This window comes from Pseudomonas sp. TTU2014-080ASC, from assembly GCF_001446935.1.
GTDB lineage: Bacteria > Pseudomonadota > Gammaproteobacteria > Pseudomonadales > Pseudomonadaceae > Aquipseudomonas.
Window position 1 is genome coordinate 230,686 of record NZ_LKKK01000002.1, and the last position, 57,671, is coordinate 288,356.

Genomic DNA, 57,671 nt, shown 5'->3' on the forward strand with positions numbered 1-57,671 from the left:
CGCAGCAGCAGAACCTGCCATAGAATCAAAGCTGGCGCGGGAAGGCTCGCTAGGCGACATATCCACAGGCGCGGGCTCTTCAACAGCAGGAGCTGTGATTACAGGTGCCGGTGCTGGCGTTGGAGTCACCACGTTGGGTGTTAATGCCGGACGCGGAACACTGCTGCGCTTACTGCCTATTAATAGAGAAAGTGAAGGCACCATCCCGCCACTACGCTCTGTGAGTAACTCGAGAAGACGACCAAGGTACTTCTCATTCACCCAATCAAGAACAAAGCGGTTAGGCGCGTACACGCGAAGTTCACCACCTTCTGCGTCTACCTGCAGCGGGCGAATCCAGGTGTTGAATTGTTGAGCCGGCAGCTCATCACGCAGAAGCTCGACGCACTGCTGCCAAAGTTCCACAGACACGGACATCCCCTAAATCAATAAGGCACAAGGCCAAAAACAGCAGCCATTGTAACGATCCAGAGCAAAGTTATCCACATGAAAACCCGATATGAGCCAAGGAAAATCAAAGCCTTAGTTAAAAACCTGGAGGCTCTCAATTAGAAAATATTCATTGTGGATAAATATCCCTCAGGTCACTTCATAAGACTGGGTATAAGCCCGTGAAAAATCTGCCTGTGGATAAAATATCGTTCCATCCTCAGCTATTCATCAGCTTCCACACATGCGCAGCACCTCTTTCTGACAGATTTACACATCCTTGAAAGCTGCATACTTACTGGCCTTTAGTGACTTATGCACAGCTGAACCGCAGTGCAATAGCTTCTAATTCTTCAAAAAAGCTTTAAATATTCCTTTTTTTAATATTTCTACTGATCGGGAAATAACTGGTTGGAAATTGACCTACACCTGTCCTTTCAAATAGAATCGCCGGTCTCTTAAAACGGGGGCCATTCCGGCCCGTAGTCGATCACCAGGTAACGCACCATGAAACGTACTTTCCAACCAAGCACTATCAAACGCGCTCGCACTCACGGTTTCCGTGCTCGCATGGCTACCAAAAACGGCCGTGCTGTCCTGTCGCGTCGTCGCGCCAAGGGCCGTAAGCGTCTTACCGTTTAATTATTCGGTCTTGTGGTGAGTCGAGACTTCGGTCGGGAAAAGCGTCTGCTCACTCCCCGACAATTCAAAGCGGTATTCGACTCCCCTAGCGGCAAAGCTCCGGGCAAGAATGTCCTGCTGCTTGCGCGCAACAATGAGCTTGATCATCCCCGTCTGGGGCTTGTGATCGGCAAGAAGAGCGTCAAGCTCTCTGTTGAGCGCAATCGCCTGAAACGCCAGATCCGCGAATCGTTCCGTCTGAATCAAGAAAACTTGAAAGGATGGGACATCGTGGTGATTGCGCGTAAAGGATTAGGTGATCTGGAAAACTCTGAGCTGGCCTATCAGTTCGGTAAACTCTGGAAACGCCTCGAGCGCAGCAAAGCCAAATCGGAGTCAGCCGCCACTTCCGGGGTGAACGACAGTCCCCATGCGTAAACTGGTTTTGCTTCCTATCCAGTTCTACCGATATGCCATCAGCCCCTTGATGGCCAGTCACTGTCGTTTCTACCCAAGCTGTTCTTGCTATGCGCAGGAAGCCATTGAACAACATGGCGTCCTGCGTGGTAGCTGGTTGAGTGTGCGTCGGCTCGGACGCTGCCACCCTTGGAATCCTGGTGGTTACGACCCGGTTCCTCCTGCAAAAAACTCCCGTTCCCCTTCGATGGCCGAATAATCATGGATATTCAACGTTCGATCCTGATCGTCGCCCTGGCAATCGTGTCCTATATGATGGTCCTTCAATGGAACCAGGATTACGGTCAAGCAGCGCTGCCGACAGATGTTGCCGCTAATAGCAGTACGACCATCCCCGGATTACCGGATACCCCGACTGCATCTTCATCGTCTGCAGCAGCTGACGATATTCCGAGCGCCAACACCACGGTTGAGGCCAGCACCGTTAGTGCTGTACCTGCCACCAATGATCAACTGATCCGTGTACGCACTGATGTACTCGATCTGGCGATCGATCCACGCGGTGGTGACATCGTGCAACTGCGTTTGCCGCAGTACCCACGTCGTCAGGATCGCCCGGATGTGCCATTCCAGCTGTTTGATAACGGTGGTGAACGTCTGTATCTGGCTCAAAGCGGTCTGATCGGCAGCAATGCACCGGATAAATCCAGCGGCCGTTCCCTGTGGACAACTGAAAAGAGCAGCTATGAACTGGCGGAAGGTCAGGATCAACTCACAGTTGATCTGAAACTGTCCGAAGGTGACGTCAATTACACCAAGCGCTTTACCTTTAAGCGCGGCCTGAATGCTCAGTGCTCAAGCAAAGAACAGCAGCAGAAGAAACCAGGTTGTGTTGACCCGTCTGCGTATCAGGTAACTGTTAGTTATTTGATCGATAACCAGAGCGGCAGCACCTGGAGCGGCAACATGTTTGCCCAACTCAAGCGCGATGACAGTGGTGATCCATCATCAACCACTGCCACCGGCACTGCGACTTACCTCGGTGGTGCTGTCTGGACGCCGGAAGAACCGTACAAAAAAGTGTCGATGAAAGACATCGACAAGCAAACCTTTAAAGAATCTGTCCAAGGAGGTTGGGTTGCCTGGCTCCAACATTATTTCGTTACTGCCTGGATCCCAAGCAAAGACAACACCAACCAGATTCAGACCCGCAAAGACAGTCAGGGTAACTACATCGTCGGCTTTACCGGCCCGGCCCTTCAGGTTGCTGCCGGCGCTCAGGGTGAAACCAGCGCAATTCTGTATGCCGGCCCGAAACTTCAAGGACATCTGAAAACTCTGTCACCAGGTCTTGAACTGACCGTTGACTACGGTTTCCTGTGGTTCCTGGCTCAGCCGATTTTCTGGCTGCTGGAAGTTATCCACAGTCTGCTGGGTAACTGGGGCTGGTCTATCATTTTCCTGACAATCATTATCAAGTTGATCTTCTTCCCGCTCTCCGCAGCCAGCTATCGCTCGATGGCCCGTATGCGCGCCGTTGCTCCGAAACTGGCACAACTGAAAGAGCAATTTGGCGATGATCGCCAGAAGATGTCTCAGGCGATGATGGAGCTGTACAAGAAAGAGAAGATCAACCCGCTGGGTGGTTGCTTACCAATACTTGTGCAAATGCCGGTTTTCCTGGCCCTGTACTGGGTACTGCTGGAAAGCGTGGAAATGCGCCAAGCTCCATGGCTGCTGTGGATAACTGACCTGTCGATTAAGGATCCGTTCTTCATTCTGCCACTGATCATGGGGGCGACCATGTTCATCCAGCAGCATCTGAACCCAACACCTCCGGATCCAATGCAGGCACGGGTGATGAAGATGATGCCGATCATTTTCACCTTCTTCTTCCTGTGGTTCCCGGCTGGTCTGGTGCTGTACTGGGTCGTCAACAACGTCCTGTCGATTGCCCAGCAGTGGTACATTACCCGCAAGATCGAAGCCGCCAGCAACTCAGCTAACTGAGTGCTATACGCTTCTAAGCTGTAACAAACGCCCCTTAACCGGGGCGTTTTGCTATGTCTGATCAGGAGATAAAAGATGTCCACAGCCCTTGAAACCATTGCAGCGGTTGCCACTGCCCAAGGCCGTGGCGGTGTGGGCATTGTTCGCGTATCAGGCCCCAAAGCCTCTGAGCTGGCTAAAGCCATCTGCCAACGTGAGCTGAAACCCAGGTATGCACATTACGGCCCCTTCTACGCAGATCAGGAACTGGTTGTAGACGAAGGATTGGCGCTGTACTTCCCAGGCCCTCATTCATTCACCGGCGAAGATGTACTGGAACTGCAGGGCCATGGCGGCCCGGTCGTCCTGGATCTATTGCTGCGCCGCTGTGTACAACTTGGAGCACGCTTGGCCAGGCCAGGCGAATTCAGTGAGCGAGCCTTTCTCAACGACAAACTGGATCTGGCTCAAGCAGAAGCTATTGCCGACTTGATCGAGGCCAGTTCCGAACAAGCAGCACGAAATGCACTGCGCTCGTTGCAGGGTGAGTTCTCACGGCGTGTGCATAACTTGACTGAAAGGCTGATCAACTTACGCATCTATGTTGAGGCAGCCATTGATTTCCCCGAGGAGGAGATCGATTTCCTCGCGGATGGTCATGTCCTCAGCATGCTTGAAGCAGTGCGCAACGACTTGGCTTCAGTGCTGCGTGAGGCCGGGCAAGGCGCACTGTTGCGTGACGGCATGACGGTGGTGATTGCCGGTCGCCCCAATGCAGGTAAGTCCAGCCTGCTGAATGCACTGGCCGGTCGTGAGGCCGCCATCGTGACAGATATTGCCGGAACTACCCGCGATGTCCTGCGTGAACATATCCACATTGATGGGATGCCCCTGCATATTGTGGATACAGCAGGTTTGCGTGATACAGAAGACCATGTGGAACGAATTGGTGTAGAACGCGCGGTAAAAGCCATTGCGGAAGCCGATCGGATTCTGCTGGTTGTGGATACAACGGCCGAAGAGGCTGCAGATCCATTCGCCTTGTGGCCGGAGTTCCTCGAACAACGGCCAGCTCTCGACAAAGTGACCTTGATCCGTAATAAGGCGGACCTCTCAGGGGAACAAGTAAACCTGGAAACCAGTGAAGACGGGCATGTCACCATCAGCCTGTCCGCCCGCTCAACAGAAGGGCTGGATTTACTCAGGGAGCACCTCAAAGCCTGTATGGGTTATCAACAGACTTCTGAGAGTAGTTTCAGCGCGCGGCGTCGCCATCTGGATGCCCTACGCCAGGCCGGTTCCTACCTGGAGCATGGTTATGCACAGCTCACCCTGGCAGGTGCGGGCGAACTACTGGCCGAAGACCTGCGCATGGCCCAGCAGGCTTTGGGGGAAATTACCGGTGCATTCAGCTCTGATGACCTACTTGGGCGCATCTTTTCCAGTTTCTGTATCGGCAAGTAATACGTTTATCCACAGCACTGCTGCCATTTGATCTGACTGATCGGCAGCATGCTGTTATGTGTGCTTTCAATCTCCCCCCCTCATCGCTGTAAGCATTCCTCTCGCTAACCACTGCTCCAACAGTCTCATCTCCATGACCGGAATGGGAATGGGAATGGGAATGGGGCTTTCCTGCGTCTGTCAAAAGCAGATATCGACAATTCACAGGGGAAAATAAGCCCTGTGGAAAAGTAACACTGAACTCAGTCCATAACCCTGAGCCAAACCAGAGGATAAAACCACCTGTGGATAAGTTGATCATTGATACACACGATACTTACCGCATCCAAACAAGCAAATGGCAGGATCAGCACAGGGTTTTAAAATGCTGTACATAGCGTAAAACAAGGGCTGTATAAAACTATCCACAGAAAACGGCTGAGTAAGAATAAACATATAAACAAGCTCTTTTAAAAAATTGACCTTTTATTCTTTATTTGCCGGATACCTTGCGAACAGACCAGTTGGCTATTTTTTGTTCAGAAGGCTTCATTCACTAGAGGTAAGTGCCTATACTTGCGGTCTTCCCAGCTTTTCACTCCAAAAGCCCCCCAAAACTCTCAACAGGCACGAGGTGCGTGGTGGATTTCCCTTCCCGTTTTCAGGTGATCGTCATTGGTGGCGGTCATGCAGGCACTGAAGCCGCATTAGCGGCAGCACGCATGGGTGTGAAAACCCTGCTGCTGACACATAACGTGGAAACCTTGGGGCAAATGAGTTGCAACCCGGCGATTGGCGGTATTGGTAAAAGTCATCTGGTCAAAGAGATCGATGCGCTTGGCGGTGCCATGGCTCTCGCCACTGATCGCGGTGGTATCCAATTTCGCGTTTTGAATAGCCGCAAAGGCCCAGCTGTACGCGCTACGCGTGCACAGGCAGATCGCATTCTCTATAAAGCGGCCATCCGTGAAATTCTGGAGAACCAACCCAACCTGTGGATATTTCAGCAAGCCGCTGATGACCTGATTGTTGAGAATGGTGAAGTCAAAGGCGTTGTTACACAGATGGGGCTGCGCTTCTTAGCCGATTCTGTGGTTCTCACGACCGGTACGTTCCTCGGTGGACTTATCCACATCGGACTGCAGAATTACTCCGGTGGTCGTGCGGGCGATCCACCTTCTATCGCATTGGCTCATCGCTTACGCGAATTGCCACTGCGCGTTGGCCGCCTGAAAACCGGCACTCCTCCACGGATCGACGCCCGTTCTGTGGATTTCTCGGTGATGACCGAGCAGCCTGGCGATACACCGCGCCCAGTCATGTCATTCATGGGTAAGGCTGAACACCAGCCACGTCAGATCAGCTGCTGGATTACCCACACCAATGCACGCACACATGAAATCATCGCGGCGAACCTTGATCGCTCGCCCATGTATTCAGGCGTGATCGAAGGTGTAGGCCCACGCTATTGCCCGTCGATCGAAGACAAAATTCATCGTTTCGCAGAAAAGGACAGCCACCAGGTGTTCATTGAGCCGGAAGGCCTGACCACCAACGAGCTGTACCCAAACGGGATATCCACATCCTTGCCGTTTGATGTGCAGTTGCAAATTGTCCACAGCATCCGCGGTATGGAAAACGCGCACATCGTGCGTCCAGGCTATGCCATCGAGTATGACTACTTCGATCCCCGCGATCTGAAGTACAGCCTGGAAACCAAAGTGATTGCCGGTTTGTTCTTCGCCGGACAAATCAACGGCACAACCGGTTACGAAGAGGCCGGTGCACAAGGTTTGCTCGCCGGTTGCAACGCAGCGCTGCGTGCACAGGGCAAAGACAGCTGGTGTCCGCGCCGTGATGAAGCGTACATCGGTGTGCTTGTGGATGACCTGATTACCCTGGGTACACAAGAGCCTTACCGGATGTTCACATCCCGTGCCGAGTACCGCCTGATTCTGCGTGAAGACAACGCCGACCTGCGTCTGACCGAAAAAGGTCGGGAGCTGGGATTGGTGGACGACGAACGCTGGGCGGCCTTTGAAGCCAAGCGAGAAGGCATCATTCAGGAAGAACAGCGCCTGAAAAGCACCTGGGTTCGTCCAAATACAGAACAGGGGGATGCCATTGCACAGCGCTTTGGCACACCGCTTAGTCACGAATACAACTTGTTGAGTCTGCTGTCCCGACCGGAAATCGACTACTCCAGCCTAGTGTCAATCACCGGCGGCGCTGAAGTTGATCCGCAGGTCGCGGAGCAGGTCGAAATTAAAACCAAATATGCCGGTTACATTGATCGCCAACAGGATGAAATTACACGCTTGCGCGCGAGTGAAGGTACAAAACTGCCAGACGATATTGATTACGCAATGATTTCCGGATTGTCCAAAGAGATTCAGCACAAGCTCGGTAATGCTCGCCCGGAAACCCTGGGCCAGGCATCCCGTATTCCCGGTGTCACACCTGCTGCAATCTCGCTGTTACTGATTCACCTGAAAAAACGCACTGCCGGTCAGCAGTTGGAGCACAGCGTCTGATGTCGTTGGTTACAGAACGTCATTCTGCAGAATTGACGCAAGGGGCTCTGGAGTTGGGGATAACTCTGAGCCCGAAACAACATGAGCTGCTGTTGGCCTACTTGGGGCTGCTAATCAAGTGGAACAAGGCCTACAACCTGACTGCGGTACGCAATCCGGATGAAATGGTTTCGCGCCATCTGCTCGATAGCCTGAGCGTGGTCCCTTACGTCGAGGTGGCTGGGGATAACTGGCTGGACGTTGGTAGTGGCGGTGGGATGCCGGGTATTCCGCTGGCGATCATGTTTCCCGAGCGCCAATTCACCCTGCTGGACAGCAATGGCAAGAAAACTCGCTTCCTGACCCAGGTAAAACTGGAGCTGAAACTGGATAATCTGCAAGTTATCCACAGTCGGGTCGAAGAGTTCAGACCTGAGCAGCCGTTCAAGGGAATTTGCTCCCGGGCATTCAGCTCCCTGGAAGACTTCAGCAACTGGACGCGTCATCTCGGAGATATCCACACCCAGTGGCTGGCCATGAAAGGTGTGCATCCGGACGATGAACTGCAAGCCTTGCCGCATGATTTCAGTCTCAGTGCGACGCATGTCCTGAAGGTTCCCGGTTGCCAAGGGCAGCGGCATCTGCTGATACTGCGTCGCTCGGCTCAGGGGGAATAGCAGCATGGCCAAGGTATTTGCAATTGCCAATCAGAAAGGCGGTGTGGGTAAAACTACAACCTGCATCAATTTGGCTGCCTCTCTGGTAGCAACCAAGCGCCGCGTGCTGTTGATCGACCTTGATCCACAGGGCAACGCGACCATGGGCAGTGGTGTGGATAAACACAACCTGGAGCATTCGATCTACGACGTATTGATCGGAGAATGCAACCTGGTTGAAGCCATGCAGTTCTCTGAGCATGGCGGTTACCAACTGCTCCCGGCTAACCGTGACCTGACTGCCGCCGAAGTGTCCTTGCTGGAAATGGACATGAAAGAGCATCGCCTACGTGATGCCCTGGCGCCGATTCGCGAGAATTACGATTACATCCTCATCGACTGCCCCCCGGCGCTGTCCATGCTGACCATCAACGCGCTGACGGCTTCAGATGGTGTGATAATCCCGATGCAATGTGAGTATTACGCCCTGGAAGGTTTGTCAGATTTGGTTAACAGCATTCAGCGCATTGCCGAGTTGCTCAACCCGAATCTGAAGATCGAAGGTCTGTTGCGCACGATGTATGACCCGCGTATCAGCCTGACCAACGAAGTATCGGCACAGCTCAAACAGCATTTCGGTGACAAACTGTACGATGCTGTCATCCCGCGTAACGTGCGCCTGGCTGAAGCGCCAAGCTTCGGTATGCCAGCGCTGGTGTACGACAAATCATCCCGTGGGGCCATTGCCTATCTGGCGCTGGCCGGTGAGCTGGTACGCCGTCAGCGTGCCAAACCCCACAAAGCAACTGCATAAGGAAACTCAGATGGCTGTCAAAAAACGTGGACTTGGGCGGGGACTGGATGCGCTGCTGGGCGGCACTACCGTCAGCGCACTTCAGGAGGAAGCCGCCAAGGTCGACAGCCGCGAACTGCAATACCTGCCACTGGATCTGATTCAACGCGGCAAATACCAGCCGCGTCGGGATATGGATCCGGCTGCGCTTGAAGAGCTGGCCAGTTCAATCAAGACTCACGGCGTCATGCAGCCTATCGTGGTCCGCCCTATCGGTGGCGGACGTTACGAAATCATTGCCGGGGAACGCCGTTGGCGTGCAAGCCAACAGGCAGCTGTGGATAAGATTCCAGCCATGGTCCGGGAACTTTCGGATGAAAGCGCTATCGCAATGGCACTGATTGAGAACATCCAGCGTGAGGATCTCAATCCAGTCGAGGAAGCGATGGCACTGCAGCGGCTGCAACAGGAGTTTCAGCTGACACAGCAGCAGGTTGCCGATGCGGTTGGCAAGTCCCGGGTTACCATCAGCAATCTTCTGCGTCTGATTGCCCTGCCGGACGAAATCAAAACACTGCTTTCCCATGGCGATCTGGAAATGGGACATGCCCGCGCATTGCTCGGACTGCCTCTGGAACAACAGGTTGAAGGCGCGCGACATGTTGTCGCACGAGGCCTCACCGTACGCCAGACCGAAGCCTTGGTACGTCTGTGGCTCAATACCAAGGAAAAACCGGCAACCACCACCAAGGCTGATCCGGACATTTCTCGTCTGGAGCAGCGACTGGCAGAGCGGCTGGGCTCTCCGGTGCAAATCAAGCATGGCAACAAGGGTAAGGGCAAACTGGTGATCAGCTACAGTTCGCTGGATGAACTACAGGGCGTGTTGGCCCACATTCGCTGAAACAATTAGTTCTGTAGCACTAATCAGAAAAGACTACCGACCAGTTGAATGGGGGGGGAACCCCCCCTATACTTTGCGCGCTTTCGTCGGCACAAAATATGCCAAGTTATTGATTTCGTAGTGCCGACACCCGAAGTTCAGCTTTCAGGAATTTAAGATGGACGTTCGCACGCCGAATCGCTTGCCCTTCCATCGTTTGGCTGTATTTCCGGTGCTGCTGGTGCAACTGTGCGTAGTGCTGTTGTCGGCACTGGTTCTGTGGCAGTGGCAAAGCAGCGTTGCAGGATATTCAGGGTTGTGTGGAGGCCTTATTGCCTTCCTGCCCAATGTGTACTTTGCCCATAAGGCGTTCCGCTTCAGCGGAGCAAGGGCAGCCCAGGCAATCGTCCGGTCTTTTTATGCCGGCGAGGCGGGCAAATTGGTTTTAACGGCAGTGCTCTTTGCACTGACTTTTGCAGGAGTAAAACCACTGGAACCGCTGGCTGTATTCGGCGTGTTCTTTCTGACCCAAATGGTCAACTGGTTTTCCCCTTTGCTGATGAAAAGAAGACTTTCGAGACCTTAGGGCGTTTGAGGCAACCATGGCAGAAACAACCGCTTCGGGCTATATCCAGCACCACTTGCAGAACCTGACTTTCGGTCAGCATCCTACCAATGGCTGGAGCTTTGCTCACACTGCTCAAGAAGCACAGGAAATGGGCTTTTGGGCTTTTCACGTAGACACCCTGGGCTGGTCTGTTGCCATGGGTCTGATTTTCCTTTTCCTGTTCCGCATGGCGGCCAAGAAAGCAACTTCAGGTCAACCGGGTGGACTGCAGAATTTCGTAGAAGTTCTGGTCGGCTTCGTAGACGGCAGTGTTAAAGACAGCTTCCACGGCAAGAGCGCGGTAATTGCGCCACTGGCTCTGACTATCTTTGTCTGGGTCTTCCTGATGAACGCCATCGACCTGATTCCGGTTGACTGGATTCCTCAGCTGGCTGTGCTGATCTCCGGTGATTCGCACATTCCGTTCCGTGCAGTACCGACTACTGACCCGAACGCCACGCTGGCCATGGCTTTCTCGGTATTTGCCCTGATCATCTTCTACAGCATTAAAGTTAAAGGCATTGGCGGTTTCCTCGGCGAACTGACCCTGCACCCGTTCAGCAGCAAGAACATCTTTGTTCAGATCCTGCTGGTACCGGTTAACTTCCTGCTGGAGTTCGTAACTCTGATCGCCAAGCCGATTTCTCTGGCTCTGCGTCTGTTCGGCAACATGTATGCCGGTGAGCTCGTGTTTATCCTGATCGCTGTGATGTTTGGCAGTGGTCTGCTCTGGCTCAGCGGCCTGGGCGTTGTACTGCAGTGGGCATGGGCTGTGTTCCACATTCTGATCATTACCCTGCAGGCGTTCATCTTCATGATGTTGACCATCGTCTATCTGTCGATGGCGTGTGAAGATAGCCACTAATAGCACCCAGGTGCTTGCAGTGGACGCCCGCAAGGGCAAATAGATGTACCAATTTTGCTTGACCCTTAGAAAACTTAACCAGACGACGTAAAAAGTCGGGAGGAAAAATGGAAACTGTAGTTGGTTTGACTGCTATCGCTGTTGCACTGCTGATCGGCCTGGGTGCTCTGGGTACCGCCATTGGTTTCGGCCTGCTGGGCGGCAAATTCCTGGAAGGCGCTGCACGTCAGCCTGAAATGGTTCCGATGCTGCAAGTTAAAATGTTCATCGTTGCCGGTCTGCTCGACGCCGTAACCATGATCGGTGTTGGTATCGCACTGTTCTTCACCTTCGCTAACCCGTTCCTTGGTCAGATCGCAGGCTAATCACTCGATTTCGAGTGTATTGGTGTGATGGACAACGAACGAGCGAGGTGTTGGCGTGAACATTAATGCAACCCTGATTGGCCAGTCCGTTGCCTTCTTCATCTTCGTGCTGTTCTGCATGAAGTTCGTATGGCCTCCGGTCATTGCGGCTTTGCAGGAGCGTCAGAAGAAGATTGCAGACGGCTTGGACGCTGCTAACCGTGCAGCTCGTGACCTGGAGTTGGCCCAAGAGAAAGCGGGTCAGCAACTGCGCGAAGCTAAAACGCAAGCAGCTGAAATCATTGAGCAAGCCAAAAAGCGCGGTACCCAGATCGTCGACGAAGCCCGTGAACAGGCTCGTACCGAAGCTGATCGCGTGAAGGCTCAGGCTCTGGCCGAGATCGAGCAGGAACTGAACAGCGTCAAAGACGCGCTGCGCGCCCAAGTGGGTAGCCTGGCCGTTAGCGGTGCCGAGAAGATTCTGGGCGCATCTATCGACCAAAACGCGCATGCGGAGCTGGTTAACAAACTAGCGGCCGAAATTTAAGCGAGGGCGCGATCATGGCAGAATTGACCACGCTGGCCCGACCTTACGCTAAGGCTGCTTTCGAGTACGCCCAGGCTCACCAGCAGCTGGCCAATTGGTCAGCCATGCTCGGCCTGGCTGCTGCGGTGTCGCAAGACGACACCATGCAGGAAGTGCTTAAAGCTCCGCGTTTGACGAGAACAGACAAGGCCACCACCTTCAACGAGGTGTGTGGTGACAAGTTCGACGCCCAGGTACGTAACTTCATCCAGGTTCTGGCCGAAAACGATCGCGTGGCTTTGTTGCCGCAGATCGCTGAACTGTTCGAGCTGTACAAAGCCGAGCAGGAAAAAACGGTAGACGTGGATGTCATCAGTGCCTTCGCATTGAGCGATGAACAGCAAGACAAACTCGCCAAGGTTCTCAGTGCACGGCTCAGCCGAGAAGTGCGTCTGCACGCAGCGGAGGATGCCAGCCTTATTGGTGGCGTCGTAATCCGCGCCGGCGACCTGGTAATCGATGGCTCAGTTCGCGGCAAAATCGCGAAATTAGCCGAAGCATTGAAATCTTGAGTTTGAAGGGGCAGCAGAGCTATGCAGCAACTCAATCCTTCCGAAATTAGTGAAATCATCAAGGGGCGCATCGAGAAACTCGACGTCGCCTCTCAAGCCCGTAACGAAGGCACAGTGGTATCCGTCTCTGACGGTATCGTGCGCATTCACGGTCTCGCCGACGTAATGTACGGCGAAATGATCGAGTTCCCGGGCAGCGTCTACGGTATGGCACTGAACCTGGAGCAAGACTCCGTTGGTGCTGTTGTGCTGGGTTCTTACACCAGCCTGACCGAAGGCATGAGCGCCAAGTGCACCGGCCGCATCCTGGAAGTACCGGTTGGTCCGGAACTGCTGGGCCGCGTTGTTGACGCACTGGGTAACCCAATTGACGGCAAAGGCCCGCTGAACAACGTCGCTACCGACGCTGTTGAAAAGGTTGCGCCGGGCGTGATCTGGCGTAAGTCGGTCGACCAACCAGTTCAGACTGGTTACAAGTCGGTTGACGCCATGATCCCGGTTGGCCGTGGCCAGCGTGAGCTGATCATCGGTGACCGTCAGATCGGTAAAACCGCTCTGGCCATCGACGCCATCATCAACCAGAAAGACAGCGGCATTCGTTGCGTTTACGTAGCAATCGGTCAGAAGCAATCGACCATCGCTAACGTGGTACGCAAGCTGGAAGAAAACGGCGCACTGGCTAACACCATCGTTGTTGCAGCTTCCGCTTCCGAATCTGCTGCACTGCAGTTCATTGCACCGTACGCCGGTTGCACCATGGGCGAATACTTCCGCGACCGCGGTGAAGACGCGCTGATCGTTTATGACGATCTGTCCAAGCAGGCTGTGGCTTATCGCCAGATCTCCCTGCTGCTGCGTCGTCCACCAGGACGTGAAGCTTACCCAGGTGACGTGTTCTATCTCCACAGCCGTCTGCTGGAGCGCGCTTCCCGCGTTTCCGAAGAGTATGTTGAGAAGTTCACCAATGGCGCCGTAACTGGCAAAACTGGCTCGCTGACCGCTCTGCCGATCATCGAAACCCAGGCTGGTGACGTTTCCGCGTTCGTTCCGACCAACGTGATTTCCATCACCGACGGTCAGATCTTCCTGGAATCGGCCATGTTCAACTCGGGTATCCGTCCGGCCGTTAACGCCGGTATCTCGGTATCCCGTGTGGGTGGTGCTGCACAAACCAAGATCATCAAGAAGCTGTCCGGTGGTATCCGTACCGCTCTGGCTCAGTATCGTGAACTGGCTGCATTCGCCCAGTTTGCTTCTGACCTGGACGAAGCTACCCGTAAGCAACTTGAGCACGGTCAGCGCGTTACTGAGCTGATGAAGCAGAAGCAATACGCTCCGATGTCCATCGCGGACATGGCGCTGTCGCTGTATGCCGCCGAGCGTGGTTTCCTGCAGGACGTCGAAGTGGCCAAAGTTGGTCCGTTCGAACAGGCCCTGATCGCTTACTTCAACCGTGATCACGCCGCACTGATGGCGAAGATCAACGAGAAGGGTGACTTTAATGACGAAATCGACGCTGGTCTGAAAGCCGGTATCGAGAAGTTCAAGGCCACCCAAACCTGGTAAGCCGCAGTGGGGACCGCGAGGTCCCCGCTTGCTAACCCGATAGGTGTCAAATGGCAGGCGCAAAAGAGATTCGCAGCAAGATTGCGAGCATCAAAAGCACGCAGAAGATCACCAGCGCCATGGAGAAGGTGGCGGTCAGCAAAATGCGCAAAGCACAACAGCGCATGAGTGCAAGCCGTCCCTACGCGGAGCGTATCCGCCAGGTTATTGGTCATCTGGCCAACGCCAACCCGGAGTACCGCCACCCGTTCATGATTGAACGCCCTGTTAAGCGCGTCGGTTATGTTGTGGTGAGCTCGGACCGTGGTCTGTGTGGTGGTCTGAACACCAACCTGTTCAAGGCTCTGGTCAAGGACATGGCGAGCAATCGCGAGCAAGGCGTAGAGATTGATCTCTGCGTGATTGGCAGCAAAGGTGCGGCGTTCTTCCGTAACTTTGGTGGCAATATCGTTGCTGCGATCAGCCACCTGGGCGAGGAACCGTCGATCAATGATCTGATCGGTAGCGTCAAGGTAATGCTCGATGCCTACCTCGAAGGTCGCATCGATCGTTTGTCCGTTGTTTCAAACAAGTTCATCAACACCATGACGCAGAAGCCGACTGTGGAACAACTGGTTCCGCTGGTCGCTGATCCTGATCAGGATCTGAAGCATCACTGGGACTACCTGTATGAACCCGACGCCAAAGAGCTGCTGGACGGCTTGATGATCCGTTATGTGGAGTCGCAGGTTTACCAGGCGGTAGTTGAGAACAGTGCAGCTGAACAAGCGGCGCGGATGATCGCGATGAAGAACGCCACCGACAACGCTGGCGATCTGATCAAAGACTTGCAGTTGGTTTACAACAAGGCTCGTCAGGCAGCGATCACCCAGGAAATTTCGGAAATCGTCGGCGGCGCTGCCGCGGTTTAAGAACGGTTCAAATATTCAGAGGAACCAAAGATGAGTAGCGGACGTATCGTTCAAATCATCGGCGCCGTTATCGACGTGGAATTCCCGCGTGATCAGGTGCCAGCCGTATACGAGGCGCTGAAAGTAGTTGGCGCCGAAACCACTCTGGAAGTTCAGCAGCAGCTGGGCGACGGTGTGGTACGTTCCATTGCGATGGGTTCGACCGAAGGCCTCAAGCGCGGTCTGGACGTAACTCGCACCAACAAGGCCATCACCGTACCGGTCGGTAAAGCGACTCTGGGCCGGATCATGGACGTGTTGGGCAACCCAATTGACGAAGCCGGTCCGATCGGTGAAGAAGAGCAGTGGGAAATCCACCGCGCTGCACCGAGCTACGCTGACCAGGCTGGCGGCAACGAGCTGCTGGAAACAGGCATCAAGGTTATCGACCTGGTTTGCCCGTTCGCCAAGGGCGGTAAAGTAGGTCTGTTCGGTGGTGCCGGTGTGGGCAAAACCGTAAACATGATGGAACTGATCCGTAACATCGCCATCGAGCACAGTGGTTATTCCGTGTTCGCCGGTGTGGGTGAGCGTACTCGTGAGGGTAACGACTTCTACCACGAGATGAAGGACTCTAACGTTCTCGACAAAGTAGCGCTGGTCTACGGTCAGATGAACGAGCCACCAGGAAACCGTCTGCGCGTAGCGCTGACCGGTCTGACCATGGCTGAGAAATTCCGTGACGAAGGCCGTGATGTTCTGTTCTTCGTGGACAACATCTACCGTTACACCCTGGCCGGTACCGAAGTATCTGCACTGCTGGGCCGTATGCCTTCCGCGGTGGGTTATCAGCCGACTCTGGCCGAAGAAATGGGCGTTCTGCAAGAGCGTATTACTTCGACCAAAACTGGTTCGATTACTTCCATCCAGGCCGTATACGTACCTGCGGATGACTTGACTGACCCGAGCCCGGCGACCACCTTCGCCCACTTGGACGCAACAGTCGTACTGTCCCGTGACATCGCTTCCCTGGGTATCTACCCGGCGGTAGACCCACTGGATTCGACTTCCCGTCAGCTTGATCCGCTGGTTATCGGTCAGGAGCACTACGACACCGCTCGTGGCGTTCAGTACGTTCTGCAGCGCTACAAAGAGCTGAAGGACATCATTGCTATTCTGGGTATGGACGAACTGTCCGAAGAAGATAAGCAACTGGTATCCCGTGCTCGTAAGATCCAGCGCTTCCTGTCCCAGCCATTCTTCGTGGCAGAAGTCTTCACTGGTTCGCCAGGTAAGTACGTTTCCCTGAAGGACACCATCGCTGGTTTCAGCGGCATTCTGAAAGGTGACTACGATCACCTGCCAGAGCAGGCGTTCTACATGGTCGGCAGCATCGAAGAAGCTGTTGAGAAAGCGAAGAAACTGTAATCACCCGTGCGCCCGGTAACGGGCGCTTACGGTCTGGCTGAATGCCTGATGGTGATCAACGGACCGATACGTGAGGTTAGACATGGCTATGACAGTCCATTGCGACATCGTCAGCGCAGAAGGCGAAATCTTCTCCGGTCTGGTCGAGATGGTGATTGCGCACGGTAACCTGGGGGATCTCGGTATCTCTCCAGGCCACGCGCCGCTGATTACCGACCTCAAGCCGGGTCCGATTCGTCTGGTCAAACAAGGTGGCGAAACCGAGGTGTTCTACATCTCCGGTGGCTTCCTTGAAGTTCAGCCGAGTATGGTGAAAGTTCTCGCCGATACCGTGCAGCGTGCTGCCGATATCGATGAAGCTGCTGCTCAGGAAGCCCTCAAGGCTGCTGAGAAAGCGCTGAATGAGAAAGGCGCAGAGTTCGATTACGGCTCGGCGGCTGCTCATTTGGCTGAGGTCACAGCCCAGCTGCGGACCATTCAGCAACTGCGCAAGAAGTTCGGCGGTTAATTCCTCCGCTTCATCGCAAGCAAGTAAAAGGGTAGCCTTGGCTACCCTTTTTCTTTGCCTGCAATTTCATCTTTTTCTATAACGCGGTGTCGAACCGTGTTCTGGATACCAAAGGATTTGTTTATGTCGCTCGATATCGTCATTCTCGCCGCCGGACAAGGCACTCGCATGCGTTCGGCTTTGCCAAAAGTTCTTCACCCGGTTGCCGGGAAGTCGATGCTGGGGCATGTGATTGATACGGCGCGAAAACTGAATCCGAAGGGCATCCATGTGGTCATTGGGCACGGTGCGGAATTGGTGCGTGAACGCCTGGCGGCCGATGACCTGAACTTCGTCCTGCAAGCCCAGCAACTCGGAACAGGCCATGCCGTGGCTCAGGCCCTGCCAGCGCTGACAGCTGAGCGCGTTTTGATTCTGTACGGCGATGTGCCGCTGATTGAGACTGAAACCCTGGAGCGTTTGCTGCAGCAGGTCAGCGATCAACAGCTTGGGTTGCTGACCGTCAATTTGCAGGACCCGACAGGTTATGGCCGTATCGTCCGTGATGCGCAGGGCGTGGTTAAAGCCATCGTCGAGCACAAGGATGCCAGCGAAGAGCAGCGCCAGATTCGTGAAGGCAACACCGGCATTCTCGCCGTACCTGGTAAACGCCTGGGCGAGTGGTTGGGGCGTCTTTCCAACAGTAATGCTCAGGGTGAGTACTACCTGACGGATGTGATTGCGATGGCGGTTGCAGACGGCCTGGTAGTTGCAACCGAGCAGGCGCAGGACGAGATGGAGGTGTTGGGGGCGAATGACCGCATTCAGCTGTCTCAACTCGAACGCCACTATCAGTACCGCGCAGCCCGTCGCCTGATGACTCAGGGCGTGACGCTGATTGATCCGGCGCGCTTTGACCTGCGTGGCGAGGTTACGGTCGGCCGCGATGTGTCTATCGACGTGAACGTGATTCTTGAAGGTCGCGTGGTGATCGAGGATGGCGTACAGATCGGCCCTAACTGTGTGATTAAAGACTCGGTGCTGCGTGCCGGTGCCATCGTCAAAGCCAACAGCCACCTGGAAGGCGCAGAAATGGGCGAAGGCGCAGATTGCGGCCCGTTTGCCCGCTTGCGTCCGGGCTCTGTGCTCAAGGCTAAGGCCCATGTGGGTAACTTTGTTGAACTTAAAAACGCCGTGATGGGCGAGGGTGCCAAAGCTGGCCACCTGAGCTATCTGGGCGATGCCGAAATTGGTGCTCGTACTAATATCGGGGCTGGCACCATCACCTGTAACTATGACGGAGCCAACAAGTCCAAGACGGTCATGGGCGAAGACGTCTTTATCGGCTCGAACAGTGCACTGGTGGCACCTGTCACGTTGGGTGACCGGGCCACTACCGGTGCAGGCTCTGTCGTCACTACAGATGTACCGGCCGATACCTTGGCGGTAGGCCGTGCCAAGCAGCGCAATATCGACGGTTGGAAGCGACCGGTTAAGATTAAGCGGGACTGATCAACAGGCCTGTGGATAAAAGCCCTTTAAGCAGTAGGAGCCATAACCATGTTCGGAGTCACCGATTACGGCGCTTTTGTAGTGGCCTTTCTGATTTTGTTGGCGATTCCGGGGCCGGGCAATCTGGCGTTGATCTTATCCACAGGCAAGGGCGGTATCCGCGGCGGGATTGCCTCTACGTTCGGCGTGATTCTGGGCGATCAGGTGTTGATGTGGATGGCGGTCGCAGGTGTGGCTGCCTTACTCAAGGCTTATCCGGCGGCATTCCATATGGTGCAGTGGCTGGGTGCGGCTTATCTGGTCTGGCTGGGGATGAGGATGATCTTTGCCAAACCGGGGCAGGGTCCGAGCATCAATATTGAGGCGCGCCGCTACCTCTGGCAGACCCTGTTGATAACGCTATTCAACCCGAAAGCCATCATCTTCTACATGGCCTTCTTTCCGCTGTTTATCGACCCGAAAACCCATCAGGGAATCCTGACCTTTGGTTTTCTGGCCGTGACCATTGCCGTGCTGACATTTATCTACGGCCTGATAGTGGTGCTGCTGACCTACTTCCTGGCCGAGCGCCTGCGTTCAAATCCGACTGCCAGCCGCTGGCTGGAGCGATTGGCAGGCATCTGTCTGGTTGGTTTCGGAGTGAAACTTACTCTGCAATGAACTGCTCTGTGGATAACTCATCAGCACCTATGTTATCGCTGCATATGCCATTAATCGCTCTGCCGCTTGACTGACTCGGCATATTAGGTTTTGATTCGCTCCATTATCTTTCGAATCGAAACTTAAATGTCGAAACGGGACACTGCTCAACGCCGCCACACCATTCTCGCCTTGCTTGCTGAGCAAGGCGAAGTGAGTGTGGATGAACTGTCGAAAGCCTTTTCTACTTCTGAGGTTACGATCCGCAAGGATCTGGCTGCACTGGAAAAGAACGGCCTGTTGCTGCGTCGCTATGGCGGTGCCGTGTCCATGCCGCAGGAGCTGATTAGCGACAGCCAGCCTGTGTCCCACTACAAGCAGGCGATTGCCCGCGCCGGTGTAGGGCTGATTCGTGAGCATGCACGAATCATTATCGACAGCGGTACCACCACGGCGGCGATGATTCCTCAGCTCGGCTACAAGGCCGGGCTGGTGGTGATGACCAACTCCCTGAACGTCGCCCGCGCTATCTGCGAACTGGAACATGAGCCTGTGTTGTTAATGACAGGCGGAACCTGGGACCCTCATTCCGAGTCATTTCAGGGCCAAGTCGCGGAGCAGGTGCTGCGTTCCTACGATTTCGATCAATTGTTTATTGGCGCCGATGGCATCGACCTGAATCGCGGCACTACTACGTTCAATGAGTTGCTTGGCCTGAGCCGGGTGATGGCGGAAGTGGCGCGTGAAGTGGTGGTGATGGTCGAGAGTGACAAGATCGGCCGCAAGATTCCCAATCTGGAGCTGCCCTGGAGCAGCATCCATACCCTGATAACTGACGACCGCCTGAGTCATGAGGCGCGTGAACAACTGACTGCGCGAGGCATCAAGCTGATCTGCGCGGCGGTTGAATCCTGAGGAGAAGCATATGTGTGGCATCGTGGGCGCAGTCGCCGAACGTAATATCACCGCCATCCTGGTTGAAGGCCTGAAGCGCCTTGAATATCGCGGCTATGACAGTGCCGGTGTGGCTGTGCTGGACAATGACGGTGTACTGGATCGCCGCCGCCGTGTGGGTAAAGTCAGCGAGCTGGAAAACGCTCTGCTGGAGCAGCCGCTCAATGGCCGTCTGGGCATTGCTCACACCCGCTGGGCAACCCATGGTGCACCGACTGAGCATAACGCCCACCCGCATTTCTCCGGCAGCGAGCTGGCAGTTGTCCACAACGGCATCATCGAGAATCACGAAGAGCTACGTGCTGAGCTGAAAGCAAAAGGCTATGTGTTCAGTTCTGATACCGATACCGAAGTGATCGTGCACCTGCTGGACGATACTCTGAAAACTATCCACAACCTCAGTGATGCGTTGAAGGCTGTGGTTAAGCAGCTGCATGGCGCTTACGGGCTGGCGGTGATCAGCGCGAAACAACCGGATCGTCTGGTCGCTGCCCGCAGCGGCAGCCCACTGGTGATTGGTCTGGGCCTTGGGGAAAACTTCCTGGCTTCGGATCAGTTGGCTCTGCGTCAGGTGACTGACCGCTTTATGTATCTGGAAGAGGGCGACATCGCTGAAATCCAGCGTGAGCAGGTTCAGATCTGGGACTGTGACGGCAAGTTGGTTCAGCGTGAAACGGTGCAGTACCGCGACGGTGCTGAATCTGCAGAGAAGGGCGAATATCGCCATTACATGCTCAAAGAAATCCACGAGCAGCCGCTGGTGGTGCAGCGCACATTGGAAGGTCGTTTGGCTCAGCAGCAGGTGTTGGTGGAGGCCTTCGGCCCGCAGGCGCCGGAGCTGTTCGCCAAGGTGCGCAATGTACAGATCGTAGCCTGTGGCACCAGTTATCACGCGGGTATGGTGGCGCGTTACTGGTTGGAAGGTTTGGCCGGGATTCCGTGTCAGGTCGAAGTTGCCAGCGAATTCCGCTACCGCAAGGTAGTGGTGCAGCCAGACACTTTGTTCGTCACCATTTCCCAGTCTGGCGAAACCGCCGATACCCTGGCCGCCCTGCGCAACGCCAAGGAGTTGGGATTCCTCGGCTCACTGGCCATCTGCAACGTCGGTATCAGCTCACTGGTGCGTGAATCCGATCTGACTTTGTTGACTCAGGCTGGCCGTGAAATCGGTGTGGCTTCGACCAAAGCCTTCACCACCCAGTTGGTGGGCTTGCTGATGCTGACCCTGGCGTTGGGTCAGGTGCGCGGTACCCTGAGCAAAGCTGATGAAGCCGAGCTTGTGGATGAACTGCGCCGCTTGCCGACTCGTCTGGGGGAAGCACTGGCGATGGACAGCACGGTGGAAAAAATCTCCGAGCTGTTTGCTGAGAAGCATCACAGCCTGTTCCTCGGCCGCGGTGCTCAGTATCCGGTGGCGATGGAAGGTGCGCTGAAGCTCAAGGAAATCTCTTATATCCACGCCGAAGCCTATCCGGCTGGTGAACTCAAGCACGGCCCGCTGGCGCTTGTGGATAACGATATGCCGGTGGTAACCGTAGCACCTAACAACGAGCTGCTGGAAAAGCTCAAATCCAACCTGCAGGAGGTCCGTGCCCGTGGAGGTGAGCTGATTGTTTTTGCGGATGAAGACGCCAGCATGAACAACGGCGAAGGCACACACGTGGTGACCATGCCGCACATCCACGATGTACTGGCACCGATCCTCTACACCATTCCGCTGCAGCTGCTGTCTTACTACGTTGCAGTGCTCAAGGGCACCGACGTGGATCAGCCACGTAACCTGGCTAAGAGCGTGACGGTGGAGTAACCCGGAGTGTGGATAACAATGGGCCTTTTGCTGACTTGAAACGGCCTGTGGATAAGTTGTCCGGCTGACGGAAACAGTATCACCTCACAGCCCAACAGGCTCTGCTGCCAACAGAGCCTGTGCTGTAGGTGATCACTTGTTATTCCGGCATTTACCCTGCACCAGGTAGCGCACGGTGTTCAGATTGCCTTGCGAGTCTTCGTAGCTCATGTATTTGCTGACGTTGCCGCAGTAGTAGACGTTAGGGGTCATGTACACCATTTTGGCGATATCCAGCTTCATATCGTAGGTGTAATCCACTGGCTCGGGCGTGGCCTTGCCCGTTTTCTCGGCGTAGCGCTGAACTTGCTCCAGGCTTTGCTGAGCGATTTCATTCTCGATTTTTTCTGAAGAGTAAGAAGCCAGTGCGCTGGTGCTCTGAAACAGAATCAGTGCACTGATAAACATCATGGGTTTAAGCAGTTTCATGGTCGTTCCATCCTTGCTGAGATGGCTTAAGTTTATGGAGCGACGGCTGACCTGAAGATGACCCTTAAATTACGTTTATGAAATAAAAAAGGCGCTCAATTGAGCGCCTAATATTCACCATTACCAAAGGAGCAATAAAATTGCCTGGTGAATATTTAAGACCCCCGTCCTTCGCCAAGAATTAAGAGGGGCCTTAAATTCTTACTAATTGCTTAAAGAATGCTCAGTGGGTACTCCACGATCAGGCGGAATTCATCGAGGTCCGACTCATAAGCCGTTGCGCGGGTATTGGCCTGGCGGATACGGAAGGACGTGTCTTTAAATGAACCGCTCTGCACGATGTATTTGACTTCTATGTCCCGCTCCCAGCGCTTCTGATTGGTCAGCGGGTTGCCGTTTTCGTCGCGGCGCATATAGACGTAGTTGGCATTGGAGTAGTCAGCATCGGTGCCTTTGCCGTAGCGGGTCATGAATGACAAACCGGGGATGCCGTAGGGCTCCATATCCAGGTCGTAGCGCACCATCCAGGAGCGCTCTTTGGGTGAGTTGAAGTCGGTGTACTGAATGGAGTTGTCGAGGAAAATCGAGTCCGTCTGGTACAGGTAGTCGAAGTCATCGTCACCGTTGTTGCGTTGATGCGACACAGTTACGGTGTGGGCACCGAATTGCAGCCCGAGTTTGGCACTCCAAATATTGTTGTTGAGCTCGCCGAGCAGCTTCTTACCTTCGTCTTGGACGTTGTAGTAGTTGAAGCCAGCGATCAGGGTGAGTTCGTCAGTGAGAGGCTGGTTGAGGGCTGTGCCGAAGTAGTACTGATCCCAAGCATCCTTCAGCCGTGAACCATAGGCGCTGACACTGATATTGTCGTTAACATCGTAATCTCCGCCCAAGTAGGCGACCCAGGGAGAGTTCACGGTGCCTTCGTAGAAGGTGGTGAATTTTTCACTCATTGAGGTGGAGTTGGGCGTGCTCATGGCATGCAGGCGGCCACCTTGCAGGTGCAGCCTGTCCAGGCTGTTGTTCTCCAGGGTGAAACCTTTGAACGAGCTGGGCAGCAGGCGCGAGTCTCCGAAATGCACCACAGGCGTTGTGGGGAAGACGTCGCCGATCTTGAGCTCGGTATCAAAGGCTTTGGCCTTAACGGCACCGCCAACTTTTGTGTATTCGTTGCGGGTGTCGCCGTTGTTGTCGACAGGCATCATGCTGAATGAGCTTTGCCCGCCATTGCGCCCTTTGCCGGTATCCAGATTGATGCCGATCATGGCAAATGCATCCACCCCGAAACCAACTGTGCCGTGGGTGTAGCCGGACTTGAAGTTGGCGATGATGCCGTGGGCAAATGTCTCGGAATAACCTGCGCCGCCGGGCGCATCCGCGCCGTTGCGATCATCCCGGTTGAAATAAAAGGTGCGGTTGAGGATGTCGAAACTGCTGCCTTCGATAAAGCCTTGTTTCTTATCCTCTTCTGCATAACTTGAAGTGCTTAATGCACAGCATGCGGAAAAAATGGCGAGCGAGAGTTTTGTTATTGAATTCATAATTGCTCCGAGCACTGGCAGTTTTTATCGATATAGAGCAGTACTTGTTTCTAATAATTAATCACGTCAGCCGCTCTATAATTCATCGATAAAACTAACGGCAGGATTACGCTGCAATTACAATTTTGAAATCTCCTAGTTATTTACTAAGTGGGACAAATAAAGACGCCTGCTTCTATTTAAATAGAACTAAAGTTCAAGCCAGCACGCAAAACATTGGCATGCTGCGGGATCGCAGGGGCAGGTCTGGTTCAGGAGTTATCCACTGAGCGTGCCAGTTGTTCTGGGGAAAGGGCGAGACGGTTATCGCTGTGTATAAGTTCTAACAGCCAGTCGACGAAGCAGCGCACCCGCGCTGACAGATGCTTATTGCTTGGATAAAGAATGTTCACCGGCCGCGCCTTAAAACTCCACTGCGGCAGTACAGGAACCAGTTGGCCGGTGCGCACCCAGTTGGCCACGGCAAACGGTGCGCCAGGACAAATACCACCGCCGGCCATACAGGCAGCTATGGCCACATCCGGGTCATCGAACTGCAAGCCTTGCTGCGCCGGAATTTCGCATTGGTCTTCCCCATTGTGCAGGTGCCAGGCAAACGGATTGCGCTGGCCGCTGAACCAAGAGATACGCTGGTGCTGCTCCAGTGCCTGTGGATAAGCAGGCTTGCCCATGCGCTGCAGGTATTCTGCTGAGGCATACAGGCCCATCCGCACTTCGCCAATGTGTCGGGCGATCAGGCTGGAGTCTTCCAGCGCACCGCCGCGGATGGCGCAGTCGATGCCTTCTTCGAGAATATTGCTGATGCGATCGCTGCTACCCAAGCGGAGGTTAATGTGCGGGTAACGTGCCTGAAACTGATGCAAGTTTGGGGCAATGATCCAGCGCGCCATGGACACCAGCGCCTCTACCCGTAAGCGTCCTTTGGGTTCCTGCTTGGCACCTTTCAAAGCACCTTCAAGCTCTTCGATTTCCTGCAGGATGAGTTGGCACTTAGCGAAATAGGCGTGGCCATCGGCAGTCAGGCTGAGCGCGCGGGTGGTGCGATTGAGCAGGCGTACACCGAGGTGCGCTTCCAGGTCGGATATGCGCTGAGAAACCCTGGCTTTAGGGAGCATCAGTCTGTCTGCAGCGCGGGTAAAACTGCCCGCTTCTACCACACAGACAAAAGTGTTCATGGCGGCAAGTCTGTCCATAGATTGTTCAGCTTTCTTGAATTAACAGTCTCAGATATCGCTATTTATCACGGTTTTAATCTGAATCAACCTAACTCCGTCGAGTGAAACAGTGGCTGTCGGCCTGTGGATAAGCCTCACGCACGGTTTCACCCATGGATCGGTCCGGCTTTGGTCGGGCTCTGTGAGGAGTGTTGAAATGAAATGTGATCCTGAAACCGGCGTCTGCCTGGTTGCGGATGCTTCAGTACCCAAGCGTACTGTGGATAAGAAACTGGCTGTGCATTACATCGGGGATCCGATGTGCTCCTGGTGCTGGGGCATTTCCTCTGCGCTGAAAGCTACTGAAGCATTTTGTGCAGATGAAAACATACCCTTCAGCGTCAATGTCGGAGGCTTGCGGGTGGGGGGAGGCGATCCCTGGAATACGCAGTTCAAAGACTTTCTGCGCCACGAGTGGCAGCACATCAGTCAAGTCAGTGGGCAGCCGTTTGGCTACACCCTGCTGGAGCGTGACGAATTTAACTACGACACCGAGCCCGCATGCCGGGCGGTCGTCAGCGTACAGCTGTTGCAAGAGCGGGACCGATTACCGCTGGGTGTTGTGCTGGAGTTCTTCTCAGCGGTGCAACAGCACTTTTATGTCGATGGTGCTGATCCGCGAGATGTCGACTTTTATCAAGGCCCCTGCGCTCGCGTGGGGATTGATTTTGCCGCTTTTAAACAACTGTTCCGCTCTGAAACTGCCCAGCACGCAGTGCAGCGGGCATTCGAACAGCGCCGTCAGTGGGGTGTGAATTCCTTCCCGACTCTGCTTCTGGAAGTCGATGGCGAACACATTGTATTGGCCAAGGGTTACACCACGGACGAACAAGTCCTGACTGCACTTCAACGCAGGCTGACCGCTTAACCCCCCTGTGCTGCTGTTTTCCCACCTCTGGGCTCAGGTCCCAAGGAGTACTCCCATGCTAAGTATTGGCATCATCATTGGTTCTACCCGTTCAAGCCGCGTCAGCCCTCAGGTTGCGCACTACATCCACAAGTTGGCACAAGGCCGTTCCGGGGCCCGCTATGACATCGTCGATGTTCAGAGCTATGACTTGCCCATGTACGACGAGCCGATTCCGGCTGCATTCAGCAGCGATTACCAGACGCCGCAGGCGAAAGCATGGTCAGCGGCCATTGCTGCTCTGGATGGCTTTATTTTTATTAATCCTGAGTACAACCGCGGGGTTATCGCACCGCTGAAAAATGCTATCGACTACCTCTATCCCGAGTTTGTGAATAAGGCCGCCGGTATTGTCGGTTTCGGGTCTACCGGTGGCGCTTCATCCGGACGGGCGCTGCGGGAAATCCTCAACTCGCTGGAAGTAGCGACAGTGAAGGTGCAGCCGGGCTTCAACCTGTTCACTGACTTTAAAGACATGCGCGAATTCACCCCATCGGATGTGCATAACAACTCCATCCAGCACATGTTTGGTCAGCTCGAAAGCTGGGCCGGAGCTTTGAAGGAAGTCCGCGAGACAGCGTAATAAGCTGAGTCGAGGAGATAACAACAGCCTCAATTCACGGGATTGAGGCTGCTTTTGCATACAAGGAATTCAGTATGACGATTAAATCGATGCGCCTGAGGCTGGCCCTGCTGGTGCTGGTCAACAGCGCAGTCAGCCCGGTCTTTGCTCAGGCTGTGGATAAAATTGAACGTGATCAGTTGGGCATGGCCCGTCATATCGGCCCGGTGACATGGGCCCGGTGCACCGTTGAAATGAACAAGCCGGGTGCCCAGGCATACGAGCTGTCATACGACCGTTCCAACGAAATGCCCCAGTCCAAATTCGCCGAGCCGGAGCACTACAGCTTTGATGCCTCACACGGCATTCCGGGGACTTACCACGGCTTCAATACCGAATCGGTGCGCGGCAACATCGGCGGGCAGGGTACGCAGATAGACGCTTTGGGGCACTTTGCCTATCTGCCGGAGATCTGGGACGGCAAGGGCGAGTTTCCCAAGCACCTGCTGAAATACTACGGCGGCTGGACTCACGATGAAGTGAAGCCACGGGATGACGGCGGCCTGCAAGTGCTGGGCACCGACAAGATTCCGCCCATCATCACCTCCGCTGTGCTGCTGGATGCGTCGCGCTACCTGAACAAAGGCCAGCCGCTGAACGATGACCAGATCATCAGCCGTGCCGATATTGAAGGCATGCTCAAGGCTCAAGGGCTTGCCGAGCGCGGCATTCTGGCTGGGGATATGCTACTTATCCACACCGGCTGGGGTAAGAAGTGGACAGGCGATCCGGCGGTTTATTACACCCGCGGACCTGGTCTGGCTTACGACGCAGCACTGTATTTGCAGAGCAAGCAGATTGTTGCAGTAGCGCTGGATAACCCGTTCACCGACCCGGCTCCGCCAGGCATGCTCAATGGCACCGCCCAACCGGCTGGTACGCCGCAGGGACTGCCGTTTGCGATTCACCATAACAACCTGAGTCAGGCCGGGATTTATCAGATTCAGAATGCCAAGCTGGATGAACTGGCTGAGCACAACGTCTGGGAATCCTGCGCAATGGTGCTGCCGCTGAAGATCAAAGGCGGCGCGCAGGCACCGGTACGGCCGGTGGCGATTGGTCGTTCGGTGCTCTGATTCTGCATGCGCTTGTGGATAAGTTATACGTGGCGGATCTTAAGGTCACAGTCCCGCGTCGCAGCTTATCCACATGCAGCTAGAGAGCTTGAGTGAAAATATTAAAGGAGTACGACCTCAATGGAGTTTGAACAGAGTTCCTGTAACCGGGCATTTGTTGTAGCACTGAAAGATGCGTTGAATGTCATCAGCGGAAAGTGGAAGTTGGCGATTGTCTGCGTCCTGCTGGAAGGTGGCCGCCGTTTCAGTGATATCGAACGGCTTATTACCGGCATCACCCCGCGTATGGTGTCCCGGGAGTTGAAGGAGCTGGAAATCAACGGTGTGGTGAAGAAGAGCCTGAATCAGGAAAACGGCTCGGCCATTACCCGCTATGAACTGACCGAGTCCGGTGAGCAGCTGAAGGATGTGATCGTGCAGATGGTGGAGTGGGGGCAAAAGCACCGGCAGGCCAGCGCGGCACCTTGTGAAGTCCAGCTTCAGGAGTAATTAAAGCAACTTGTCCACATTCATTCAGAGCCAAATGTTGGTTTTTCTCTGTGGATAACTCGATGTAGGTTGCAAATCATCTCAAGGCCCGAGCTTTCTCTGGCAAAACCCGGATAATGGCGGCAATTTTTTGCGTGCTGAACCGGTAGCTGCCCCTATGGAAATCAAGGTCAACTTTCTCGACAACCTGCGACTTGAAGCCAAGTTCGACGACTTCACGGTGATCGCTGACCAGCCGATCCGTTACAAGGGCGACGGCTCAGCGCCGGGGCCGTTCGATTACTTCCTCGCGTCGTCTGCGCTGTGCGCGGCGTACTTTGTGAAGCTGTACTGCCAGACGCGGGACATCCCCACCGAAAACATTCGTCTGTCGCAGAACAACATCGTCGACCCCGAAGACCGCTACAAGCAGATCTTCAAAATTCAGGTCGAGCTGCCTGCGGATATCTCCGAGAAAGACCGTCAGGGCATTCTGCGTTCTATCGACCGTTGCACGGTGAAAAAGGTGGTGCAGACTGGCCCCGATTTCATCATCGAAGAGGTGGATAACCTCGACGCCGACGCTCAGGCATTGCTGGCGCTGGATACCTCTGGCACCAGCACTGTGATCCCCGGTAAAGACCTGCCGCTGGAAGAGACCATCGCCAATATGTCGGCAATTCTCGCCGGGCTGGGGATGAAGATCGAAATCGCCTCCTGGCGCAACATTGTGCCTAACGTCTGGTCCCTGCATATCCGCGATGCGCAGTCGCCGATGTGCTTCACCAACGGCAAGGGCGCGACCAAAGAAAGCGCGCTGGCGTCGGCGCTGGGCGAGTTTATCGAGCGTCTGAACTGCAACTTCTTCTACAACGATCAGTTCTGGGGCGAAGAGATCGCCAATGCGCCGTTCGTGCATTACCCGGACGAGCGCTGGTTCCAGCCGGGACGTAAAGACGAGCTGCCGAAAGAAATTCTCGATGCCTACACCCTGAAGATTTACAACCCGGACGGTGAGCTGCGCGGCTCGCACCTGTACGACACCAACTCCGGCAACATCGAGCGCGGCATCTGCTCGCTGCCGTATGTGCGCCAGTCCGATGGCGAAGTGGTGTACTTCCCCTCCAACCTGATCGAAAACCTTTACCTCAGCAATGGCATGAGCGCCGGTAATACGCTGGCTGAAGCGCAGGTGCAGTGCCTGTCGGAAATCTTCGAGCGTGCGGTTAAGCGCGAAATTCTCGAAGGCGAAATCGCCCTGCCGGATGTGCCGGACGAGGTGCTGGCCAAGTACCCCGGCATCGTCGCGGGCATCAAAGGACTCGAAGAGCAGGGCTTCCCGGTATTGGTGAAGGACGCGTCGCTGGGCGGTGAGTTCCCGGTGATGTGCGTGACCCTGATGAACCCGCGTACCGGCGGCGTGTTCGCCTCTTTCGGCGCCCATCCGCGCTTTGAAGTGGCGCTGGAGCGCAGCCTCACCGAATTGCTGCAAGGCCGCAGTTTCGAAGGCTTGAACGACCTGCCGCAACCGACGTTCCAAGGTCATGCGGTGATGGAGCCGAACAACTTTGTTGAGCACTTCATCGACTCCAGCGGCGTGGTGTCGTGGCGCTTCTTCAGCTCCAAGGCGGATTACGAATTCGTTGAGTGGGACTTCTCCAGCGATGGCGAAAACCCCAACGAGGAAGAGGCTGCAACCCTGTTTGGCATCCTCGAAGACATGGGCAAAGAAGCCTACATGGCGGTCTACGAACACCTTGGCGCTACGGCCTGCCGGATTCTGGTGCCGGGCTATTCGGAGATTTATCCGATCGAAGATTTGATCTGGGATAACACCAACAAGGCGCTGTTTTTCCGCGAAGACATCCTCAACCTGCACAGCCTCGATGACGAAGCCCTGCAAGCGCTGGTCGAGCGTCTGGAAGAGAGCGAGCTGGACGATTACACCGACATCAAAACCCTGATCGGCATTGAGTTCGACGACAACACCGCGTGGGGCCAACTGACCATCCTTGAGCTGAAGCTGCTGATTTATGTGGCCTTGCAGCGTTTTGAAGACGCTAAGGACCTGGTCGAAGCCTTCCTCCAGTACAACGACAACTCCGCCGAGCGCGGCCTGTTCTATCAGGCTATGAATGTGGTGCTGGAAGTGGTGATTGATGAAGACATGGAGCTGGAAGACTACGAAACCAACTTCCGCCGCATGTTCGGTAACGAGCGGATGGACGCGGTTATCGGTTCCGTCGAAGGCACTGTGCGCTTCTACGGCCTGACCCCGACCAGCATGAAGCTGGAAGGTTTGGACCGTCACCTGCGCTTGATCGACAGCTACAAGAAGCTGCATGCGGCACGGGCTAAAGCTGTTGGGCTGAATGTCGGGGCGTGAGTGTATTCATTCCACTTGGCGATTGTGGATAACCCGCTACTTTAGGTTATCCACAGCCAGCCGCTATTCCTGAACAGGCGGGAAGTGCTGCTGGACCAGCGAGCAGGCCTGACGGACGCTGTGCTCGACGGTTTCAAAGGACAGGCTGGCACCGATGAAGTAAATCCCCGATTGCCCCTGCAGCTGTTCAAGCTGTCTGAAGAAGCCGTTACTAAGCGCCTGACTGTCGGCATGAGGGAAGTAATCCCATTCCTGACGTAGCAGCAGGGCTTTGAATTCGCCGCCCTGATTGTGGATGTCCTCTGCCAGCGCAGCGTTCAGCTGTTCCGGCGTCGCGTTGCGGCAGGCTTGCTGCCAGCTGATATACACCGGCTTATCTGCTGATCGATTGGCCCATGCGGCGGTTCGGTGTGGCGGCGTTGGCTGCGCGTGTTCAGGGATCAAACTGAACGTCTCGGTCGGCAGCTTGCTGGCGCAGAACAGGTTGACCAAATAGCGCAGGCTGTTGACCTGACGGAACAGCTGCTGATGCTGCTCAGGCCAGTTCATCAGCTGGCTGAGCTGGTTGAGCGGCGCGCTGATCAGCAGGGCATCGAACTCGAAGTCGTGCTCTTCGTTGATGATCAGATGCAGTGGGCCGTTGTCGTCATTTGGCGTGATGGTGGTGATGCGCGCATTAAGGCGCACGTCGAAATCGGCGCTGACGGCCTCCCACAGTGACTGGTAGCCGCTGGGAAAGGTGAAGAACTCACCTAGCTGCAGCTGGCCATTCTCGACCTTGAGTAACCAACCGATGATTTGCATCAGGTACAGCGCCGGCGTGTCCTCATAATTGCCGTAACCAAAGCCCACCAGAATGCTCTGCGCTAACTGCGCAACCGGCATAAAGCCGTGGCGTTGAGCAAATTGGGCAAAGGGCCGGAACAGCTCTGAATGCGCTTGGCTTAGAGGCTGATCACAGACAAAGCGTTGCAGGGCAGACGCGTAATTATGGATAGCCTGCGCGGTTTCCTCTGCGTCGTGGCGGCTGAGCAGTAATTCCATTAGCGTGTGTTGCTGGTGCTGCTCAACAAACGTCAGCGGAACCGGATACGGCTGGTAGTCGATGCCGTAGTCATCAGCCAGCTTGAGTACGTGGGTGTAATCGGCACTGGCCAGGACTGCGCCTATTTCGACAATGCCATCAGCTGTTGGTAAGGAATGGACTTTGCCGCCGACACGGCTGTTTTGTTCGAACAGGGTGATCCGTCCATAACCCTGTTCACGCAGGCAGCAGGCTGCGCTGAGGCCCGCCGGACCTGCGCCGAGAATGGCGATCCGGGCGTATTGATCTCCCTTCCAGAGGGCGGGCCTCGGCATCCGTCAGGCCCTCTCCCAGAGAACATGTGCCTGCGAGCGGTTGAGCTGCTCAGCCAGTTCGCTGTACTGGGCTTCAATCAGGTTGCGCTTGACCTTCAGGGTTGGCGTGACCAGGCCTGAGTCCGGTGACCAGTCGCGGGTGGCGATGACCACACCGGCAATCTTTTCGTGGTTGAGGAGTTGCCGGTTGGTCTGTTCAACGAAGTCGGTGATGGTTTGGCGCAGGTCATCTTCGTTGTTTGGACGGTAGGCCTCAGTGAGGGTGACGATGGCCACCGGCTGGGGCATCCCGGAGCCAATCAGGCAGATTTGCTCAAAGCCTTTGAAGGCCGAAAGCTTGGCTTCGATTGGCGACGGCGCTACGTATTCGCCTTTCTCGGTTTTGAACAGTTCCTTGATGCGGCCGGTAATGCGCAGGAAACCATCGCTGTCGAGTTGGCCGAGATCTCCGGTGCGGTAATAGCCTTCCGCGTCGAGGGTTTCCTGGGTTTTTTCCGGCTCTTTGTAATAGCCCTGCATCAGTGTCGGGGACTTGAACAGAATTTCTCCTTCAGCACTGAGTTTTGCGCCGTTTTCCGGCATGGCTTTGCCAACTGTGCCGGGGCGGAAGGCACCCGGGCGACCGATAAAGCCGTAAGCGAAGTTTTCGGTCATGCCATAGCCTTCGCTGATCTGCAGGCCTATACGGGCATACCACTCCTGCAGAGCTGGCGACAGAGCGGCCGCGCCGGAAACGATCATGCGGGCCTGATCCAGCCCCAGCGCTTTACGCACTTTGCGCGCCACCAGGCTGCGCAGCAGGGGGATCGCCAGCAGGGTGTCGAGACGCGATTGGGGAATCCTGGCAAGGATGTTGTCCTGAAACTTCTTCCACAGGCGTGGCACCGAGAAGAAGATGGTTGGCCTGACTGCGCACAGATCGTGCTGGAAGGTTTTGAGTGACTGGGTGAAGTTGATCTGCATGCCCGAGTACAGGCTGCTGTTGGCCAGCAGCAGGCGTTCTGCCACGTGGGCCAGTGGCAGGAACGACAGGCTGCGGTCCCGGGCCGAGAGATTGAACACGGCCACGGCATGGTGGCCTACGTGGCGTGGTGCGCGGTAGCAATGCACCACGCCTTTAGGGTTGCCGGTGGTGCCGGAGGTGTAAATGATGGTCCAGACATCTTCATCGTCCGGGATCGGCTTACCGGTCATGGGTTGGTGAGTGGCGACCAAGTCCGGCAACTGGTGCTGCACATCTTGGGTCCGCACAAAGTCGCAATCGCTGCCGTGGTAAGAGAAGCCGATAGTGATCAGGGTCTTGGCAATGCTCGGCCTGAGGCGCTGCCACACGGGCTCGTCGAGCTTGCCGACGAAGATCGCCTTGGCTTCAGAGTGCTCTAACACATACGCCAGTGATTCCGGTGTCTGGTCAACGTACAGCGGCACACTGACCAGACCTGAAAGCTGCAGGGCAAGGTCGGAGATGATCCACTCAGCGCAGTTTTTCGAGAGGATTGCGACCTTATCACCCTGCTCAAGTCCCAGGCTTTTCAGGGCGCTGGCCAGCCGTCGCACCTGATCGTCGATGTTCGCCCAGCTGTACTGCAGCCACTGACCATCAACGGGTTGACGCAGGTAAATGGCATCGGGGGTTTGCTCTGCCCAGTGGTAGAGCATTTCGATGGGGGATTTACCTTTGACAAAGTCTTTCAGTTGCATAGGGTCCGTACTCATTTCTTATTGGGTTATGCGAGCGTCATCAGGCGCTCTGCTTCCTGCCACGCGCGGATAGCATCGGGAATGTCTGGGGCTGCACCGGTATGGCCCAGCGCCTGGTACAGATCGTGTGAGGGGACGACGCCTCGCCTGCTGAGAATGACGCCCTTGCTTTGCCCGGCGGCCATAACAGTCTCTCCACAGAGAAACTCGAACTTCATGTAGCTCCAGCGCTCGTCCCAACAGACCAAGGTGAAGCGCAGGCGGTAGCGGGCGAAGGGCTTTAAGGCTTTGCGGTAGTTGAGCATCGACGCGCCGAGAACGGGCCTCCAGCCCTTTTTCAGAGCCAGTTTGAGCAGCCCGGCGCGGGCCATATAGTCGATCAGGGCCAGGTCGAGGATGGTCAGGTAACGGCCGTTGTTCATGTGCCCGTTAATGTCCAGATCGTTTGGCCAGACGCGCAGATCCAGCTCAATGCTGTCGCCGATGCGGATCGCGGGTTTGAACCAGGTCCGAAGCAAGGTGATGAGCAGGCGCAAGTACAGATTCATCGGTGCATTCCCTCTGTGCTCAGGTTCAGGAGGTAACCGCCTGACGGCGCTGCAGGCGGCTCAGCAGATCGTTTGCCAGACGCTGCAGGTGCTGTTGCACGTCCGGGCTCAGGAACGCCTCTACAAAGTTATCGACGGGCAGGGTTTGCACGCAGGCAAAGTGCTGCTGCAAATCGGCCTTGTTCATCCGGCGGATTTCCAACTGCGCAGCTTCGGGCAGCCTCTGTAATGCAGTCAGATGCTCGACGGCGGTGGTGTTGAGCTGGTCGATCGGACAGAGCTCGTCGACCACGCCAATCTCCAGTGCCTGTAAGGGTTTGAGTAGTTCGCCAAGCATCAGTCGGGTGGTCATGTGCGGGCCGCTCAGGCGGCGCAGTGCCAGCTGGAAACACTCCGGCAGTACGACGCCTGCCTGAATTTCGCTGAAGCCGAAGTTCCAGGAGCCTTCGGCCATAATCCGGTAATCGCTGAAGAGGGCGATGAGTGCACCTGAGGCCATGCAGTGGCCGGAAATTGCAGCCACGATCGGTACCGGGCAGTGCACCATGCTGTGGGCCAGAACGAACACTTCCTGCCAGTAGCGCTCGACATAATCAGGCTTGGCCCTGAGCAGGGTGAACAGGTCTATACCCGAAGAAAACAAGCCCGGTTGGCCGCTGATAAGGATGCCGCGAACCCCGTTTTGCGGGGCTTCGCAGATGGCGCGGTTGAGTACCTGGAGCATCTCCAGGCTCATCAGGTTGGCCGGCGGGTTAGCGATTGAGAGCTCGAGGATGCTGCCGTTAAGGTGTTGGCGCTGTGCAATCATGAGTCACCTTCCTTGGTGTTTTTCTAATGGGCCGATGCTCCGTATTTATCCCTGAGGAGCACCGGCGAGTACCGCGCTGCTTTAGATGATGCCGTACTTGCGGCACCAGTCATTCACATCCTTAAAGCGCTTCTCGTTGAGTGCGCGGTTGTGCGCGGAGTTGCGGATGGCCTTGATGGCGTCCTGATCATCAGCCTTGATCGGGAAGTCAAAGGACGCAAAACGCGCGATTTCCGGCATGAAGGTGTATTCATCGACGAGGAACTGGTAGCCCATGCGGAAGAACCCACACATTTCTTCAACTTCAGCGGTCGGTGCGGTCTCGAAGAAGTTTTCCGCAATGTGTTTGGCGAAGGCGATGTGGCGCACTTCTTCCATATGGTGTTCACGGAACATCTTGCGCGTCAGTGGATCGATGCTGTCGTGCTGGGTTTGGTAGATCGAGTTGAGTTCGGCAAACCACTCAATCAGCAGGTTCCAGATTATGCCGTAGACCGGGTGACGGTTAGGCAATTGCTGCTCGAAGGTAGAGAATTGCGGGATGGTTTCCGGATTACTCCACATCTCCAGGTCGGCAACTTTGAGATAACGGCGGAACATCAGGGTGTGCACGATCTCTTCGCGGGAGAAGATCATCAGGTATTCGCGCACGTCAGGTGAGAGTACGTCGTTGTACTTGTTGACGTAGCCCACGTAGAGCTGGGGCAGGGCCTGTTCCAGCCAGATGAAGTAGGACACGTCGCGAGCCGTTTCCAGCCACAGACATTCCAGACGTTGTTCGGCGCTCATAGCGTCCCAGTAAGGGGTGCCATAAAGCCAGGCAGTTTCTTCAAGTTTGGGCAACTGTTTTTTGTCCACACCGGCGGACCAGTCGACCACTTCATTGAGTTTGAGCAACTTACGGTGCGAGGCATCAATCAGGGTGCCTACGACGTTGCTGCGTTTAACGGTGAGCTGAATGGGGTTTTCTATTGTTTTTGCTGTGACTTCCATGTGCTGCTCCATTAATCAGTCTATTGATTGTGTGTGCTGCTGTTGTGCCTAAGTGGCCACCTCCTGGTGATTGATGGGGTGATGAACTGAATCAGTTGTTCTGGGCGTTGATCAGGGCCCAGGTGTCTTCATCGGCTGCCGGTCCTGGCAGGGCGATGATCTCTTCCAGCGCAACCGGGCTGCCATCCTCTGCAATTGCCTGAATGCCGGTAATGTTTAGTTCTGTGCCCCGTTTTACCAAGCGAATACGACGGCCCTGTGGATGCGGCAGCCATTTTTCGCCCCACTCGGTCAGCACTAACAGCAGTGGAAACAACTGGCGGCCTTTTTCAGTCAGTTGGTATTCATAAACACGGCCATCTTCCGGGTTGGGCAGGCGCTCAAGAATCTTCTGCTCGGTTAAGCGTTGCAGGCGGTTGGTCAGCGTGCCGCTGGAAATACCCAGATGGTTTTGGAAGTCCTGGAAATGACGCATCCCGCAAAACGCATTGCGTAGAACCAGCAGGGTCCACCAGTCACCAATCAGGTCCAGACTCTTGGCAATCGGGCAGTTCATTTCTTCAAATGAGGTTCGGCGCATTAAGAATACTCTAAATAATGAAGTTATATTGTCGGCTCAGTTCTGATGACGCAATCGCAAAAAACAACTGGTCGACTAACGGTAAGAATGTTCCATATTGGCTGTTGCACGCGGAGCTGTGCCCGCGCTTACGACTTATCCACAGCGGCTGAAGCCGGGTAAACCGCTTCAGCCGTGCCGTACAGGCGTTTATGGATAGAACAGCAGTAAGCCAAACACCACAAACACCACCAGGTGCATGTAGCCCTGAATAGGCGAGGTGCGCTGGCCGTTAAAGCTCAGCAGGCTCAAGACCAGGGTGATGGCGAAGAGCACGGTTTCGGTCTGACTAATGCCCATGATCACCTGTTTGCCTGTGAGCAGGCCGATGATCAGCACCGCAGGCACTGTCAGCCCAACCGTAGAAACAAAGGCGCCGTGGCAGAGGTTGATGGCCCGTTGCATCTCGTTGTTCATAGCCGCTTTGATGGCGGTCATGGACTCCGGAGTAAACACGATGATTGCAATCAGTACGCCACCGAGGGCCAGAGGCAGGCCAGTCGCTTCAATGCCGTAATCCATCACCACCGCCAGATAATGGGCGAGCAGTACGATCGGCACGATCAGCGCCAGCAGTACGGCTGAACGCACGATCAGGCTGCGTACATCCCGTGGGGCCTGCTGTGCGGCAGTTGCATCGTCATCAGCTTGCTCCTGGATGCGGACGGCCATAGCGCCAGCAGGCGGCTGGATAAAGAAGCGCCGATGGCTGCTCATCTGCATCGACAGAAACACGCCATACAACACAATGGTCAGCGCGCTGATACCAACAGCCTGTTTGAAGGAAAACTCCCCGGCCACACTGGTGAAGTTAGGCAGCACCAGCGCCACACTGGTCAGCAGTACGATCATCGACAGATAGCTGCTGGTGCCCTGGGTGTTGTACTCCTGATCACCATTGCGGGCGGCACCGGCAATCAGGCAGATGCCCATGATCAGGTTCATGATGATCATCATCACGGCAAAAATGGAGTCACGGCCAATGGTGGGGTTTTCAGTCGGGCCGAGCAGCACCGAGGCAATCAGGATCACCTCGATACCCACAATCGACAGAGTCAGAATCAGCGTGCCGTAAGGCTCGCCCAGCTGCTCGGCGAGATGATCGGCCTCATGCACGACACCAAACGCCGCGGCCAGAATGGTCACGAACAGCAGACCGAATACCCAGCTTGCGGTGAAGGGTGTCAGTGGCGCGGCGAGGATGCTTTCGCCAAAAAATACAAACAGGCCGACCACCAGCCAAGCGCCAATAATGCGCAGCCAGGTGACTGGGGGAATCAGCGCTGCAGGACGCGTAGAGTGAGAAGCGTGCGCGTTGGTCATGATTACTTTCCTTGCATCACACAGTTTGAGTGGCCAGCGCTACAGGCTGCTAGAAGACAGGATAAGTTATCCACAGTGCAGCCGCTCTGTAATGGCTGAGCCGGAGACGAGACGTTAGGGATTTTCGGAGTTTGCGGGTTGGCCATGGTGTTCTTCCTCGAAGAATCAGGGCCGTCCCCGGTGAAATGCCGAACTGAGGTCGTCCTCAGTTGGTAAGCGAGTTGCTTGCGGGCGTGAATAATAGCACCAGGCTGTGCATAAGTGGCAAACGTGTAAGTGTCGCGCCGGCTCCAAAGTTACCCACAGGAGCACCGCGAACAGGCACCAGCAGCCGCACTAGCGGGCTGGTGCCCTTCTGTGGCTGGGTATTACGGCAGCTTGGCGATTACTTTGATTTCAAAGTCGAAGCCATAAAGCCAGGTCACGCCCACAGCGGTCAGGGTCGGGTGCGGTGCTTGGCCCCAATATTCCGGCACGATCTGCCAGATGCGTTCGAATGTGGCCTGTGGATCGACCATAAATACCGTTACGTCGACCACATCATCAAAGCTGCAACCGGCCTCCTTGAGGATTGCATTAAGGTTGTCGAAGGCGCGTCTTACCTGCGTTTCCAATTCAGTTTCAGGTGAACCATCCTCACGGCTGCCGACCTGGCCTGAGACAAACACAAAGCCGTTGCTGCGAATCGCCGGTGAGTAGCGGTTGCGCTCGTACAACGCTTGCCGGCCTGCTGGGAACACCACATCACGTACTGTCATCATGATCTCCATCTGGGCTTTTTCGGCCCGTTAATTGCGCGTTATTTGCGATGGAGGAACTGTAGAAACCCACGTCTTGTGGATAAACCAGCAACTTTGTTCATGACTGTTTGTAGAATCCAAACAATCAACCCGATCTGGAACGGACCATGGACCGCTTCGACGCAATGCAAGCTTTCGCCCGCGTGGTGGAAACCGGCAGCTTCACCAAAGCCGCCGAGAGCCTGCACATGAGCAAGACCAGCGTGACCCAGCTGGTGCAGCAACTGGAGGCGCGGCTGCGGGTGCGCCTGCTCAACCGCACCACCCGCAAGGTCAACGTCACCGCTGATGGTGCGGCGTATTACGAGCGGGTGATCCGCCTGCTGGATGATCTGGACGACGCCGAAACCAGCCTGTCCCACGCGGCTACCCAGCCTCGTGGACGCCTGCGTATTGATGTGCCCAGTCCGTTGGCGCGGCTGGTGCTGATCCCGGCGCTGCCTGACTTTTATGCACGCTACCCGGATATTCAGCTGGACATGGGTGTTAGCGACCGGGTTGTCGACATCATCAGCGAGAACGTCGACTGCGTGATACGCGGCGGTGAAATCCGCGAACAGTCCATGGTGGCTCGGCAGGTCGGGAGTTTGCAGCTCGGCGTGTATGCAGCGCCTGCCTATCTGCAACGCAGCGCCATCCCGGCGCATCCCAGTGAGGTGGAGCACAGCCCGCATCGGGTGGTGAATTTTGTCAGCTCGCGCACGCGTCAACCGATGTTTTACCGCCTCAGTCGTGCGGCTGAGCGGCTCAGTTTGCAAGGTCGTCAGGCGCTGACGGTGGATGACGGCAACGCCTATATCACTGCTTGTGTGGCCGGTTTGGGCATCGCTGCACTGCCGGACTATATGGTTCGCTCACATCTGGACAACGGCGAGCTGATGCAGCTGTTTACGGACTGGTCGCTGGAACCGATGCCGCTGTATTTGGCTTACCCGCCGAATCGCCATGTCAGCGCCAAGCTGCGTGTGTTTATTGACTGGGTGGTGGCGCTTTTAGCCGCGCGGCAGGGGTTCAATTCGGCTCCGGTGTGAGCTTTTCCAGCTGCGGGCACGCCCAATCCACAAAGGCTTTAACCCGTGGCGACAGTTGCAGGGAATGTGGATAAACCAGCTGAATCGGCAAATCCTCTGGCTCGAAATCCCTGAGGATTCGAATCAGTCGGCCATCCGCCAGCTCATCCGCCACTTGATAATGCATCAACCGGGCAATCCCCACGCCTTGCACGCAGGCCAGGTTGGCGGCGCGCACCTGCGAACACACTAAGCGCGGACTGATGTCCCCGGCCCATTCCTTTCCATCACAACGGTAATACCAGTGCCGCCCCTGAGAGCTGGTGCTGATGCAGGCGTGCTCGTTTAATTCAGACGGGTGCTCGATGGCCGCAGCACCACGCAGATAATCCGGGCTGGCGCAGGTAACCAAGCGGGTACGACTGACCTGTCGCGCCACCAGCCCTGAATCCGGCAAGTGGCCGATGCGCAGGGCCAGGTCGAGGCGCTCATCCAGCAGCGGCATGATCTGATCATTCAGGCTCAGCTCAATCCGTATTGCCGGGTGTTCTTTGAGAAAGCGGTTTACCAGCGGCGCGATATAGCGCGAGCCAAACTCCACCGGCGCGGTGATCCGCAATTGGCCGCGCACGCTGCCGTCGTGGCCTGCCAGACGCTGCTCCATCTCATCGAAGTCAGCCAGCATGCGCCGACCCCAGGCCAGATACTCCTTGCCCTCATCGGTCAGAGCCATGCTGCGGGTTGTGCGATTGAGCAAACGCACGCCCAGGTACTTTTCCAGCGCTGCCAGCGAGCGCACCAGCGAGGCCAGTGATTGGCCGCTGGCATCGGCGGCGGCGCTGAGGCTGCCGCTGTCGACGATGCGGACGAAATTGGCGATTGCTTTGAGCCGGTCCATAGTCCACTTCCGGATTAGTGCGATTGGCGCACAGGTGATGTCAGCTTCGGGGTATAGGTGAAACGTGCGCGGGCCGCGACACTGACCGGACAGACATTCCACCGGAGACCGCCATCATGAGCGCCCTGCAAAACCCCGCCAGGATCTTTGCATACGACCATATCGGGATTCGCGTCAGTGACAAACAGCGGGCACTGGATTTTTATCAGGCCTTGGGTTTTGTCGAAAGCGCGAGCTTCCCTCTTTACGAGGCCAACGAGATGCTCACCCCTGATGGGGTGCGAATCAACCTGATCTTCAACGGCACACGCTTGCCCGATGCCCACAACCCGTTGCTGGATGCACCGGTGAAGCTGCCGGGCATTACCCACCCGGCATTTGTGGTCGATGATCTTCAGGCGTTGGAGACGTGGCTGGGCGAGCAGGGCATCCGCATTACCGAAGGCCCACACCCGATCGGGCCACGGCGCATTGCCCTGTTTATCCGCGACCCCGATGGAAATGTTCTGGAGTTCAACCAACTCATCAATGGAGAACACCCATGAAACTGTACGACCTGGAACCTTCCGGTAACTGCTACAAAGTCCGCCTGTTCGCCGCGCTGGCCAATATCAATCTGGAGATTGTGCCGGTGGACTTTCTCGGTGGAGAACATAAGCGGGCACCGCTGCTGGACCTGAATCCGCTGGGTCAACTGCCGATTTTGGTGGATGGCAAGCAGGTGGTTTATGACTCGCACGCCATTCTGGTGTACTTGGCAGGTGCCCATGGTGGCCTGGCCTGGTGGCCGGCGCATCCGTTTGGCCAAGCCGAGATTGTTAAGTGGCTGTCCTTTGCGGGCAACGAAATCCAGCACAGCGTGTGTGCTGCTCGCTTGGTGCAGAAGTTTGGTTATGCACTGGATTACAACGCGGGTGTGGAAAACGCTCCGCGCGTGCTGTCTGTGCTCGATCAGCACCTGAAAACCAACGAATGGCTCGCCATTGGCCGCCCATCAATCGCTGATTGCGCGGTCTATCCCTACGTCGCGCTGGCCCATGAAGGCGGTGTGGATATCTCGGGCTACCCGCACATCGCTCAGTGGATAAACCGCATTGAAGCACTGCCGGGTTATTTGCCGAAGCCCTGATCTGAGCGGTTTAGCTCCCTCCACGAACGCCGCCACGTTCGTTGGCTGGGTCTGCTAGGCTGCTGTTTCTTCACGGACAACCAGCCTTTGCTATGCACCAACAGCTACTCGCCATTCTTGCCGCTGACCCGATGCGGATGGATGCCCTGCACCTCGTAAAAGCGCTCGGTCTGCCGGATTGTTGGGTGGCGGCCGGGTTTGTACGCAATGCGGTCTGGGATCACCTGCATCGTTTTCCCGGCAGCACGCCGCTGGCGGATATCGACGTGATTTGGTTCGACCCTGATCGGGCCAGTGCCGAAACTGACGCCCGATTCGAACAGGCATTGCAGCAGATGGACAGCCGCCACAACTGGTCGGTGAAAAATCAGGCCCGCATGCACTTGGGTAACGGCGATCAGCCCTACACCTGCGCGACCGACGCCATGCGCTATTGGCCAGAGACTGCCACCGCAGTTGCCGTTCGTTTGAGCACTGATGAGCAGATCGAAATCGCAGCGCCTTACGGCCTGGATGATCTGTTCAACCTGATCGTCCGCCCAACCGCGAAATTCGCCGCAGAAAAGCAGTCGATTTATACACAGCGCCAGCGTTCGAAGAACTGGGCGGCGGTATGGCCGCAGCTGCGTTTTTTAGAGTCGCCGCCTGACTTCTGAATGTAAAAAGCAGGCGCCTGTGCTTAGCTCAGGCGCCACTCCCTGCTTACTCTTCCAGCGCTGCCAGCACCATACGTACCCGCTCCACCGTCGCTGCGCTACAGCTTTGCATCGGTTCACGCAGCTCCGGGGTGATCAGCCCTTGCAGCGCCAGCGCGGCTTTGACTGCGGCGGGGTTGGGCTCGGCAAAGGCGGCCTGCATCCACGGCATCAGGTGGTAGAAGGTTTGCCGGGCAGCGCCCAGTTGTCCACTTTCAACCTGCTGCTGCATCTGTACATAAAGGTCGGCGCGGATGTGCGCGCTGGCGGAGATGGCACCGTGGCCGCCCAGGCACAGGTTGTTGAAGATGTGCAGGTCTTCCCCGGCAAGCACTTCGACGTCGCCATCGGCAATCAGCGTCATCGTCGTTTCCGCATCGCCGCCACAATCTTTGATCGCTTTGATATTCGGGTGACGGACGATGCGGCGCAGGGTCTCCCGCTCAATGCGGACGCCAGTGCGGTAAGGAATGTCGTAGACCACCAGCGGCACGCTGGCGGCATCGGCGACGGTGTTGAAGAAGGCTTCGATGCCTTGTTGAGAGGGACGGATGTAATAGGGCGCGGGTGTCAGCAGTCCGGCAATCGGGCGCTGCTGAATCTCCTGCTGGAAGGCCAGTAATTCGCGCAGGTTATTGCCCGCCAGCCCCATGATCACCTGCTGCCCCGGCACCTGCTGCAACACAGCATCCAGCACGGCCAGTTGCTCGGTGTGGCTCAGTGCGGCGGCTTCGCCGGTGGTGCCGCAGACGACGAAACCGGCAACGCCTTCAGCGGCCAGTTTGTTGACCAAGTTGCGCAGGGCAGGGAAGTCGATTTCACCCGAGCGAAACGGTGTGGCCAAAGCCACCCAGATACCACGAAAAGACATGTACGTACTCCTGTTGCTGACCGTCTGGTCGCCGTCAGGAGGGAGAGAACTCGAAAGAGAAGGTCGGTGAACCCAGCGCCATCTGTCCTGTCAGCCCATCTGACGGGACAGCGCGCCCCGGTCAAATGAGCGACTGTTTCTTGGATTTCTTGGCAACGACGACGCACGCGCAAACCTGGGCAAAGAAGCCCGGCTGTGCTGGCGAGTGGTCGTGGATGTGGAACATGGGATGTCCGTTGCGCAAGTTGTGCGGCAGATAGTGCTCAGCGATGGGTTTGGCTGTCAACCGGAACATTGGCGTCTGAGCACGTTATGCACAGGGCGAACCGACCAATGACGGCACCGTATGATGAATTGGGAGCATGATGGATGGCCAGCCAAAATCTCATTCAGAGGTCACAGGGACGAATGACTTACAGAGCCGCGAATCTGGGTGCTATGCAGGCCGTTGAGCATGGCTTTGGAGTGGTCAACGACCCCCGGCGACCTTCAGTGCTTATATGCCCTGAGCAACAGCATGCGGGGAATGTGGTGATCATTCGGGACGATGGCATTGGGCCTTTTCAGGCTGATGCGTTGTTCAGCTACGGCTACGCCAGCATTGGCGTGGTCACTGCCGACTGTGTGCCGATTCTTGTTGCATCGACTCAGGTGCCAGTTGTCGGTGCTATTCATGCGGGGTGGAAGGGCATCGTCAGTGGGATTGTCGAAAACTCACTGGCTGCGCTCGTCAATGAAGGTGTTGAGACTGACTCTCTGCGTCTGGCGATTGGCCCCTGTATTGGTCGCTGTTGTTACGAGATCAGCCAGTCAACGCTGGCGCTTATCGAGGAAACGCACGGCACCCATTGGGATGTCGCGACAAGGCCGTGGCATCTGCTTCAGCCGACTCAATCTGCTAACTGCATGCGACCTGCTGCCCAAGCCCGAAATGGCCTGATCTGGCTGGATTTGGTGAGTTACATCCGGCAGATATTGAGGGTGTCCGGGATCAGGGATGAGCAGGTCGAAGTGGTCGATGTGTGCACCTACTGTGGTAGCGAAAAGCTGGGCAGTTACCGCAGGCGACAACACTTCGAACTGCCCAGGGCGTTCCAATATTCATGGATTTCCAATCGACTAAGCTGATGAGCCAACGTAGTGGTTCATACATCGGCTTATGGCTTTTTCTGTCCGCACAAACGGAATCACCGTGTAAAATCCCGCGCCCCCAAAAGCAGGAGATAACACGTTGGCAATTCACTACTCCGCAAACCAAGAGAGTGTTGCATGCGGTCGCTCAGGAGCGAGCCTTGAGATGACGCAGGTTGAGGCCGAAGTTTCGTGCAAGCTGTGCCTCCGTTCCCTTGAGAAGAAGGCCGTTGAGCCAGTGCGCAAAACACCTAGCCTTGCTGAGCTGAGAGCGGCTGCCAAAGCCGAGAAGGCTGAGAAGGCTGTTGCGCCAGCGCCTGTTGCAAAACCAGCAAGCCGTGTAACCGTTGCGGCGGCGGCACCTGCCAGCCAGCAGCCGGTCAGTCAGTCCGCTAAATCTGCCCGTGCCGAATGGCAACAGCGTCTGGCCCAGCTGCCGGGTCGCAATCGCTTGCCGCGCGGTGCATCCCGTCAGTCGTTTGTCTGAATAACGGCTCAGAGCGTCTGCATTAGGTGGTAGCGGCGCTCTTTCTCACCTTGATGAACCCGTCGCGGTTAGTGCGGTTGTAGATACGTTCTACAAGCTGCCTGTGCCTGTGCGTAGGGCTGCTACAGGCTTTGGCGGAGTCTCTGCGGCCAACGGCGGGTTTTTAAACGTCAGCAGTCCAGGCTTTGTAAAAACTGGCTCACGGCGTTCAGGGTGTTATAGCCAAGATTTCCACCAAGGGTGCTGTTGTCATCACACAGCGTCAGTAGTGGGCTGCGTATCTCCAGAGTGGTCGGGTAGTTGGCTTGCAGCTTGGCATGGTTACGCAATACCCAGGCGGTTTTATCTCCGTGGTGTTTATGCAGGTCGTGGCTGTTTAGCAGGGCGTCTTTGGAGTGCAGGGTTGGCTCTGTGATGACGGCTTTGCAGGCACGTGGATAGGTGACTGCACAGCCGATGGCCATGGCTGCGCCGACGCACTGGCCAAACACAGCAAAGTCCCACACCTGAAAGTGGTCGAGAATATCCGTGAAGCTGGCCAGCGGTTCATCATCAATAAAGCTGTCGGGTAACAGCGAGGAAAGGCCCGCTGAACGCCCGTATCCGGGGCGGTCGTAGGCAATAACCCGGTGCTGGGTGGCTTCGGCCAGAGACTGGGGAAGCCCTGCCCATAGGCTGACACAACCCAGCGCGCCATGCAGCAGGATCAGTGGCGTCGGCTTGGCGTTGGCTGGTGTCCATGATTGAGCGAACAGGGGGCCGTAGCGACTTTCTATCCAGTGCTGTTGTGTGGATGTCACCATTTGTGCGCCTGTCAGGCCAGATTCCTAAAGAAAGGGGCTGCCACTGGCAGCCCCTTCCGTCCCGCTTTAACCATCCCTGGTTGCTCGTGATGAACCTGCTATCAGAAGCTCCAGTGCACCTTCACCGACGCGCCATGATCTGTCAGACCGCTGGCGAATTTGCCTTCGTAATCCAGCGAGACAGCGGCTGTTGGGGAGACATCGACTTGTGTGCCGAGGCCGACGACTGCGGTATCACGCGCCAGCGCTACACCTTTGACGGCGAACGCATCGCTACCATCGCGGAAGGCCAGAGTGCGATCCATGCGCTCGTCTTCAAAGGCGTGTTGCCAGGCCAGTGAGCCGCGCAGCAGAGCCGGGTTGTTGCCCAGGGTGTAGCCAGTTTGCGCACGCACCCCGAGGGTGCTGACGGTTTGGGTATCGGTTTCGCCCTTACCTTTAAGTGCAGCAGAGCCGCCGCGTTCGGTGAAGCCGTCGGCATCCAGATAGGTCACAGTCAGGCCGGCAAACGGCTCGATGTACTGCTTGTCTGGCTGGCCGATAACGTAGCCGATCTCACCGAACAGCTGAGTGGTGCTGACGTCGTAGTCGGCTTTCAGCTTCTGCTCAAGGCCAGTGATGCTGCGCTCGGTTTCTACGTCATGCAGGGTGTAAGAGAGGCCTGCCATGACGTTGAGCTGGCGCTGGGTGTCCAGAGCAAAGGCTTTACCGCCGTAGACGGTGGCGCTGTAGCTGCTGATCTCCGCATCACTGCGACGGTCACTGACGTTTGAGTCGGTGTCGGTATAGCCCAGGGAGCCGCCGAGGTACCAGCCGTTAGCGATCTCATTGTCGTAACCGACGAATACGCCACCGCTGTGCTGATCCAGATCGGCCGTGTTGCGATCGCCGTCCACGTCTTGCCAGTTACCAACCAACTGTACCCACGCTGGCTTATCAGTCGTCGCCGGAAGGCCGCTGCTGCCCAGTGTGCCGCCGACCTGAGCGGTCATTGCGACTGGGTTGAGGCCAGCATTGAGGGTGTTGCGCATGTTAGTCATCGGCAGAGTGGCTGCATGCCTTGAAACATCAGGCAGGCCAGACAGCACGCTGGCGTGCGCCTCACCTGAGAGGTTGTTAAACACTGAAGCAGGCGCACCTACCGGCAGGGTTTCAACAAAACCATAAACCTCATGGTTGGACGGCAGGCTTTCAACGCTGTTGGCTACGCCCCGCTGGTTAGCGGTTTCAGCCAGAGAGGCAAAAGTCATCGGTGTACCGCTATTGCCCGGATTGCTGCCACCCGGATTAGTGGTGTTGTCGCCTTTACCAGGTGTGTTACCTCCCGGATTAGGCGTGTTGCCACCGTTACCTGGGGTATTGCCGCCATTGCCCGGATTGTTACCACCGGTAGTGGTACGTGTCAGGGTCAGCTCAACCTGATTGCCGTTATAGGCAAGTGTTGGCGACAGGTAAGCGAAGTTGGCGGTGGCACCGGAGAACTCGCCGCTCAGGGTGTTAGCGCTGAGAATGGTGTAGGTGCGTGCGCTTTGCCAAGACCCATTGAGGGCGTTTACCTGCACGCTGGCATCATTGAGGATAGCTGTGCCGCTGACATTCACGTGACTGCTGCTGTTTGGCGTATCGCTGTCAAGGGCGGTGACGATGTAAGTACCAGCCGGATCAAAATACAAATTGGCCAGGTTCATGGTATTGCCATTGCTTGGGGAAAGCGCGCCGCCTGCATTGACACGTACGTAACTGGCATTACCGCTACCGGCCAGTCGGCCACCAGAGTTGATCGTAACGTCATGGACGATGGTTGCAGGTGCCAGGCTCAGCGAGCCTTGGTTAACGATGAACGCTTGGCTACTGTAATCGTTGCCCAGATACAGATCACCGAGACCGGTCTTCTCGATGGCTGTGTTGCTGTGCAGGGTGGCCCCATAAGAGGTAATTGTCTTGTCGGCATCGACATCGAAGATGATTTTGCCACCGGTTTTGCTCGGAAATGTGGTGACCGGGAATTGGTAGTCAAGATCGTTGAGGCCGGTTGCATTGTTTTTGATGATTAGCGTTGCAGTAGGATCAACAGAGATTACGCTGCCACTGTCACCCAGCGCCGCGAGTGGGGCAGCTAATGTGCCTTCTTCAACGTAGGTGCCGCCTTGATGGGTGTTGGTGCCGGCAAGCCTCAAGGTCCCCGCGCCACGTTTGTACAGAGCGCCCACGCCTGAAACGTTGTTGTTCAAGACATCGGTACCGCTGGTATCGATGCTGTTCATCTCCAGCCGCCCATTGTAGTCGGTGATAGAAATGTCACCTGTACCTAAGGAGTTATGCCGGGCGAAGAGTGAGCCTGAAAAAATCTCGGTGCCGCCGGTATACGTGCCGATGCCAAAAAGGGTGGCCCCGCCACCTGCTTTAATTCCCAGCTTGGCGGTGCCATCTTCAATCAGGCCATCAAAATCCCCCACACCACCATTAATGGTCAGTACAGCAGCTGTGGCGCCGTTATTGGTGATCACCCCCGCTTCGGTAGACGTGCTGGATATTCCACCTACCAGCGTATTGAAGCCATTTAGGTCCAGCGTGCCGCCCGTATCAGAGTTGTCAACTTTTTTGAAGTACAGGTTTGCGTTGCTGGACAGTGCATCTGTCGCCTGCAAGATGATGGAGGCGTTTTGATTCACATTTATTTTGCCGCTGACACTGTTTGCAGCCTTGGCATTTAGAATTGCGTTGTTGTGCAGGGAAAGACCCGAGCTATGAGTGCCGCTAATTGCATTGGTCACATTAGCGTTGAGGACGCTGGAGTCTCTGAAGTTTAAAAAACCGCTTAAAGCGGTTGCGCCACTTGCAACATCCAGATTGAGGATGCTGTTGTAGTTGAAGTCATAATTCTTGGAGTCAAAAAAACCTGCGGTGCTTACATCCAGAACTTCGTCCTGGCCACACGCAGTTGGACTGGCACAGCTCGCCGCCGCGTTGGCAGGTATAGAACTAACACCGAGGCCTAACGCCAGTGCAGCAGGTGCCAGCAGTGCCAGACGCGGACTGCGGCCGCTTTTCTTGCAGGTGCGCGCGTTTTCCGGAGCGGCGACCCAAGTCCCCAGCGCTTCGTTCCAGACGCTACGGTAAATTCTGTTCATTGTGTTCCCCTGAATAATATCAAAAATGCTGCGCTCAAGCTGCTCGCTAAGGCTGGGTTCGATGACCCGTGTTGTGCTCCGGAAGGCTCGTCTGTCTGTTGTGCAGACCTCGCTCAGAGAGAGGTGCAATGCAAACCCTGTCCGGATTTAGGCTGGCGGAGGATAGAAACCAGGTAGCCTTTGCGGTACTCCACCAAAAGCAATGGGGAATAAGGTGGGGTAGAGGGATTATCAGGAGGGTGCACCGAGGAGGGTGTTAACCCCCCCCTAAAAGAGGGGGGTATTGGCAGAATCTGGGGGTGGTAGGCTTAAACGTGGCAAACCTTAATTGCCAGTTGAGAGCTTGCTGGAGGCCCGGTGGATTGATGTTGGGGAGGAGGCCGGTTGCGTATTACCAGCAATAGCACGCTAAAACGTGCCAGTAAGGTCGGTTCATTGATCAGTCGTTATCAGCCGCCGCGCTCGTTCGAAACGTGGGTGAGCCGGCCGGAGCTTATCGCGCAGTTGCGTGAAGGTTATGGAAAAGTAACCGTTCTTGAAGGGCCACCAGGTGGTGGTAAAACTACCCTTCTGAGTACTCACTATGCAGAGCAGGCCTCAGCAGGTGAGTGTGTGCATTGGCTGAGTTTGTCCAGCAGTGATAATGATCCTGCTGTGTTACGGCGCAATCTGCTGAATGCATTTTCCCTGGAGTCAGCTGCTGCTGATGACGTTATGCCCGATATGCCGGAAGGCGTAATGGGGTTTGTTGACGGCATGGAGCTGATTTGCGACCCAATGGCACATGAGCTGCTTGAGTGGTTCGTCCTGAGTGTGCCTACAAACAGCTGCGTGTACCTATCGACCAGGCGTTTGCGTGGGCGTTTATTGGGCACGGCACGCATGCGTGGTCAGGTTACAGTCATTGGTCCGCAAGCCTTACGCATGGATGACCGGGAGGCAGCCGCGTTGCTCGGGCAGCCCTGGTCTGAACATGAAGTCAGCCTTCTGAACCGTTATGTGGATGGTTGGGCCGCTGGTTTACGCTTTATGCAGCGCTCTCCTGAGTCCTGTCAGCGCCTGCTGGCGAATGTGGAGCGCATGTCACCGTTGCCCCCGGAGATGTGTGACTATTTTGAGCAGGAAATTATTGCCAGCCTGCCGGAGTCCACGCTTTCCACGCTAATGGACCTCAGCGTACTGGAGCGGTTTATTCCTGAACTGGTCAGCCAGATACCCCAAGGTGCTTGTGATTGGGGACTGATTGACGAGCAAATTCGCTGTGGTCGCTTCATTCGCTATCTGGACGGCCAGTGGCATTGGGCCGAGTTACATCCGGCATTCGGGCTCTATCTGCGTCAGCGTTTGCGTTGTATGAAGCCGGCCCGTTTTGATGAACTCAAACTCTTCGTTGCATCTTGGTTTAAAGCCCACGGTTATACCGCGGAGGCTATCCGGCATGCAGTGCATATCAGTGAAACCGCAAAAGCTGCCCGCTTGATCGAAGATGTCGGGGCGATATCGGTGGATCTTTCAGACGGCCCGGATGTGGCCATGCAATACATTCCGGTCAGCCAAGCCGGCGAGTTGCCTTTGCTGTTTATTGCGCAGGTTTATCACCGTATCCGCAACGGCAAGCTGCGCCAGGCTCAGGCGTTGTTTGAAGAAGCCCTTGTTCAAACCGACGGTTTCAGCCGAATCAGTGAAAAGGCCGATGCAGAAACGGTTGAGGGCTGGGCGTTCTTGTATCAGGTCGTGTTCCTAGCGATAGATGACAGGTCACTACTGGAGTCGGGGAACCTGCAGCGCCTCGAAAATGAGATGAACCGCAGAATCGGCAAGGATCAAGTGCTTGCCATGAGCATGGCCTCGTTGGTGGCGTTCGGTTATCTGGATGCCTGGCGGTACAAAGAAGCCATGGCCTTTTGCAACCTTGGCCTGAATGTTGATGAGATTCGCTCTGAACGGAAAATCGCGATCTTTCTGCTTGTCCACAAGGCATGTTGCCTGCTCGCTACAGACCGGGTTGAGGCTGCACTGGCTGTCGCTCAAGAGGCCTGCAGACAAGCTGCCTTGGAAGGCACTTACGGCCTGTATGAGCGAATGTGTTCGCAGCTTCTGCTGGGTACTGTGCTTTACGAAAGCAATGAGCTTGAGACAGCAGCAAACACCCTGATTCCGGCTTTGGAGCAAATACGCGACACCAGTGGATGGGTGTATTTATATGCCGAAGCCTATGGGGCTGCGGTGGCCAGCATTGCGCTTGTGGAGTCTGACGCTGCAGCAGAGCGGCTGATACACGATGGTGAATTGTTTGCCCGTGAGCGTAATCTTCCGAGGCTGCTGAACCACCTTGCGGTCATCCGTTTGAGTGAGCTGATTCGTGCCCAGCGCTGGCGTGAGGCAATGGCTCTGCTTGAGTCCGAGCCCATAGCCGGTCAACTCAAGCTTGGCGGTCTTGACGCCTATGAGTTGTCGACCCGACTACCTGCGTTTCTGGCTGCGGCCCGCTTGATGCTGGGGCTGGAGCGCCCACGCGATGCGATGGATTATCTGGGGCTGTTCAAAACCATCGACCTCAAAGCGCTGGATTGTCGCCTGCGTTTTAACTATCACTTGCTGTCTATGCGTGCGGCGTACCTGATGCGTCGGTACACCCCGGCTTACGAGCATTTGCTGAGCACATTGAGCACGGGCCATGCCGCCGGATTATTGCGTCGCGTTTGCGAGGCTAGGGATTGGCTGCAGGCGTCTTACACATTGGCATGCAGCCAAGGCAAGAAGGTGCCGTCACACCTGTTTGAGTGGCTGGTGCAGGTGTTGGGAGAGTTTGATCATCCAGAGCCAGCCGCTGTTGCCAAGCTAATCCCTGGCAACTGCATGCTCAGCCCACGTGAGAGTGAAATCATCGCGTTGATCGCCGAAGGCTATATCAATAAGGAAATTGCCGCGAAACTGGGGATATCTGAAGGCACCGTGAAGGGACATCGTAAAAAGATTCACGAAAAACTCGGTGTCAGTAGTCGGTCGCAGGCCCTTATCCGGGCTCGAGAGCTGTTGATTATTTAAGCTGCGACTTTAGACGAGTGGTGGCCCTGAGCCATCGCATTTACACCTAGGATGCAGGCTCCATGGATCGGGGCCTGTATATGCCTGAATTGTTCCAACGCTACCGCGTAATCATCCTGACCCTGCTCATTGTGCTGGGGCTGTTTGTCAGCATGTGGCTGGCAGGGCGCTACGCTGAGCAGCGCGCGTGGCAGGAGCGCAGCGAGGAAGCCCAGGGTCAGTTACAGCTCTACGCCCAGTCCATCCACACCGTGTTGGAGCGGTTTCGCGCTTTGCCCAAGGTGCTGGCGCTGGACAGTGATATCCGCACCCTGTTGCAGGCCCAAGATGATCCGCTGCTGCGTGACACCCTCAACAGGCGTCTTGAACGACTCAATTCGGTGGCGGGCTCCAGCGTGCTGTACCTACTCGACCTTCAGGGCAAAGCGCTGGTGGCCAGTAACTGGCGGGACTGGAGCAGCTTTGTCGGCAACAGCTACGCCTTTCGCCCGTATTTCCAGAATGCCCTGCGCGATGGCCACGGCCAATACTTTGCAGTGGGCGTGACCACCGGTATTCCCGGCTACTTCCTTGCCCATGCCGTGAATGACTTGGACGGCAACGTCTTGGGCGTGCTGGTGGTCAAGCTGGAGCTGGAAGAACTGCAGCGTGAGTGGGTCAGCCAGCCCGGCGTGTTTATGGTCAGCGACAGCTACGGCGTGGCGATTCTCAGCAACCGTCCGGGCTGGCGTTTCCGCATGCTCAAGCCCCTGAGTGAGCAGGATCGTGAAGAGTTGGTCGGTGTACGCAAATACGCTGAGCAGGCCTTGCAGCCCTTATCGAGCCGCTTACTGCGTACCATTGCGCCAACCAGCCAGTGGCGTCGAGTAATGGGCCCGGATGGTGTGCAGGATTATCTCTGGCAACAGCAAGATCTGGGTGATGAGGGCTGGACCCTGCATTTACTGAGCGAGCCGGGCAATCTGCTCGATACCGTGCGCAGCTATCGTCTGGCTGCCGGCGGGCTGTGGATGACGCTGGCATTCCTGCTCCTGTATCTGGCTCAACGACGCAAAAATCAGCGTCTGCAGGCTGGCATCCGCGAACGTCTGGAGCATGAGGTGGCGCTGCGAACGCAGGAGCTGCGTGAAGCGCAGGACGGCCTCGTGCATGCCGCAAAACTGGCCGCGCTGGGGCAGATGTCCGCCGCTATGGCCCATGAAATCAACCAGCCGTTGACCGCCATGCGCATGCAACTGGGCAGCCTGCATCTGCTGTTGGCGTCTGGGCGGCAAGATGAGGTGGAAAAGGGCCTACAACGCATTGATGAGCTGTTGCAGCGCATCGCCGGTCTGACCGGCCACCTGAAAACCTTTGCCCGTAAAACCCCGGCAGGGCAGACCGAGCCTTTGCTGCTGGCCGATGTGCTGGAGCAGGCCCTGCAATTGCTGGCCCCGCGTTTGCGCAGTGAGCGGATACAGCTACACCGTGAAATCGACAACAGCGTGCGCGTAGAGGGCGATGCCATTCGCCTGGAGCATGTGCTGGTCAACCTGCTTAACAACGCAGTGGATGCCATGGCAGCAGTGGATAACCCACAACTGTGGATAACCCTCCGGGCTGTGGATGGTTGCTGCCGCCTGAGCATCGCTGACAACGGCGGTGGTCTGGACGCCCAAGCGTTAGCCCATGTATTCGAGCCGTTCTTCACCACCAAACCGGTGGGTGCAGGGCTGGGCCTGGGGCTGGCGGTGTCGTACGGCATCATGCGCGAACTGGGCGGTAGTCTGAGCGCGGCTAATGGTGAACAGGGCGCTGTGTTTACACTGAGTTTGGCGTTGGCTGAATAATCCCTGCTGGCAGGGGACACTGCCGCAACGGGACAAGGAGGTATTCATGCATATACAGGTCATCGTGGTTGATGACGAAGCCGTCATCCGCGACACCGTCCGGCAATGGCTGGAACTGTCCGGCTTTACCGTGCAGGCCTGCGCGACGGCACAGCAGGCGCTGGAGCTGATTGACCAAGACTATCCCGGCATTCTGATCAGCGACGTGCGCATGCCCGGCGTCGATGGCCTGCAACTGCTGGACGATGTGCTGCAACGCGACCGTGATCTGCCCGTCATTCTGATGACCGGCCACGGCGATGTACCGATGGCCGTGCAAGCCCTGCAACACGGTGCCTATGACTTTATTGAAAAACCCTTCCCGCCGGAGCGCCTGCTCGACAGCGTGCGCCGCGCTTTGGATAAGCGCCGTCTGGTCTGCGAGAACCGCCAGCTGCGTCAGCAGGTCGGTCAAAAGAACAGCATCGAAGCGCATCTGCTGGGAATCTCTAAGCCCATGCAGCATTTGCGTCGGCAAGTGCTGGAGCTGGCGGCTACATCGGTCAATGTGCTGCTGCAAGGCGAAACCGGCTGCGGTAAAGAGCTGGTCGCCCGCTGCCTGCACGACTTCAGCCCGCGTGCGAGTAAGGCATTTGTGGCCCTGAACTGCGCGGCGATTCCCGAGCAATTGTTTGAAAGTGAACTGTTCGGCCACGAAAGCGGGGCTTTTACAGGTGCACAAGGGCGGCGCATTGGCCGTATTGAGCATGCCGATGGCGGCACCCTGTTTCTGGATGAAGTGGAAAGCCTGCCGCTACCACAGCAGGCCAAACTGCTGCGTGTATTGCAGGAACAGTCGCTTGAACGCCTCGGCTCAAACCGCAGCATCAACGTAGATTTGCGCGTGGTTTGCGCAGCCAAGCCGGACCTGCTCGAAGAGGTGAAAGCCGGGCGCTTCCGTGAGGATTTGTACTACCGCCTGAACGTCGCCAGCTTGCGCTTACCGACCCTGCGTGAACGGCGTGAAGACATTCCACTGCTGTTCGAGCATTTTGTGCAGATCGCCGCTAAGCGCCATGGCCGCGACGTGGCTGCCTCAACGCCGGGGGAGTGGGCCAAGCTGCAAAGCCACGACTGGCCCGGCAACGTCCGCGAACTGATCAACGCCGCCGAACGCCACGCCCTGGGCCTGAGCAGCCGTGAAGCCGTCAGCATCAGCGGCCAGTCCCTGAGTGAGCAGATGGAAAACTTCGAAGCGCAGTGCCTGCACCAAGCCTTACAACAGGCCCAGGGCAACATCGCCGACGTCATGGAGCGCCTGCAGATTCCCCGCCGCACCCTCAACGAAAAGATGCAGCGCCATGGCCTGCAGCGCAGCCATTACCTGCCAGCCGGTGCCGCTGACGAGAGTGAGTAAGACCGTGGATACGCAGTGGTGGATGGCTTCGTCCATCCACCCTACAGGGATTGTTGGGGCGGGTAGGGTGGATAACGCTCTTTTTATCCACCAAGCGATGGTTCGTTTTAGGTGGTCTTCCAGATGGCTTGATAGGCGGAATCTTGCCGATCAGCCTGTTTTTCAACAGCGAAAATCCGCTCAATACGCGTCTCAATATTCCCGGTGATTCTCTGCAAGCCCCGTAATACAGGGCTTTCAGCCTCTGGCATGGCTTCTGCTATGACCTTGGTGCTCGGCCCTCGATGGCCAGCGCGTGAACAGATAAGAAAGACAAGAGCTGACACGATTTCATGGGTGCGACTGCACCTGCCTCTGCTTCTTTCCCGCCGCTGTTCTGCCAGTTTCGCTGGCCGCCGCTGACCGCCGTTGTGCCCGTAATCAGGATGCATAAAGCCATAACAACGACGGAGAAACTCCATGCGAATGACCAAGCGTTTCAGCCTTTTTGCTGCCGCCGCCGCACTGACCGCCAGCACTGCTGTACTGGCCGCCCCGACCTTTATCAACGTCCTTACCGGCGGTACCAGCGGGGTGTATTACCCGATCGGTGTAGCGCTGTCGCAGCTGTACAGCAACGGCATTGAAGGGTCGAAAACCTCGGTGCAGGCCACCAAAGCTTCTGTGGAAAACCTCAACCTGCTGCAGGCAGGTCGTGGTGAGCTGGCGTTTTCGCTGGGTGACTCTGTGGATGACGCCTGGAAGGGCGTGGCAGATGCCGGTTTTAAAGCGCCGCTGACCAAACTGCGTGCAGTGGCCGCAACCTACCCGAACTACATCCAGATCGTCGCCAGCAAAGAGTCCGGCATCAAAACCCTGGAAGACCTCAAAGGCAAGCGTATCTCCGTGGGCGCGCCGAAGTCCGGTACTGAGCTGAATGCCCGCGCTATCTTCAAGGCTGCTGGCCTGAGCTATGAAGACATGGGCCGTGTGGAGTTTATGCCGTATGCCGAGTCGGTCGAGCTGATCAAAAACCGTCAGCTGGACGCTACCCTGCAATCCTCCGGTCTGGGTATGGCAGCGATTCGCGATTTGGCGTCCATGGTGCCAATCACCTTTGTTGCCATTCCTGAAGAGGTGGTTACCAAGATCGGTAGCCCGGCGTATCAATCCAAAGTGATTCCGGCTGGCACCTACGACGGCCAGGATGAAGACGTGCCGACTGCCGCTATCACCAACCTGCTGGTGACTCATTCCGGCGTATCCGACGACGTGGTCTATCAGATGACCAAACTGATGTTTGAGAACCTGCCACGTCTGGCTAACTCCCACTCGGCAGCCAAGGACATTGCCCTGGAAAACGCCACGAAGAACCTGCCGATCCCGCTGCACCCCGGCGCTGAGCGCTTCTACAAAGAAGCAGGCGCTCTGTAATTCTGCCGGTATGGCGCAGGCTTTCGGGCGTGCGCCTTTTGCTCATTGAGCGATGTGTGTAGCAAGGGTGTAGACACCATGAGTGAAGATAAAGGCTTGCATGCCAGCCCGAGCCAGTGGCCGAAGGCGTTGTTTGTCGTTGCGTTGCTGTTTTCCATTTACCAGATCGTTACCGCCGCGTTTCATCCGGTCTCCAGCCAGGTGTTGCGGGCCGGTCACGTGGGCTTTTTGCTGCTGATGGTTTACCTCTGCTATCCGGCTAAAGGCTCGGATCGCCCTTGGCAGCCGCTAGCCTGGGTGCTGGGTTTGGCAGGCATGGCGACGGCGTTTTATCAGTGGTATTTCGAGGCTGACTTGGTGCAGCGCTCGGGGGATTTGACCCAGTCTGACCTGATCATGGGGATCATCCTGATTGTGCTGGTGTTTGAAGCGGCGCGTCGGGTGATGGGTGTTGCCCTGCCGCTGATCTGTGCGTTGTTCCTAGCGTACGGGCTGTTCGGTGAGTACTTGCCGGGTGATCTGGCGCACCGGGGTTATGGCTTCGATCAGATCGTCAATCAGCTGGCCTTCGGCACTGAAGGCTTCTATGGCACGCCGACTTACGTATCGGCTACTTACATCTTCCTGTTCATCCTGTTCGGTGCGTTTTTGGAGCAGGCCGGGATGATCAAACTGTTCACCGACTTTGCCATGGGCCTGTTCGGCCACAAGCTCGGCGGCCCGGCTAAGGTGTCGGTGGCCTCGTCGGCGCTGATGGGCACCATCACTGGCTCCGGTGTGGCCAACGTGGTGACCACTGGCCAGTTCACCATTCCGCTGATGAAGCGCTTCGGCTATCGCCCGGCCTTTGCTGGTGCGGTTGAGGCGACCTCAAGTATGGGCAGCCAGATCATGCCGCCGGTGATGGGCGCAGTGGCGTTCATCATGGCGGAAACCATCAACGTGCCGTACGTGGAAGTGGCCAAAGCTGCGCTGATTCCGGCGCTGCTGTACTTCGGTGCAGTGTTCTGGATGGTCCATCTGGAGGCCAAGAGCAACGACCTCAAAGGTCTGCCGAAA

The 57,671-nt window shown here is 56.1% G+C and carries 54 protein-coding genes (2 of these 54 only partly in view); 38 read left to right on the top strand and 16 right to left on the bottom strand.

The genetic code is table 11. The features are described from left to right. A protein-coding gene (gene dnaA / locus AO726_RS06620) for a chromosomal replication initiator protein DnaA (protein ID WP_058067963.1) crosses the window boundary here: on the bottom strand, positions 1-411 show its start. The gene continues 1,074 nt to the left of window position 1, outside the view; 411 of the gene's 1,485 nt are visible here — the first part of the coding sequence; its start codon is at positions 409-411; its stop codon lies off the left edge, out of view. A 525-nt stretch (positions 412-936) separates the two neighbouring features. Between dnaA and rpmH the strand changes: the two genes are divergently transcribed. The 22 genes from rpmH (at position 937) to glmS (ending at position 21,941) form a co-directional block, all read left to right on the top strand. Then, positions 937-1,071, top strand: a complete 135-nt coding sequence (rpmH, locus tag AO726_RS06625) for a 50S ribosomal protein L34 (protein ID WP_003246698.1) — start codon at positions 937-939, stop codon at positions 1,069-1,071. Between the two features lie 12 nt (positions 1,072-1,083). Beyond that, positions 1,084-1,488, top strand: coding sequence for a ribonuclease P protein component (gene rnpA / locus AO726_RS06630; protein WP_058067288.1), 405 nt, complete (start codon positions 1,084-1,086; stop codon positions 1,486-1,488). Then, complete coding sequence (yidD, locus tag AO726_RS20920; protein WP_082629077.1) at positions 1,481-1,726, top strand: membrane protein insertion efficiency factor YidD; 246 nt, start codon at positions 1,481-1,483, stop codon at positions 1,724-1,726. The genes rnpA and yidD overlap by 8 nt, the downstream gene beginning before the upstream one ends. Before the next feature lie 2 nt (positions 1,727-1,728). Further along, a complete protein-coding gene (gene yidC, locus AO726_RS06635; protein ID WP_058067289.1) occupies positions 1,729-3,477 on the top strand; it encodes a membrane protein insertase YidC in 1,749 nt (582 codons plus the stop codon). A gap of 75 nt (positions 3,478-3,552) precedes the next feature. Next, positions 3,553-4,920, top strand: a complete 1,368-nt coding sequence (gene mnmE / locus AO726_RS06640; RefSeq protein ID WP_058067290.1) for a tRNA uridine-5-carboxymethylaminomethyl(34) synthesis GTPase MnmE — start codon at positions 3,553-3,555, stop codon at positions 4,918-4,920. A 620-nt stretch (positions 4,921-5,540) separates the two neighbouring features. Next, a complete protein-coding gene (gene mnmG / locus AO726_RS06645; protein WP_058067964.1) occupies positions 5,541-7,433 on the top strand; it encodes a tRNA uridine-5-carboxymethylaminomethyl(34) synthesis enzyme MnmG in 1,893 nt (630 codons plus the stop codon). After that, complete coding sequence (rsmG, locus tag AO726_RS06650; RefSeq protein WP_058067291.1) at positions 7,433-8,089, top strand: 16S rRNA (guanine(527)-N(7))-methyltransferase RsmG; 657 nt, start codon at positions 7,433-7,435, stop codon at positions 8,087-8,089. The genes mnmG and rsmG overlap by 1 nt, the downstream gene beginning before the upstream one ends. A gap of 4 nt (positions 8,090-8,093) precedes the next feature. Then, entirely contained in the window at positions 8,094-8,882 is a 789-nt protein-coding gene (locus tag AO726_RS06655; protein WP_058067292.1) for a ParA family protein, read from the top strand. A 10-nt stretch (positions 8,883-8,892) separates the two neighbouring features. Beyond that, a complete protein-coding gene (locus AO726_RS06660; protein ID WP_058067293.1) occupies positions 8,893-9,765 on the top strand; it encodes a ParB/RepB/Spo0J family partition protein in 873 nt (290 codons plus the stop codon). Between the two features lie 157 nt (positions 9,766-9,922). After that, complete coding sequence (locus tag AO726_RS06665) at positions 9,923-10,330, top strand: F0F1 ATP synthase subunit I (protein ID WP_058067294.1); 408 nt, start codon at positions 9,923-9,925, stop codon at positions 10,328-10,330. Between the two features lie 16 nt (positions 10,331-10,346). Then, complete coding sequence (gene atpB / locus AO726_RS06670) at positions 10,347-11,216, top strand: F0F1 ATP synthase subunit A (RefSeq protein WP_058067295.1); 870 nt, start codon at positions 10,347-10,349, stop codon at positions 11,214-11,216. Positions 11,217-11,323: 107 nt separating this feature from the next. Then, the gene (atpE, locus tag AO726_RS06675; protein ID WP_058067296.1) at positions 11,324-11,581 is read left to right on the top strand and encodes a F0F1 ATP synthase subunit C; all 258 of its coding nucleotides are present in this window, start codon (positions 11,324-11,326) and stop codon (positions 11,579-11,581) included. A 55-nt stretch (positions 11,582-11,636) separates the two neighbouring features. Beyond that, the gene (locus AO726_RS06680) at positions 11,637-12,107 is read left to right on the top strand and encodes a F0F1 ATP synthase subunit B (protein WP_058067297.1); all 471 of its coding nucleotides are present in this window, start codon (positions 11,637-11,639) and stop codon (positions 12,105-12,107) included. A gap of 14 nt (positions 12,108-12,121) precedes the next feature. Beyond that, positions 12,122-12,658: a F0F1 ATP synthase subunit delta gene (locus AO726_RS06685; protein WP_058067298.1), complete on the top strand. Its 537-nt coding sequence runs from the start codon at positions 12,122-12,124 to the stop codon at positions 12,656-12,658. A 21-nt stretch (positions 12,659-12,679) separates the two neighbouring features. After that, entirely contained in the window at positions 12,680-14,224 is a 1,545-nt protein-coding gene (gene atpA / locus AO726_RS06690) for a F0F1 ATP synthase subunit alpha (protein WP_058067299.1), read from the top strand. Between the two features lie 50 nt (positions 14,225-14,274). Further along, on the top strand, positions 14,275-15,135 hold the full coding sequence (gene atpG / locus AO726_RS06695; protein ID WP_058067300.1) for a F0F1 ATP synthase subunit gamma: 861 nt from the start codon (positions 14,275-14,277) through the stop codon (positions 15,133-15,135). A 30-nt stretch (positions 15,136-15,165) separates the two neighbouring features. After that, the gene (atpD, locus tag AO726_RS06700) at positions 15,166-16,542 is read left to right on the top strand and encodes a F0F1 ATP synthase subunit beta (protein ID WP_058067301.1); all 1,377 of its coding nucleotides are present in this window, start codon (positions 15,166-15,168) and stop codon (positions 16,540-16,542) included. Between the two features lie 82 nt (positions 16,543-16,624). After that, the gene (locus AO726_RS06705; RefSeq protein ID WP_058067302.1) at positions 16,625-17,050 is read left to right on the top strand and encodes a F0F1 ATP synthase subunit epsilon; all 426 of its coding nucleotides are present in this window, start codon (positions 16,625-16,627) and stop codon (positions 17,048-17,050) included. Between the two features lie 123 nt (positions 17,051-17,173). Then, positions 17,174-18,541 (top strand): bifunctional UDP-N-acetylglucosamine diphosphorylase/glucosamine-1-phosphate N-acetyltransferase GlmU, encoded by a 1,368-nt coding sequence (gene glmU, locus AO726_RS06710; protein WP_058067303.1) that lies wholly within the window; start codon positions 17,174-17,176, stop codon positions 18,539-18,541. 48 nt (positions 18,542-18,589) lie between these two features. Next, entirely contained in the window at positions 18,590-19,201 is a 612-nt protein-coding gene (locus AO726_RS06715) for a LysE family transporter (RefSeq protein ID WP_058067304.1), read from the top strand. A gap of 126 nt (positions 19,202-19,327) precedes the next feature. Then, positions 19,328-20,095 (top strand): DeoR/GlpR family DNA-binding transcription regulator, encoded by a 768-nt coding sequence (locus AO726_RS06720; protein ID WP_058067305.1) that lies wholly within the window; start codon positions 19,328-19,330, stop codon positions 20,093-20,095. Between the two features lie 10 nt (positions 20,096-20,105). Beyond that, positions 20,106-21,941, top strand: coding sequence for a glutamine--fructose-6-phosphate transaminase (isomerizing) (gene glmS, locus AO726_RS06725; RefSeq protein ID WP_058067306.1), 1,836 nt, complete (start codon positions 20,106-20,108; stop codon positions 21,939-21,941). Between the two features lie 132 nt (positions 21,942-22,073). Here glmS and AO726_RS06730 read toward each other — a convergent pair whose 3' ends face one another. The 3 genes from AO726_RS06730 to AO726_RS06740 form a co-directional block, all read right to left on the bottom strand. Next, complete coding sequence (locus AO726_RS06730; protein WP_058067307.1) at positions 22,074-22,409, bottom strand: DUF2790 domain-containing protein; 336 nt, start codon at positions 22,407-22,409, stop codon at positions 22,074-22,076. A 212-nt stretch (positions 22,410-22,621) separates the two neighbouring features. Beyond that, positions 22,622-23,947, bottom strand: coding sequence for an OprD family porin (locus AO726_RS06735; RefSeq protein ID WP_058067308.1), 1,326 nt, complete (start codon positions 23,945-23,947; stop codon positions 22,622-22,624). A gap of 251 nt (positions 23,948-24,198) precedes the next feature. Next, complete coding sequence (locus tag AO726_RS06740; protein ID WP_058067309.1) at positions 24,199-25,140, bottom strand: LysR substrate-binding domain-containing protein; 942 nt, start codon at positions 25,138-25,140, stop codon at positions 24,199-24,201. A gap of 178 nt (positions 25,141-25,318) precedes the next feature. Between AO726_RS06740 and AO726_RS06745 the strand changes: the two genes are divergently transcribed. From AO726_RS06745 to AO726_RS06765, 5 genes are all read left to right on the top strand, one after another. Next, on the top strand, positions 25,319-26,029 hold the full coding sequence (locus AO726_RS06745; RefSeq protein WP_058067310.1) for a DsbA family protein: 711 nt from the start codon (positions 25,319-25,321) through the stop codon (positions 26,027-26,029). 55 nt (positions 26,030-26,084) lie between these two features. Further along, entirely contained in the window at positions 26,085-26,651 is a 567-nt protein-coding gene (locus AO726_RS06750; protein WP_058067311.1) for an NADPH-dependent FMN reductase, read from the top strand. Between the two features lie 74 nt (positions 26,652-26,725). Beyond that, positions 26,726-27,766, top strand: coding sequence for a cyclase family protein (locus tag AO726_RS06755; protein WP_058067312.1), 1,041 nt, complete (start codon positions 26,726-26,728; stop codon positions 27,764-27,766). Between the two features lie 120 nt (positions 27,767-27,886). Next, a complete protein-coding gene (locus AO726_RS06760; protein WP_058067313.1) occupies positions 27,887-28,255 on the top strand; it encodes a winged helix-turn-helix transcriptional regulator in 369 nt (122 codons plus the stop codon). 157 nt (positions 28,256-28,412) lie between these two features. Then, entirely contained in the window at positions 28,413-30,620 is a 2,208-nt protein-coding gene (locus AO726_RS06765) for an OsmC domain/YcaO domain-containing protein (RefSeq protein WP_058067965.1), read from the top strand. 63 nt (positions 30,621-30,683) lie between these two features. Here AO726_RS06765 and AO726_RS06770 read toward each other — a convergent pair whose 3' ends face one another. The 8 genes from AO726_RS06770 to AO726_RS06805 form a co-directional block, all read right to left on the bottom strand. Continuing rightward, complete coding sequence (locus AO726_RS06770; protein ID WP_058067314.1) at positions 30,684-31,979, bottom strand: flavin monoamine oxidase family protein; 1,296 nt, start codon at positions 31,977-31,979, stop codon at positions 30,684-30,686. Positions 31,980-31,982: 3 nt separating this feature from the next. After that, positions 31,983-33,680, bottom strand: coding sequence for an AMP-binding protein (locus AO726_RS06775; RefSeq protein WP_058067315.1), 1,698 nt, complete (start codon positions 33,678-33,680; stop codon positions 31,983-31,985). Positions 33,681-33,706: 26 nt separating this feature from the next. Then, positions 33,707-34,228, bottom strand: a complete 522-nt coding sequence (locus tag AO726_RS06780) for a thioesterase family protein (RefSeq protein WP_058067316.1) — start codon at positions 34,226-34,228, stop codon at positions 33,707-33,709. A gap of 25 nt (positions 34,229-34,253) precedes the next feature. Beyond that, complete coding sequence (locus AO726_RS06785) at positions 34,254-35,036, bottom strand: enoyl-CoA hydratase/isomerase family protein (RefSeq protein WP_058067317.1); 783 nt, start codon at positions 35,034-35,036, stop codon at positions 34,254-34,256. A gap of 81 nt (positions 35,037-35,117) precedes the next feature. Then, the gene (locus AO726_RS06790) at positions 35,118-36,029 is read right to left on the bottom strand and encodes a diiron oxygenase (protein ID WP_082629078.1); all 912 of its coding nucleotides are present in this window, start codon (positions 36,027-36,029) and stop codon (positions 35,118-35,120) included. A 91-nt stretch (positions 36,030-36,120) separates the two neighbouring features. After that, the gene (locus AO726_RS06795; RefSeq protein WP_058067318.1) at positions 36,121-36,609 is read right to left on the bottom strand and encodes a winged helix-turn-helix transcriptional regulator; all 489 of its coding nucleotides are present in this window, start codon (positions 36,607-36,609) and stop codon (positions 36,121-36,123) included. Positions 36,610-36,798: 189 nt separating this feature from the next. Beyond that, positions 36,799-37,971, bottom strand: a complete 1,173-nt coding sequence (locus tag AO726_RS06800; protein ID WP_058067319.1) for a calcium:proton antiporter — start codon at positions 37,969-37,971, stop codon at positions 36,799-36,801. A 368-nt stretch (positions 37,972-38,339) separates the two neighbouring features. Beyond that, on the bottom strand, positions 38,340-38,729 hold the full coding sequence (locus tag AO726_RS06805) for a RidA family protein (protein WP_058067320.1): 390 nt from the start codon (positions 38,727-38,729) through the stop codon (positions 38,340-38,342). Positions 38,730-38,878: 149 nt separating this feature from the next. On the opposite strand from AO726_RS06805, the gene AO726_RS06810 reads away from it, so the two are divergent. Then, on the top strand, positions 38,879-39,802 hold the full coding sequence (locus tag AO726_RS06810; RefSeq protein ID WP_058067321.1) for a LysR family transcriptional regulator: 924 nt from the start codon (positions 38,879-38,881) through the stop codon (positions 39,800-39,802). On the opposite strand, the gene AO726_RS06815 is transcribed toward AO726_RS06810, so the two are convergent. Next, positions 39,783-40,679, bottom strand: a complete 897-nt coding sequence (locus AO726_RS06815) for a LysR substrate-binding domain-containing protein (RefSeq protein ID WP_058067322.1) — start codon at positions 40,677-40,679, stop codon at positions 39,783-39,785. The two genes, AO726_RS06810 and AO726_RS06815, sit on opposite strands and share 20 nt — an antisense overlap. A 116-nt stretch (positions 40,680-40,795) precedes the next feature. Between AO726_RS06815 and AO726_RS06820 the strand changes: the two genes are divergently transcribed. The 3 genes from AO726_RS06820 (at position 40,796) to AO726_RS06830 (ending at position 42,464) form a co-directional block, all read left to right on the top strand. Then, on the top strand, positions 40,796-41,224 hold the full coding sequence (locus AO726_RS06820) for a VOC family protein (RefSeq protein ID WP_058067323.1): 429 nt from the start codon (positions 40,796-40,798) through the stop codon (positions 41,222-41,224). Continuing rightward, complete coding sequence (locus AO726_RS06825) at positions 41,221-41,808, top strand: glutathione S-transferase family protein (protein ID WP_058067324.1); 588 nt, start codon at positions 41,221-41,223, stop codon at positions 41,806-41,808. The genes AO726_RS06820 and AO726_RS06825 overlap by 4 nt, the downstream gene beginning before the upstream one ends. A 92-nt stretch (positions 41,809-41,900) precedes the next feature. After that, a complete protein-coding gene (locus AO726_RS06830) occupies positions 41,901-42,464 on the top strand; it encodes a nucleotidyltransferase family protein (RefSeq protein WP_058067325.1) in 564 nt (187 codons plus the stop codon). A gap of 46 nt (positions 42,465-42,510) precedes the next feature. On the opposite strand, the gene dapA is transcribed toward AO726_RS06830, so the two are convergent. Continuing rightward, the gene (gene dapA, locus AO726_RS06835) at positions 42,511-43,374 is read right to left on the bottom strand and encodes a 4-hydroxy-tetrahydrodipicolinate synthase (protein ID WP_058067326.1); all 864 of its coding nucleotides are present in this window, start codon (positions 43,372-43,374) and stop codon (positions 42,511-42,513) included. Positions 43,375-43,782: 408 nt separating this feature from the next. Here dapA and AO726_RS06840 point away from each other — a divergent pair, with 408 nt between their 5' ends. Beyond that, positions 43,783-44,502, top strand: coding sequence for a polyphenol oxidase family protein (locus AO726_RS06840; RefSeq protein WP_160320959.1), 720 nt, complete (start codon positions 43,783-43,785; stop codon positions 44,500-44,502). A gap of 103 nt (positions 44,503-44,605) precedes the next feature. Continuing rightward, positions 44,606-44,992 (top strand): hypothetical protein, encoded by a 387-nt coding sequence (locus AO726_RS06845; protein WP_058067328.1) that lies wholly within the window; start codon positions 44,606-44,608, stop codon positions 44,990-44,992. A gap of 170 nt (positions 44,993-45,162) precedes the next feature. Here AO726_RS06845 and AO726_RS06850 read toward each other — a convergent pair whose 3' ends face one another. Both AO726_RS06850 and AO726_RS06855 read right to left on the bottom strand, forming a co-directional pair. Continuing rightward, positions 45,163-45,795 carry an alpha/beta fold hydrolase gene (locus AO726_RS06850; RefSeq protein ID WP_058067329.1) on the bottom strand — a complete coding sequence of 211 codons (633 nt, stop codon included), beginning with the start codon at positions 45,793-45,795 and terminating at the stop codon, positions 45,163-45,165. Between the two features lie 101 nt (positions 45,796-45,896). Continuing rightward, entirely contained in the window at positions 45,897-48,926 is a 3,030-nt protein-coding gene (locus AO726_RS06855; RefSeq protein ID WP_058067330.1) for an autotransporter domain-containing protein, read from the bottom strand. Positions 48,927-49,310: 384 nt separating this feature from the next. On the opposite strand from AO726_RS06855, the gene AO726_RS06860 reads away from it, so the two are divergent. From AO726_RS06860 to AO726_RS06880, 5 genes are all read left to right on the top strand, one after another. After that, positions 49,311-51,974: a helix-turn-helix transcriptional regulator gene (locus AO726_RS06860; RefSeq protein WP_058067331.1), complete on the top strand. Its 2,664-nt coding sequence runs from the start codon at positions 49,311-49,313 to the stop codon at positions 51,972-51,974. Between the two features lie 80 nt (positions 51,975-52,054). Then, a complete protein-coding gene (locus AO726_RS06865) occupies positions 52,055-53,803 on the top strand; it encodes a sensor histidine kinase (RefSeq protein WP_058067967.1) in 1,749 nt (582 codons plus the stop codon). A gap of 46 nt (positions 53,804-53,849) precedes the next feature. Further along, positions 53,850-55,199, top strand: a complete 1,350-nt coding sequence (locus tag AO726_RS06870; RefSeq protein WP_058067332.1) for a sigma-54-dependent transcriptional regulator — start codon at positions 53,850-53,852, stop codon at positions 55,197-55,199. Between the two features lie 459 nt (positions 55,200-55,658). Further along, positions 55,659-56,612: a TAXI family TRAP transporter solute-binding subunit gene (locus tag AO726_RS06875; protein WP_058067333.1), complete on the top strand. Its 954-nt coding sequence runs from the start codon at positions 55,659-55,661 to the stop codon at positions 56,610-56,612. Positions 56,613-56,690: 78 nt separating this feature from the next. After that, on the top strand, positions 56,691-57,671 hold the start of the coding sequence (locus AO726_RS06880; protein ID WP_058067334.1) for a TRAP transporter permease. The gene runs 1,044 nt beyond the window's last position; only the first 981 of its 2,025 coding nucleotides appear in the window; it begins with the start codon at positions 56,691-56,693; its stop codon lies beyond the right edge, outside the window.

Excerpts from the sequence above, each read along its gene's own strand:
- AO726_RS06785 (WP_058067317.1), bottom strand. The coding sequence starts at position 35,036 with ATGATTGCACAGCGCCAACACCTTAACGGCAGCATCCTCGAGCTCTCA.
- AO726_RS06775 (WP_058067315.1), bottom strand. The coding sequence starts at position 33,680 with ATGCAACTGAAAGACTTTGTCAAAGGTAAATCCCCCATCGAAATGCTC.
- AO726_RS06770 (WP_058067314.1), bottom strand. The coding sequence starts at position 31,979 with ATGCCGAGGCCCGCCCTCTGGAAGGGAGATCAATACGCCCGGATCGCC.
- yidC (WP_058067289.1), top strand. The coding sequence starts at position 1,729 with ATGGATATTCAACGTTCGATCCTGATCGTCGCCCTGGCAATCGTGTCC.
- AO726_RS06820 (WP_058067323.1), top strand. The coding sequence starts at position 40,796 with ATGAGCGCCCTGCAAAACCCCGCCAGGATCTTTGCATACGACCATATC.
- rsmG (WP_058067291.1), top strand. The coding sequence starts at position 7,433 with ATGTCGTTGGTTACAGAACGTCATTCTGCAGAATTGACGCAAGGGGCT.
- atpB (WP_058067295.1), top strand. The coding sequence starts at position 10,347 with ATGGCAGAAACAACCGCTTCGGGCTATATCCAGCACCACTTGCAGAAC.
- atpG (WP_058067300.1), top strand. The coding sequence starts at position 14,275 with ATGGCAGGCGCAAAAGAGATTCGCAGCAAGATTGCGAGCATCAAAAGC.
- AO726_RS06815 (WP_058067322.1), bottom strand. The coding sequence starts at position 40,679 with ATGGACCGGCTCAAAGCAATCGCCAATTTCGTCCGCATCGTCGACAGC.
- mnmE (WP_058067290.1), top strand. The coding sequence starts at position 3,553 with ATGTCCACAGCCCTTGAAACCATTGCAGCGGTTGCCACTGCCCAAGGC.
- AO726_RS06865 (WP_058067967.1), top strand. The coding sequence starts at position 52,055 with ATGCCTGAATTGTTCCAACGCTACCGCGTAATCATCCTGACCCTGCTC.
- AO726_RS06840 (WP_160320959.1), top strand. The coding sequence starts at position 43,783 with ATGACTTACAGAGCCGCGAATCTGGGTGCTATGCAGGCCGTTGAGCAT.
- AO726_RS06830 (WP_058067325.1), top strand. The coding sequence starts at position 41,901 with ATGCACCAACAGCTACTCGCCATTCTTGCCGCTGACCCGATGCGGATG.
- AO726_RS06850 (WP_058067329.1), bottom strand. The coding sequence starts at position 45,795 with ATGGTGACATCCACACAACAGCACTGGATAGAAAGTCGCTACGGCCCC.
- AO726_RS06745 (WP_058067310.1), top strand. The coding sequence starts at position 25,319 with ATGAAATGTGATCCTGAAACCGGCGTCTGCCTGGTTGCGGATGCTTCA.
- atpA (WP_058067299.1), top strand. The coding sequence starts at position 12,680 with ATGCAGCAACTCAATCCTTCCGAAATTAGTGAAATCATCAAGGGGCGC.
- AO726_RS06875 (WP_058067333.1), top strand. The coding sequence starts at position 55,659 with ATGCGAATGACCAAGCGTTTCAGCCTTTTTGCTGCCGCCGCCGCACTG.
- AO726_RS06870 (WP_058067332.1), top strand. The coding sequence starts at position 53,850 with ATGCATATACAGGTCATCGTGGTTGATGACGAAGCCGTCATCCGCGAC.
- glmS (WP_058067306.1), top strand. The coding sequence starts at position 20,106 with ATGTGTGGCATCGTGGGCGCAGTCGCCGAACGTAATATCACCGCCATC.
- AO726_RS06825 (WP_058067324.1), top strand. The coding sequence starts at position 41,221 with ATGAAACTGTACGACCTGGAACCTTCCGGTAACTGCTACAAAGTCCGC.
- AO726_RS06800 (WP_058067319.1), bottom strand. The coding sequence starts at position 37,971 with ATGACCAACGCGCACGCTTCTCACTCTACGCGTCCTGCAGCGCTGATT.
- AO726_RS06665 (WP_058067294.1), top strand. The coding sequence starts at position 9,923 with ATGGACGTTCGCACGCCGAATCGCTTGCCCTTCCATCGTTTGGCTGTA.
- AO726_RS06855 (WP_058067330.1), bottom strand. The coding sequence starts at position 48,926 with ATGAACAGAATTTACCGTAGCGTCTGGAACGAAGCGCTGGGGACTTGG.
- AO726_RS06655 (WP_058067292.1), top strand. The coding sequence starts at position 8,094 with ATGGCCAAGGTATTTGCAATTGCCAATCAGAAAGGCGGTGTGGGTAAA.
- AO726_RS06685 (WP_058067298.1), top strand. The coding sequence starts at position 12,122 with ATGGCAGAATTGACCACGCTGGCCCGACCTTACGCTAAGGCTGCTTTC.
- AO726_RS06790 (WP_082629078.1), bottom strand. The coding sequence starts at position 36,029 with ATGGAAGTCACAGCAAAAACAATAGAAAACCCCATTCAGCTCACCGTT.
- AO726_RS06660 (WP_058067293.1), top strand. The coding sequence starts at position 8,893 with ATGGCTGTCAAAAAACGTGGACTTGGGCGGGGACTGGATGCGCTGCTG.
- glmU (WP_058067303.1), top strand. The coding sequence starts at position 17,174 with ATGTCGCTCGATATCGTCATTCTCGCCGCCGGACAAGGCACTCGCATG.
- AO726_RS06735 (WP_058067308.1), bottom strand. The coding sequence starts at position 23,947 with ATGAATTCAATAACAAAACTCTCGCTCGCCATTTTTTCCGCATGCTGT.
- AO726_RS06705 (WP_058067302.1), top strand. The coding sequence starts at position 16,625 with ATGGCTATGACAGTCCATTGCGACATCGTCAGCGCAGAAGGCGAAATC.
- AO726_RS06740 (WP_058067309.1), bottom strand. The coding sequence starts at position 25,140 with ATGGACAGACTTGCCGCCATGAACACTTTTGTCTGTGTGGTAGAAGCG.
- AO726_RS06755 (WP_058067312.1), top strand. The coding sequence starts at position 26,726 with ATGACGATTAAATCGATGCGCCTGAGGCTGGCCCTGCTGGTGCTGGTC.
- rpmH (WP_003246698.1), top strand. The coding sequence starts at position 937 with ATGAAACGTACTTTCCAACCAAGCACTATCAAACGCGCTCGCACTCAC.
- AO726_RS06750 (WP_058067311.1), top strand. The coding sequence starts at position 26,085 with ATGCTAAGTATTGGCATCATCATTGGTTCTACCCGTTCAAGCCGCGTC.
- atpE (WP_058067296.1), top strand. The coding sequence starts at position 11,324 with ATGGAAACTGTAGTTGGTTTGACTGCTATCGCTGTTGCACTGCTGATC.
- atpD (WP_058067301.1), top strand. The coding sequence starts at position 15,166 with ATGAGTAGCGGACGTATCGTTCAAATCATCGGCGCCGTTATCGACGTG.
- AO726_RS06730 (WP_058067307.1), bottom strand. The coding sequence starts at position 22,409 with ATGAAACTGCTTAAACCCATGATGTTTATCAGTGCACTGATTCTGTTT.
- AO726_RS06805 (WP_058067320.1), bottom strand. The coding sequence starts at position 38,729 with ATGACAGTACGTGATGTGGTGTTCCCAGCAGGCCGGCAAGCGTTGTAC.
- AO726_RS06760 (WP_058067313.1), top strand. The coding sequence starts at position 27,887 with ATGGAGTTTGAACAGAGTTCCTGTAACCGGGCATTTGTTGTAGCACTG.
- AO726_RS06720 (WP_058067305.1), top strand. The coding sequence starts at position 19,328 with ATGTCGAAACGGGACACTGCTCAACGCCGCCACACCATTCTCGCCTTG.
- AO726_RS06715 (WP_058067304.1), top strand. The coding sequence starts at position 18,590 with ATGTTCGGAGTCACCGATTACGGCGCTTTTGTAGTGGCCTTTCTGATT.
- AO726_RS06780 (WP_058067316.1), bottom strand. The coding sequence starts at position 34,228 with ATGAATCTGTACTTGCGCCTGCTCATCACCTTGCTTCGGACCTGGTTC.
- AO726_RS06795 (WP_058067318.1), bottom strand. The coding sequence starts at position 36,609 with ATGCGCCGAACCTCATTTGAAGAAATGAACTGCCCGATTGCCAAGAGT.
- AO726_RS06810 (WP_058067321.1), top strand. The coding sequence starts at position 38,879 with ATGGACCGCTTCGACGCAATGCAAGCTTTCGCCCGCGTGGTGGAAACC.
- AO726_RS06765 (WP_058067965.1), top strand. The coding sequence starts at position 28,413 with ATGGAAATCAAGGTCAACTTTCTCGACAACCTGCGACTTGAAGCCAAG.
- dapA (WP_058067326.1), bottom strand. The coding sequence starts at position 43,374 with ATGTCTTTTCGTGGTATCTGGGTGGCTTTGGCCACACCGTTTCGCTCG.
- yidD (WP_082629077.1), top strand. The coding sequence starts at position 1,481 with ATGCGTAAACTGGTTTTGCTTCCTATCCAGTTCTACCGATATGCCATC.